The organism is Oceanobacter mangrovi (genome assembly GCF_019740315.1).
In the GTDB taxonomy this organism is placed as follows: Bacteria; Pseudomonadota; Gammaproteobacteria; order Pseudomonadales; family Oceanobacteraceae; genus Oceanobacter; species Oceanobacter mangrovi.
The window spans coordinates 57,672-115,342 of record NZ_JAHXZR010000004.1; the positions used below are offsets into that span (position 1 = coordinate 57,672).

General features: G+C 56.1%; 45 protein-coding genes (2 of these 45 cut by a window edge). 21 read left to right on the top strand and 24 right to left on the bottom strand.

Annotated features, from left to right (window positions below):
- From K6123_RS09755 to K6123_RS09795, 9 genes are all read left to right on the top strand, one after another.
- Nucleotides 1-980, top strand: partial view of a mechanosensitive ion channel family protein gene (locus tag K6123_RS09755; protein WP_246624723.1) — the 3' portion only. Its footprint begins 334 nt before the window's first position; 980 of the gene's 1,314 nt are visible here — the last part of the coding sequence; its start codon lies off the left edge, out of view; its stop codon occupies nt 978-980.
- A 136-nt stretch (nt 981-1,116) separates the two neighbouring features.
- On the top strand, nt 1,117-2,310 hold the full coding sequence (locus K6123_RS09760) for a M48 family metallopeptidase (protein ID WP_221797157.1): 1,194 nt from the start codon (nt 1,117-1,119) through the stop codon (nt 2,308-2,310).
- Nucleotides 2,294-2,959, top strand: coding sequence for a TIGR00266 family protein (locus K6123_RS09765; RefSeq protein ID WP_221797159.1), 666 nt, complete (start codon nt 2,294-2,296; stop codon nt 2,957-2,959). The genes K6123_RS09760 and K6123_RS09765 overlap by 17 nt, the downstream gene beginning before the upstream one ends.
- An 11-nt stretch (nt 2,960-2,970) precedes the next feature.
- On the top strand, nt 2,971-3,654 hold the full coding sequence (locus tag K6123_RS09770) for a TIGR00266 family protein (protein WP_221797161.1): 684 nt from the start codon (nt 2,971-2,973) through the stop codon (nt 3,652-3,654).
- A 2-nt stretch (nt 3,655-3,656) separates the two neighbouring features.
- Nucleotides 3,657-4,748 carry a TIGR00266 family protein gene (locus K6123_RS09775; protein WP_221797163.1) on the top strand — a complete coding sequence of 364 codons (1,092 nt, stop codon included), beginning with the start codon at nt 3,657-3,659 and terminating at the stop codon, nt 4,746-4,748.
- Between the two features lie 344 nt (nt 4,749-5,092).
- A complete protein-coding gene (locus tag K6123_RS09780; protein ID WP_221797165.1) occupies nt 5,093-6,310 on the top strand; it encodes a multidrug effflux MFS transporter in 1,218 nt (405 codons plus the stop codon).
- A gap of 208 nt (nt 6,311-6,518) precedes the next feature.
- On the top strand, nt 6,519-8,228 hold the full coding sequence (locus K6123_RS09785) for a choice-of-anchor X domain-containing protein (RefSeq protein ID WP_221797167.1): 1,710 nt from the start codon (nt 6,519-6,521) through the stop codon (nt 8,226-8,228).
- A 133-nt stretch (nt 8,229-8,361) separates the two neighbouring features.
- Complete coding sequence (locus K6123_RS09790; protein WP_221797169.1) at nt 8,362-8,811, top strand: GFA family protein; 450 nt, start codon at nt 8,362-8,364, stop codon at nt 8,809-8,811.
- 340 nt (nt 8,812-9,151) lie between these two features.
- Nucleotides 9,152-10,321 (top strand): DKNYY domain-containing protein, encoded by a 1,170-nt coding sequence (locus K6123_RS09795; protein WP_221797171.1) that lies wholly within the window; start codon nt 9,152-9,154, stop codon nt 10,319-10,321.
- Nucleotides 10,322-10,363: 42 nt separating this feature from the next.
- On the opposite strand, the gene K6123_RS09800 is transcribed toward K6123_RS09795, so the two are convergent.
- From K6123_RS09800 to K6123_RS09830, 7 genes are all read right to left on the bottom strand, one after another.
- Complete coding sequence (locus K6123_RS09800) at nt 10,364-11,329, bottom strand: TRAP transporter substrate-binding protein (protein ID WP_221797172.1); 966 nt, start codon at nt 11,327-11,329, stop codon at nt 10,364-10,366.
- Between the two features lie 44 nt (nt 11,330-11,373).
- The gene (locus tag K6123_RS09805) at nt 11,374-12,639 is read right to left on the bottom strand and encodes a TRAP transporter large permease (RefSeq protein WP_221797175.1); all 1,266 of its coding nucleotides are present in this window, start codon (nt 12,637-12,639) and stop codon (nt 11,374-11,376) included.
- Between the two features lie 5 nt (nt 12,640-12,644).
- Nucleotides 12,645-13,277, bottom strand: a complete 633-nt coding sequence (locus K6123_RS09810) for a TRAP transporter small permease (RefSeq protein ID WP_221797177.1) — start codon at nt 13,275-13,277, stop codon at nt 12,645-12,647.
- Nucleotides 13,274-13,975: a class II aldolase/adducin family protein gene (locus K6123_RS09815; RefSeq protein ID WP_221797179.1), complete on the bottom strand. Its 702-nt coding sequence runs from the start codon at nt 13,973-13,975 to the stop codon at nt 13,274-13,276. Before K6123_RS09815 ends, K6123_RS09810 begins: the two co-directional genes overlap by 4 nt.
- Before the next feature lie 41 nt (nt 13,976-14,016).
- On the bottom strand, nt 14,017-14,871 hold the full coding sequence (locus tag K6123_RS09820; protein WP_221797180.1) for a VOC family protein: 855 nt from the start codon (nt 14,869-14,871) through the stop codon (nt 14,017-14,019).
- 120 nt (nt 14,872-14,991) lie between these two features.
- Nucleotides 14,992-15,930: a LysR substrate-binding domain-containing protein gene (locus tag K6123_RS09825; RefSeq protein WP_221797182.1), complete on the bottom strand. Its 939-nt coding sequence runs from the start codon at nt 15,928-15,930 to the stop codon at nt 14,992-14,994.
- Between the two features lie 219 nt (nt 15,931-16,149).
- On the bottom strand, nt 16,150-16,665 hold the full coding sequence (locus K6123_RS09830; protein ID WP_221797184.1) for a TetR/AcrR family transcriptional regulator: 516 nt from the start codon (nt 16,663-16,665) through the stop codon (nt 16,150-16,152).
- Between the two features lie 108 nt (nt 16,666-16,773).
- Here K6123_RS09830 and K6123_RS09835 point away from each other — a divergent pair, with 108 nt between their 5' ends.
- Complete coding sequence (locus K6123_RS09835; RefSeq protein ID WP_221797186.1) at nt 16,774-17,286, top strand: DUF8051 family protein; 513 nt, start codon at nt 16,774-16,776, stop codon at nt 17,284-17,286.
- Nucleotides 17,287-17,508: 222 nt separating this feature from the next.
- Here K6123_RS09835 and K6123_RS09840 read toward each other — a convergent pair whose 3' ends face one another.
- The gene (locus K6123_RS09840) at nt 17,509-19,215 is read right to left on the bottom strand and encodes a 2-isopropylmalate synthase (protein WP_221797188.1); all 1,707 of its coding nucleotides are present in this window, start codon (nt 19,213-19,215) and stop codon (nt 17,509-17,511) included.
- 292 nt (nt 19,216-19,507) lie between these two features.
- Here K6123_RS09840 and K6123_RS09845 point away from each other — a divergent pair, with 292 nt between their 5' ends.
- Both K6123_RS09845 and K6123_RS09850 read left to right on the top strand, forming a co-directional pair.
- A complete protein-coding gene (locus tag K6123_RS09845) occupies nt 19,508-20,278 on the top strand; it encodes an AraC family transcriptional regulator (protein WP_221797190.1) in 771 nt (256 codons plus the stop codon).
- Between the two features lie 152 nt (nt 20,279-20,430).
- Nucleotides 20,431-21,294 carry an oxygenase MpaB family protein gene (locus K6123_RS09850; RefSeq protein ID WP_221797192.1) on the top strand — a complete coding sequence of 288 codons (864 nt, stop codon included), beginning with the start codon at nt 20,431-20,433 and terminating at the stop codon, nt 21,292-21,294.
- Nucleotides 21,295-21,310: 16 nt separating this feature from the next.
- Here the strand turns inward: K6123_RS09850 and K6123_RS09855 are convergent, their stop codons facing one another.
- On the bottom strand, nt 21,311-22,921 hold the full coding sequence (locus K6123_RS09855) for a hypothetical protein (protein WP_221797194.1): 1,611 nt from the start codon (nt 22,919-22,921) through the stop codon (nt 21,311-21,313).
- A gap of 516 nt (nt 22,922-23,437) precedes the next feature.
- Here K6123_RS09855 and K6123_RS09860 point away from each other — a divergent pair.
- From K6123_RS09860 to K6123_RS09880, 5 genes are all read left to right on the top strand, one after another.
- A complete protein-coding gene (locus K6123_RS09860) occupies nt 23,438-25,279 on the top strand; it encodes a TolC family outer membrane protein (protein ID WP_221797196.1) in 1,842 nt (613 codons plus the stop codon).
- A 5-nt stretch (nt 25,280-25,284) separates the two neighbouring features.
- Complete coding sequence (locus tag K6123_RS09865) at nt 25,285-27,522, top strand: type I secretion system permease/ATPase (RefSeq protein WP_221797198.1); 2,238 nt, start codon at nt 25,285-25,287, stop codon at nt 27,520-27,522.
- Nucleotides 27,519-28,862: an HlyD family type I secretion periplasmic adaptor subunit gene (locus K6123_RS09870; RefSeq protein ID WP_221797200.1), complete on the top strand. Its 1,344-nt coding sequence runs from the start codon at nt 27,519-27,521 to the stop codon at nt 28,860-28,862. Before K6123_RS09865 ends, K6123_RS09870 begins: the two co-directional genes overlap by 4 nt.
- Before the next feature lie 60 nt (nt 28,863-28,922).
- Nucleotides 28,923-37,718: a beta strand repeat-containing protein gene (locus K6123_RS09875; RefSeq protein ID WP_221797202.1), complete on the top strand. Its 8,796-nt coding sequence runs from the start codon at nt 28,923-28,925 to the stop codon at nt 37,716-37,718.
- A gap of 271 nt (nt 37,719-37,989) precedes the next feature.
- Nucleotides 37,990-38,910, top strand: a complete 921-nt coding sequence (locus K6123_RS09880) for a helix-turn-helix domain-containing protein (RefSeq protein ID WP_221797204.1) — start codon at nt 37,990-37,992, stop codon at nt 38,908-38,910.
- A 48-nt stretch (nt 38,911-38,958) separates the two neighbouring features.
- Here K6123_RS09880 and K6123_RS09885 read toward each other — a convergent pair whose 3' ends face one another.
- The 8 genes from K6123_RS09885 to K6123_RS09920 form a co-directional block, all read right to left on the bottom strand.
- Nucleotides 38,959-39,927, bottom strand: a complete 969-nt coding sequence (locus K6123_RS09885; RefSeq protein ID WP_221797206.1) for a hypothetical protein — start codon at nt 39,925-39,927, stop codon at nt 38,959-38,961.
- A gap of 192 nt (nt 39,928-40,119) precedes the next feature.
- Entirely contained in the window at nt 40,120-40,485 is a 366-nt protein-coding gene (locus tag K6123_RS09890; protein ID WP_221797208.1) for an NIPSNAP family protein, read from the bottom strand.
- Nucleotides 40,466-42,268 (bottom strand): FAD-dependent oxidoreductase, encoded by a 1,803-nt coding sequence (locus K6123_RS09895; protein ID WP_221797210.1) that lies wholly within the window; start codon nt 42,266-42,268, stop codon nt 40,466-40,468. Before K6123_RS09895 ends, K6123_RS09890 begins: the two co-directional genes overlap by 20 nt.
- An 11-nt stretch (nt 42,269-42,279) precedes the next feature.
- Nucleotides 42,280-43,095, bottom strand: a complete 816-nt coding sequence (locus K6123_RS09900) for an SDR family NAD(P)-dependent oxidoreductase (RefSeq protein ID WP_221797212.1) — start codon at nt 43,093-43,095, stop codon at nt 42,280-42,282.
- A 146-nt stretch (nt 43,096-43,241) separates the two neighbouring features.
- Nucleotides 43,242-44,534, bottom strand: a complete 1,293-nt coding sequence (locus K6123_RS09905; RefSeq protein WP_221797214.1) for a TRAP transporter large permease — start codon at nt 44,532-44,534, stop codon at nt 43,242-43,244.
- Complete coding sequence (locus tag K6123_RS09910) at nt 44,531-45,049, bottom strand: TRAP transporter small permease (protein WP_343223980.1); 519 nt, start codon at nt 45,047-45,049, stop codon at nt 44,531-44,533. The genes K6123_RS09905 and K6123_RS09910 overlap by 4 nt, the downstream gene beginning before the upstream one ends.
- A 120-nt stretch (nt 45,050-45,169) precedes the next feature.
- Nucleotides 45,170-46,225: a TRAP transporter substrate-binding protein gene (locus tag K6123_RS09915; RefSeq protein WP_221797219.1), complete on the bottom strand. Its 1,056-nt coding sequence runs from the start codon at nt 46,223-46,225 to the stop codon at nt 45,170-45,172.
- A 367-nt stretch (nt 46,226-46,592) separates the two neighbouring features.
- Nucleotides 46,593-47,801 (bottom strand): NPP1 family protein, encoded by a 1,209-nt coding sequence (locus tag K6123_RS09920; protein ID WP_246624725.1) that lies wholly within the window; start codon nt 47,799-47,801, stop codon nt 46,593-46,595.
- Between the two features lie 299 nt (nt 47,802-48,100).
- Here K6123_RS09920 and K6123_RS09925 point away from each other — a divergent pair, with 299 nt between their 5' ends.
- Both K6123_RS09925 and K6123_RS09930 read left to right on the top strand, forming a co-directional pair.
- Nucleotides 48,101-48,811 carry an AzlC family ABC transporter permease gene (locus tag K6123_RS09925; RefSeq protein WP_221797224.1) on the top strand — a complete coding sequence of 237 codons (711 nt, stop codon included), beginning with the start codon at nt 48,101-48,103 and terminating at the stop codon, nt 48,809-48,811.
- Entirely contained in the window at nt 48,811-49,149 is a 339-nt protein-coding gene (locus tag K6123_RS09930; protein ID WP_221797226.1) for a branched-chain amino acid transporter permease, read from the top strand. Before K6123_RS09925 ends, K6123_RS09930 begins: the two co-directional genes overlap by 1 nt.
- A 467-nt stretch (nt 49,150-49,616) precedes the next feature.
- On the opposite strand, the gene K6123_RS09935 is transcribed toward K6123_RS09930, so the two are convergent.
- From K6123_RS09935 to rsxA, 7 genes are read right to left on the bottom strand one after another with little or no spacing between them, the layout of a single operon-like run.
- Entirely contained in the window at nt 49,617-49,877 is a 261-nt protein-coding gene (locus K6123_RS09935; RefSeq protein ID WP_221797228.1) for an RnfH family protein, read from the bottom strand.
- An 18-nt stretch (nt 49,878-49,895) separates the two neighbouring features.
- Entirely contained in the window at nt 49,896-50,564 is a 669-nt protein-coding gene (locus K6123_RS09940; protein ID WP_221797230.1) for an electron transport complex subunit E, read from the bottom strand.
- A gap of 17 nt (nt 50,565-50,581) precedes the next feature.
- Complete coding sequence (locus K6123_RS09945) at nt 50,582-51,211, bottom strand: RnfABCDGE type electron transport complex subunit G (protein WP_221797232.1); 630 nt, start codon at nt 51,209-51,211, stop codon at nt 50,582-50,584.
- A gap of 21 nt (nt 51,212-51,232) precedes the next feature.
- Nucleotides 51,233-52,321, bottom strand: a complete 1,089-nt coding sequence (locus K6123_RS09950) for an RnfABCDGE type electron transport complex subunit D (RefSeq protein ID WP_221797234.1) — start codon at nt 52,319-52,321, stop codon at nt 51,233-51,235.
- The gene (gene rsxC, locus K6123_RS09955) at nt 52,318-53,838 is read right to left on the bottom strand and encodes an electron transport complex subunit RsxC (RefSeq protein WP_221797236.1); all 1,521 of its coding nucleotides are present in this window, start codon (nt 53,836-53,838) and stop codon (nt 52,318-52,320) included. Before rsxC ends, K6123_RS09950 begins: the two co-directional genes overlap by 4 nt.
- Before the next feature lies 1 nt (nt 53,839).
- Complete coding sequence (locus K6123_RS09960; RefSeq protein ID WP_221797238.1) at nt 53,840-54,367, bottom strand: RnfABCDGE type electron transport complex subunit B; 528 nt, start codon at nt 54,365-54,367, stop codon at nt 53,840-53,842.
- A 13-nt stretch (nt 54,368-54,380) separates the two neighbouring features.
- Nucleotides 54,381-54,953 (bottom strand): electron transport complex subunit RsxA, encoded by a 573-nt coding sequence (rsxA, locus tag K6123_RS09965; protein ID WP_221797240.1) that lies wholly within the window; start codon nt 54,951-54,953, stop codon nt 54,381-54,383.
- Nucleotides 54,954-55,351: 398 nt separating this feature from the next.
- Here rsxA and nifL point away from each other — a divergent pair, with 398 nt between their 5' ends.
- Both nifL and nifA read left to right on the top strand, forming a co-directional pair.
- On the top strand, nt 55,352-56,938 hold the full coding sequence (gene nifL, locus K6123_RS09970; protein WP_221797242.1) for a nitrogen fixation negative regulator NifL: 1,587 nt from the start codon (nt 55,352-55,354) through the stop codon (nt 56,936-56,938).
- A gap of 11 nt (nt 56,939-56,949) precedes the next feature.
- Nucleotides 56,950-57,671, top strand: partial view of a nif-specific transcriptional activator NifA gene (gene nifA, locus K6123_RS09975; RefSeq protein WP_221797244.1) — the beginning only. It continues 892 nt past the right edge of the window; 722 of the gene's 1,614 nt are visible here — the first part of the coding sequence; the start codon lies at nt 56,950-56,952; the stop codon falls past the right edge of the window.

The following is a 57,671-nucleotide window of genomic DNA, read 5'->3' on the forward strand; positions in this document are numbered from 1 at the left end:
TGTTGATGGTGCATTCGCTGATTCGCGATCATGTCCGCAATGATTTTATTGCCTTTGTGTTCCGCTGGATCGGTATGCCGCTGCTGTTCCTGCATCAGGTAGACCTGCTGGCACCGATTGTCGCTGTGCTGGAGTCGATGAAAATCACCGTTGGCAACATCGAGTTCTCTGCCTACGGGATTGCCCGGGTAGCGCTGTTCGGTTCCTTGCTGTTCTGGTTTGGGCGGGTCTCCAACAGCACAGGTCAGGAGATGATCCGGCGTCAGGAAAAGCTCGATTTTCGTACCCGTGAGGTGGCTGCCAAACTGCTGGAAGTGGCGATTTTTGCGGTGATTGGTGTGCTGCTGTTGCAGGTAATGGGCATCAATCTGACGGCGTTGGCGGTGTTTGGTGGCGCCGTCGGTGTTGGTTTGGGCTTTGGCTTGCAGGCCATCGCTTCCAACTTTATCTCCGGCATTATTATCTTGCTGGACCGTTCGGTGTCGGTGGGGGATTTTATTGAGCTGGAAGATGGTCGTCAGGGCTATGTGCTGGAACTGACCTTGCGTTCCACCGCGCTGGAGACATTCGATGGCAAAATCATCATGGTGCCGAATGAGAAGTTCGTATCAGGCACTTTTACCAACTGGACCCACAAGAACAAGAAGCAGCGTTATCGGGTCGATTTCTCGGTGGCCTATGGTTCTGATATTCGCCAGCTGGTCGAAATCATCAAGCAAACGGTCGCTTCGCATGAGCAGGTGATCAGTGGCGACACCATTCCCATTGAAGAGCGGCCAGACTGCGAGATCGACAGCTTCGGTGACTCTGGCGTCAATATGTTCGTGGAGTTCTGGATGGAAGGCATCGACGACGGTCGTAACCGCGTGGGCGGTGATTTGTTGCTGATGATTTACGAAGCCATGCGCGATAACGGTTTTGAGATTCCGTTCCCGCAGCGTGAAGTGCGGATACTGAACGAGCAAAACGGCAAGGTGTAATTCGGCGTTTCCTGGTCGCGGACTGGGGCAAGTCTTCAGGCGATTCATTTTTCCGCTTGATGACCTGTGTGCTTGACGTATCTTTGCCCAAACGGCACATTGCTGCCCGACATGCATTTTTTGTAAGGATACAGGAATGTCGGGCAATCAATTTGCTGCTCATGCGTTTTATCAGGGCTACGCCAATGGCAAATCGTCCGGCACCCTGACCCTGTCAGATGGTCTGTTACGGTTTGACGGTGGTGGCAAGCAGGTCACGCTGGCGCTCGACAGGGTGCAGCTGAAAATGGGCGGTGCCAGCAACCGGCTGGTTTACATCACTGATCCATCCCAACCCGACTGGACGCTCTACTGCAGCGACCGCTCGATTCTCAAACATCCCTTGTTCAAGGCTCATCCCGAGCTGTTCCAACAAAGCCGCAAGGCGCGCGCGCACCGTAATCGGGGCTGGTATCTGCTGGCGGTAGTGGCCTTGCTGGTGCTGTTCAGTCCCGTGGCGCTGTACCTTTCGATGTCGCCGCTTACCCGTATGGCCGCCAATCAGGTGCCGCCGGAATGGGAAGCCGAGATGGGTAAATCCGTGTTTGCCCAATATCAGGTGAACTATCAGATGCTGCCGCAGCAGCAGGCACAAGACTTGTTGCTGCCAATTACCGCGCCGCTGCTGGCAGCCTTGCCACCGATGCCCTACGAATATCAGTTTTATGTCGCCAACGACGCCTCGATTAATGCCTTTGCCTTACCCGGTGGCTACATCGTGATTCATTCCGGGCTGATTCTTGAGGCAGACAATGCCAACGAACTGCTGGGGGTGTTGGCGCATGAAATCTCCCACGTTACCCAAAAGCACAGTCTGCGCAACATCATCAGCACTATGGGCACCTACGTGGTGGTGGGGCTGGTATTGGGCGATGCCACCGGGCTGGCAGCGGTGCTGGCTGATGCTGCTCCGCTGTTGCTGCGGCAGAGCTATTCCCGTGATTTTGAACGGGAAGCAGACCGTGAAGGCTTTGTGCTGTTGCAGCGTGCCAATATCGATCCGCGAGGGCTACAGAGCTTTTTTGTCCGTCTTCGGGAAGAGGAGCAAAAACGTTTGCAGGCGCTGACGGATGGCGAATCCAATGATCTGGTAGAGAGCAGTTATGCCTTGCTCAGTACCCACCCGGCGACCGGGGAACGTATCAATAATATTGGCGACATGATTGCTGCAGCAGCGCCAGTCACTTCCTATATCAGTGTTGAACCCGCTTTTGAGCGATTGCAGCAGGCTGTTTCACGGTTTGTATCAGGATCAGAACAGGAGAAAAACAAGGATGAAGGTAACGATTGAGGGCGGCCACGCCTTTTCACATCTGCAGGTGGAGCTGGAGCCGGGCGAATCCATCATCACCGAGTCCGACGCCATGTCGAGCATGGATGCGGATATTGACCTGAACGCCCGTTTTAACGGCGGTCTGTTCAAAGGTCTGCTGCGCAAATACCTCGGTGGTGAATCGCTGTTTGTCAGTGATTTCCAGAACAATACCGATGGCAAACGCGGGCTTTATCTGGTGCAGCCGACACCCGGTGAGATTCGCTCGGTGACGGTGGATGAGCAGGGTATCTTCCTGCAACCAGGGGCGTTTCTGGCCTGTACGTCGGGCGTCAAACTGGGGCTGAAGTGGGCTGGGCTGGTGTCTTTTATTGCTCGCGAAGGCCTGTTCAAACTGCACGCCTATGGTGATGGTGAACTCTGGTATGGCGCTTATGGCGCCTTGCTGGAAAAGCAAATCGACGGTGAATACATCGTTGATACGGCCCATCTGGTGGCTTATCCGCCGGGTATCAAACTCAAGCTGCAACTGGCCGGAGGCTTGTTCTCGTCGCTGTTTTCTGGCGAAGGCCTGGTGACCCGGGTTGAAGGCCAGGGCAAGGTCGTGATCCAGACCCGTAGCCTGTCGGGGCTGGGGTCCTGGATTAATCCAAAATTTGGCCGTTAGGAGCGTAAAACATGGAAGTCGAACTGTTACACCGGCCGGGCAATACCGCTGCCAAAGTGATACTGGCAGAAGGCGAAAGCTGTACCACCGAAGCCGGTGCCATGATTGCCATGAGCGGCAATATGCAAATCGAAACGACCACCTACAAGCGTGGCCAGGCCGGCGTTTTGAAGGCAATCAAACGTGCTTTTTCGGGTGAATCCATCTTTATGAACCACTTTCATCCGCAGAACGGTACGGGTGAATTGTGGCTGGGCACGGCGCTGGCCGGTGACATGATGGTCCATCAACTCGACCACGAAACGCTGATCGTGCAGGGCTCATCGTTTATGGCAGGAGAGAAAGACATTGAGATCGACACTGGCTGGCAGGGCTTCAAGTCGATCCTTTCCGGAGAGAGTGTGTTCTGGGTCAAACTCAGCGGCACTGGCAAGGTGGTATTGAACTCCTTTGGTGCCATCTATCCGATTGATGTTGATGGCGAATATATCGTCGACACCGGTCACATCGTCGCCTTTGAGGAAACCCTGGACTTCACCATCACCAAGGCGGGTAAAAGCTGGCTGCAATCGATACTGGGTGGTGAAGGCCTGGTGTGTAAATTTCACGGCAAGGGACGCCTGTGGTGCCAGTCACATAACCCGCAAAGCTTCGGCAACAGTCTCACTCCTAACCTGATCGCAAGGAAGGCCTGACCATGTATAACGTGATTCTTACCGGCAAGCTGGTGGCTGGCGCGGATGCCAAAACGGCCGTTACTGCGTTGGCCAAACTGCTCAGGATGGAGCGAGCCAAAGTGGTGGAGCTGCTGAAAAGTGCCCCTCGCGCGATCAAGCGTACGGAAGACCATTCACAGGCGCTGCGCTACCACAAAGCCTTGAATGACATTGGCATTCACTGCCTGGTACAGGCAGATAAAAAGCCAACAGCGGAGCCTGCAACTGAACTGGCGCTGGCTGGTGAGGTGGAGGAGAGTGCTGCTGCGGCGGCTTCAGCCAAACGTCAGTCCGCTGGCAACCGTGTTGCTGATCGTGCGCCAGCCGCAAGCCCGCTTGTTGAACGCCCGGCTGGCGCAGCTGTTGAAGTTACGTCCGAAACTGCCACCGTGGTACCGCAAAGCTTTCAGGGGCTGACCTTTGAGCTGGCTGGCCAGCCGGACTATGGCTTTATCACGGTGCAGTTACCCGCCAACGAAACCCTGCGGGTCGAAGCCTCGGCGATGGCCACCATGAGCACCAATATGGTGATGAAAACCAAAGCCAAAGGTGGCCTGGGACGTTTTATCACCGGCGAGTCGATTTTTATCAATGAATTCACCGCCGACGGTGGGCCGGGGGAAATCGGTATTGCACCGGGCTGCCCCGGGGATGTGAAACACCTGTATCTGCAGGATGAGGAAGTGTTTCTGCAAAACTCGGCGTTTGTCGCTTCCAGCATGGGAGTGGTAACCGAAAGCAAATGGCAGGGGCTGACCAAGGGCTTTTTCTCGGGCGAAAGCCTGTTTCTGATTCGTTGTAGTGGTACCGGCGACCTCTGGTTCAATACCTATGGTGCCATCATAGAAATTGATGTGCAGGACGACTACGTGGTGGATACCGGCAATATCGTCGCCTTCACCAGCGGGCTGGACTACAACATCACCAAGGTTGGTGGTTACAAATCACTGTTTTTCTCGGGCGAGGGGTTTGTCTGCCGCTTCTCCGGTCAGGGCAAGGTCTGGATTCAGACCCGGGGTGTGGCGGCATTCACTTCCTGGGCGCACTGGTTCCGGCCGACCAGTAGTAAATAAGCCCGCTTTGCCTTCAGATGCAGACGCTAGTCTACGGCCACTTTCAGTGACAGGAAGAGGCCTTACTGCTGTCCCGATTGGTTAAAGCAGCAACCAATCGGGACGGCAGCTTCAAGCTTGAATTCAGCCGCTTAAACGCGACATTGTCTTTTCATTGAACCACCACAATCCCCGCCGTAAATCCCTGGTGTATTGGTCTGGCCTGCTATCAATCGAGGCAAAATAAAGACCCGTAATTGAGCCATTCGGCCGACTACTTTTACTGCCAGAATCGCAGCAATCGTAGTAAAGTTTCTGTTGCGCACCATAACAATAATTACTAAAAACATTTCAAAGACCCACCTATGACCAAATCGACTATTCGCGTTGAATTTCTGCTGTTGATGGCGACGATGATGTGCCTGACGGCGTTATTTATTGATTCCATGCTGCCCGCCTTGCAGCAGATTGGTGAGGAGCTGGATGCGCTGGACAACAACCGCTACCAAATGATCCTGACCTCGATCATGGTTGGGCTGGGGGTTGGCCAGCTGTTTTACGGGCCGATTGCCGACGCATTCGGGCGAAAACCAGCGGTCTATTTGGGGTTGGCCTTGATGCTGGTCGGCACCTTCATCAGCACTTTTGCACACAGCTTTGAGTGGATGCTGTTCGGACGGGTATTGCAGGGCGTCGGTGCCGCTGGGCCTCGGGTGATGGTCGTCACAATTGTGCGTGACCAGTATTCCGGAGCAGAGATGGCGCGCGTGTTGTCGCTGGTGATGACGATCTTTATTTTCAGTCCAGTGGTTGCACCTCTGGTCGGTCAGCTGGTGCTGCTGTTTGCCGGATGGCGCGCCATTTTTGGACTGCTGGGGGTGATCTGTCTGGCGCTGCTGGCCTGGTTCTCGATCCGCCAGGTGGAAACGCTGAAGCCTGAACATCAGCGGCCGCTTTCGCTAAAACCGGTCATGCGAGGTATGAAGGAAGTTGTCTCTCATCGGGTTGCATTGGTTTATATCCTGGTTGCCGGTTTGTCGCAGTCGTCAATTATTGCCTTTTTGACCTCAGTACAGGGAATTTTGCAGGGCATATACGGTGCCGGGGACATGTTCCCGGTGTATTTCGCCATGATCTCTCTGGGCGTCGGGATTTCTTCCTTTATGAACAGCCGTCTGGTTTACCGCTTTGAGATCCGGACGCTGGTGACGCGTGTACTGATGTTTTTGGGCACACTTTCGCTGATTGAAGCCGCCCTGGTTGCTTCGGGCATCATCGATGTATCCCTGGCCGGATTTATTCTGATGATGTCGGTCAGTACCTTCTGTCTGGGCTTGCTGTTCGGCAATGTCAACGCGCTGGCAATGGAGGCATTTGGTCATATGGCCGGGATCGCATCCGGGGTGGTTGGCGCTTTGACAATGCTGATCGGTGTATTGGTCGGCGGAGCGGTCGGAATGAGCTTTAATGGCACGATCGTTCCCTTGTTACTGGGCTTTGGCCTGGCCTCCCTGACTTCGTTAACGCTGATCCTGCTCGGTACCCCAAAACACGTTAAAAAGGCTGTGGCAGTGAAAGTGTAAGCGCCGTTGCGCCTGCATCATGTCCCGACAAGCTGACGAACGGTTATGGCTGAGCAGCAGCCAGATTGGTGGCCGCCCCTATTCGCAAAACGGCTGACAGGTAGCAGAGCGCAGAGCGGAAGTCGGCGATAATCCGGGTCGTTGGTTCTGGCCACGCTGGTATGTCGAATTACTGGCGGCGGAACCCTCTCAGGGAAGGGAGACTTTTATGCGTCAGCGTTTCAACTCCATAGCCGCACAGGCGTTAGTCTTCAGGTTGCTGGTATTGCTGGCAACCGTGTTCGCTGGCACTGCCGTCAGTGCCTGGGCGGATAGCACGGCGTTGCTGCCAATGCCGCAGTACTATCAGTCCACTGACGGAACTGAGCTGACCGGTTCTGTGACGATCACCGAGCCGGGATTTACGGCTTTTATCACCGGTTATGACCGTGGCGCTATCACGCTGCCGAGTGGTGAAACCATGACTGCCAGCAATGCCGCCGATTTTGGTTTCAGCTGGACTGATGGGAATATTTTAAACCTCATCCAGCTGACCACCATCAGCAACACCGCAGCGAGTCTGGGAGACTATGGTTTTGCGGTAACACCCGCGAGTGATTCCGTTGTCACCTTCTCGGTGGTAGAAGATCCGGCAATTCAGTACGCCTTGATCACGGGTGTGGAAGGACAGCCATTACGGGCTGGAGAAGCCTTTGCCGTGGTTGGGGTCGCTTATTATGACCATCAGCCTGCGACCGCTGGCAGCCTGTTCATTCGTATTGAAGATGCGGATGGCGTGATGGTGGCGCAATTGAATCCACGGGATGACGGTGTGTCGCCAGATCCGGTCGCCAATGACGGTGCCTATACCACGATTACTTCGCTGAGCCTGGAGGGAAATTATCAGGTCATCAGCGAATTCAGCTGGAAGGGTAAAAAAGGCCGCGTGATCCATCCGGTGACGGTGCAGGCTGAGAGCAGCAGTGCGGTCGCTCTGACAGGAGCCGTGACGGCCGCCAGTATCGATGCCAACAACAACGGTCTGGTGGATGCCTGGCAGCTGACCTTCGAAGAAGCGGCGGATTCGGTTCGAGAAGATACTGAATACGCCTTCACGGTTGAAATCAGTGATCCCACCGGCAAGTTTATTACTGCGACCAATGTGATCGCCGCGGCAGCTGATCCCATTGTGGTGGATGTGCCTGCTGAGAAGTTGGCCACTTTGGGTGACACCCCCTGGATGATCTCCAAGGTCTACGCCTGGCAGGGCAGTGCCATGGCTGGCTTGTGGTATGACTTTGGTGAGCTGGTGGTTGATCCGGGCAATTTCGAGCGGGAAGCTGTGCTGGTATCTGTCGCCAGTGATCAGGGCATCGATAATGATGCCGATGGTCGGTATGACACACTGCAAGTGAGCCTGGCTGTTGATGCGCTCTATAGTGGTTCCTACGGACTTTCAGGTGATCTGCGTAACGCTGACGGCAGCCTGGTCGGCAACTTTGGTTTCAGCCGGATCATACTGGCCAGCGGCAGCAATCTGGTGAGTCTGGAGTTTGCTGGGGTGGATATTGGCGCTGCCGGAGGCGATGGCCCATTCACGCTGACCAACCTGCTGATTTATCCCAACTTCTCATCCAGCCAGGATATTGCCCGCCTGATCCCAACCGTCGGAGCAACCGGAGCTTATGCCTGTAGCGACTTCAATGGCTGTGGTCTGGACATGGCCGGGGATATTCGCCGCATTGCCAATACGCTGTGTAAACAGCATCAGCAAAGCCTGTTGCAGCAGCTGCGTTACCTTGAAGCGCAAGACAAGCGTAGTCCAGCCGTCAGTGATACCCAGCTGCGTGCTTTGTATCACCGGGCATCAGTACTTGAAAATCAGACACCTGAAAAGGCGGGCTCGTGCCCACCAGCCAACAGAGTGCTGGCGGATTAGCGTACGAGGCTGAATGCGATCAGCCAGCCAATGAAAGGCGGCTGTCAGGTGACAGCCGCCGTTGTTCTTGAATCCAAAGGGTCAACTGAGGTATCAAGCTGCTGAGCAATAGTTTCAGGGAGCTGATGTCGAGATGATTGAAGAACGTTCAACAGGGCAGTGCAATTGCGGGGCGGTTCGTTTTGAAATTCGGGGCCGTTTACCGGGCATGTATCAATGCCATTGCAGTTTGTGTCGCCGGCAATCCGGAGCTGGTTCCAACGCTGCCACCATCGTGCGGCGTGAAGATTTTGACTGGCTGGCTGGGCTTGATTCAATCAGCCAGTGGCGCAAACCAAGTGGTTTTCAGAGCCATTTCTGCAACGTCTGCGGTTGCCCGGTACCCAACCCTTTTATGGCAGAAAAGTACCTGTGGATACCGGTGGGGCTATTGGACGGTGCGCACTCTGAAATCGTGGCCCATGTACAGCTGGAGTCCAGAGCCGACTGGGATGTTGTTACCGATGCGCCAACCATGCTGCCGCACATGCCAGAGAATATCGACGACTTCATTGAATATCTGTATGCCAGCAGCCAGCGCTGAGCTGTCGTTCCGGCAACTCCCTGTTAGCAGGGAGTCGGATGCTGCTTCGCCTGTGTTGTGAGTTCGGCAATTCATAACGCGGGCAAATAATCCCTCAAAAATACGAAGACTTACCAGTCCGAAAACCGGGGACACGGTAAAGTCTGCCCATTGAATCATTATTAACAAATAGAACAACCAGGATGGCTGTGGGAAGTCTTCGCGCTGTTCGCGTTCGATGACCCTGGTTTTATGGAGAAGACGAAATGGGATGTATCACTCGCACAAATACCCGCACTAACGGCAGGCAATCTCCGCCTGTGCCAAATCCGACATCACTGATTTGGCTGGAGCCGCGTGTATGAGTGTACTGCTGAATCTGTTTATTACCCTGCTCATTCTTCCCTGGGGCTCAATGGCAATGATGTCGCCAATGATGTTTGGAGGCCCCGGAGCGAGTGACAATCTGCGCGGCATACTGATGGTGAGCCTGTTTCTGAGTTATCCCGTCATTCTGTTTGTTGTGCTGGGGCTATTGCGTATTCGCTTCTGGGGATTCGACAGTTTTGCGGTGGCCGGGATTGCTGCTATCGGGTCTATTGCCGTGATTGTCTTTCTGGGTATCCCGGGCATGCTGATGAACCTGAAGCGGGGAATTCCAAACGACGGTTATGGGCTGGTTGACGGCGTTGCCTACTACAGTGCCAACCCCATAGCAGGCAGTGACGGCGCTACTTTCCGGGTTCTGGACATGATTCCGGAACTGCCCTCATGGAGGGCTGAATACGCTCTCGACCAGCATCACTTCTATTGGCATGGCAAACCAGTAGAAGGCGTTGATCCGGTTAATATTCATCTGGTCGAGCTGAATGGCCAGCGTTACTGGATGAATGATCATCAGGTGATCGTCGACCGTCGGATTGTCAAAGACGCAAATCCCGCAACCTTCGCCGTGTTTCCTGAATATTCCCAGTGGGCGCATTCTGAAACCGGCGGTTCCCATACCGTCTACCATGACAATACCCCGCTTGAGGGTGTGGATTTTGAATCCTTCCAGCCGGTCAACTGGTCCTTTGGTAAAGATAACCAGCGGGTTTATTACGGTAATAACATTGTCTTTGCAGAGCTGGACCCCGGCAGTTTCGAGGCGATCAGCAATCACTTTGTAAAGGATCAGCATGGTATTTATGCACTGCGCGATGACCAGCTGAGCAAGCTTGATGGTGTCGATAGCACCACCTTTGAGGAGCTCAATTACCCGCTCGCCCGCGATCAGGACCATTTGTATTTTTATAACGATGAACGCTTTGAGTTGATCGACGGGGTTAACCCGGATCAGCTGGTGGATCTGGAGCGCGGTTATTACCGGGTGCGCAACAGCATTCTGTATGTCAGCTATCGCGGGGTGATACGAATGGACAATGCTGATACCGACAGCTTTGAGGTGATGGACATCATTTCGGATCTGCGCTTCGACGCTCGGGACAAGCACCAGCAATATCACTTTGGTGAGCCGTTGCCGAAAGGCTAGCCGGAGTACCCGAGCGTTGGCCACTCGGCTACTCCGAATCACTTACAAGGTCGCCGCTTCGGCTTCCAGTTTGGGCAAGGATGGTGCCTTGATACGCCATTCCTTGTACCACTGGTCAACGGCACTGCCAAAGAAACTGCGGTCAACTTCCAGAATGCGCGCACCACTGTCCTGAATCTTTTTCAGGTAATCCTGATCCAGCTTTTCGTAGATGGAAAACACGTCATTCAGATGCTGTTTGGCCAGGCTGGAAATTAATTCCCGATCCTTGTTGTCGAGGCTTTTCCAGCTACGGCCGGAAGCCACGCCAACCATTGGCAGCATCATGTGGGATGAGTGAATGATGGTACCGGCATAGTCCAGGTAGCGGGTGTTCCAGGTTCCCTCAAAATCAATCTGCATCCCGTCTACCTGGCCATTGGCAAAGGCATCGTACAGGGCCGGCAGTGGAATGGGTGTTGGTGCCGCACCGACCTTAATCCAGAAGTCTCTTTCAGGTTCAATCGGGATGGTACGAACCTTGGTGCCTTGCAGATCAGCGACGGTTTTGACCTCATTTTTCATCACGATCTGGCGCAGCCCAGCCATGCTGTAGCCCAGCCCGACCAGCCCCAGGCTGTTGAGTTCGTCCAGCATCTGACTGGCGGTTTTACCCTGTAACAGCTGTTGGGCCTGCTGTGGCGTCTTGATCAGATAGGGGGCAAACAGGGCCGCGAAGTCCGGCCGTCGGTTGGCCATTTCACCGGCAGTGAGGAAGGCCATGTCGAGGGCGCCGGTTTGCAGTTGCTGAAGCATCTGGGCTTCGTTACCAAGCTGTCCTGACGGGAAAATCATTACTTTCAAACGGCCATTGGACTGGTTACCGAGATCGGCAGCAAAAGCTTCTGCGGCCTTTGTCCATTGGTGAGTCGGCGGTGTAATCAGTCCAAGCCGTAGATCCCTGGCCTGGGCCTGTGGCAAAAACATCAACGGCATCAGATAACACAACATGGCTTTTATTATTTTCATTGTGAACTCCAGAGCGGTCAGCAGGCCGCGTTATTGGGGTGGGATTACCGGGCAAGCAAGACGGTAACCAGACCGGGGAACAGGATCATGATCAGGATGAGCAACAACATGACGCCCAGATAGGGGGCCAGCAGCCAGGCGATACGTTCGGATTTGACGCCAGAGAGGGTTGCAGCTGTAAACAGGGCGGAACCAACCGGCGGCGTTAACAACCCCATCACCAGGGTCAGACAGACCAGCACGCCAAAATGGAACGGGTTGATGTGATAGACGTCGGTGGCTACTGGCAGCAAGACAGGAACCACCAGAATCAGCGCCGGAATCGGGTCCAGAATCATGCCGATGGCCAGCAGCAGGGCCGTGACCAGTAACAGGAATACCACCGGTGAATCCGACACCGACTGTAACCAGGCCGCCGTTAACGCCGGCAGGTTTTCGAAGGTGATGACCCAGCTGAACAATTGGGCGGCGGCAATCAGCAGCAACACAATGGCTGAGTTACGGGCGGTGCGGGTCAACGCTGGCCAGAGGGCGTCAAACGAAAACTCCTGGTAAACGTAACGCCCGACCAGCACGGCAACCACAGCAGCCAGCGCTGCGGCTTCGGTTGGAGTGGTCAGGCCAGAAAGAATCCCGCCGACAATGGCCAGCGGCACCAGCCCGGCAGCAAAGCCATCGCGCATTGCCTGCCAGCGCTGGCGCCAGTCGAGAGCTTGATTGGCCGGATAATGTTTACGGCGGGCAAACCAGCCCAGCAGGGCAAAAAATGCCAGTCCCAGTAACAGGCCGGGCACGATACCGGCAATAAACAGCTCGCCAATCGAAATCTGGGCGATGACGCCAAAAATCACAAACAGCATGGATGGCGGAATAATCGGCGCCAACAGGCCACCGGCCGCGGTTAGCGCAACGGCATCATCCTTGTCGTAACCGGCGCGTTCCATTTCCGGCACGGCGACCCGGGTCATGATGGTGATCTGGGCAACGGTACTGCCCAGAATAGAAGCCATCATCATGTTGGATAGCAGGTTCACGTACGCCAGCCCGCCTCGAGCGGAGCCGATCAGAGCCATTGCCATGTGCATCAGGCGGCGGGCAATACCGCCTTCACTCATGCATTCACCGACCAGAATAAACAGCGGTAACGCCAATAAACCGTAGTTCTCCAGACCGGCAAAAAACTGCTGAGGGAAAGAATCCAGCAGCACCAGATTGTCGTTGGCAACGATGTAGAGCAGAGCGGAAACCGCCAGCAGAAACGCAATCGGCAAACCGATCAGCATCAAACCAATAAAACCGGAAATCACCATAGCTGTTAGCTCCGATCATGATTGTGGGTGGCTGGCATCATCAGCTCGCAGGTACTGGCAAACAGTCGCACGGTCAGATGAATCAGGGCGCCAACGCTGAATAGCGGCAAAATCAGCCAGCACCAGAATTTGTGAATGCCAAGCGTCTGGGTGGGTTCTTCGTAGATAAAGTTGAAGGTTTGCTGTGCCAGCGCAGAGCCATCACCATCCAGCCGGATCAGGGTGAGCGGATCAAACCAGCGCCAGATCATCCAGCTCAGCGTCATCACAAACAGCAGCATGACGATATCGCTGAGTAACTGCGCCAGCCGGGCCAACCGTATCGGCAAGTGGTCGACCAGCAGGGTCATGGCGATGTTGGAGCGATGATGCAGGCTGGCAGCGCTGGCCAGGAACGCCATCCACACCATGGCGGTGATGGCCGCTTCGTCGACCCAGAACAGTGCCTGGCCAATGGCTCGCGTGACGATGTTCAGCAACAGCAGCCCGAGTACCAGTGCCATCGCCAGCCCGGCTGCCCGCAGTTCCCAGCGTGCCAGCCAGCCACTGCAACGCTCGGCTTGCTGCAGCCAGACACCGGCAGCCGAGGTCTGCGGTGACGCTGCCCGCAGATTGTTGACGGGAAGACAGCCGCTCATTCCGGGTCACCATAAGTGAGGTAATCCCACATACGTTCAAAAATACGACCGCTGCGAGTGGCACGCTGACGGGCTTCTTCCAGCGTCATTTCCCGCACCTGATCTGACTGACTGAGGCAATCCAGCTCAATCCGGGCGGCGTCTTCCAGATACCAGGTCAGCGCTACCGCTTCCTCGATGGAAGTGGCGGCCGTCACCACACCATTGCCGCGCATAACAATGGCAGGCGCATTGGCCATCAGCTCCGCCAGCTGTTCGGCGGCGGCGTCGTTACGGATCAGCTGGGGGTCATTCCAGAGTGGCGCTGCCGGGGCAAAGTAGGCTCCCATACCATGCAGGGCACGGGGAGTGCGGCCCAGCGCTGAAAGGCTCATCGCTGCTGCTGGCATGCTGCGGACGATGCCGCCAATGTCCGGCCGTCGCCGGTAAATTTCCCGGTGGATACGGACTTCGCCCAGCACGCCTTCGGGCAAGTCTCCCGTCAGCGACACTATGGTGCCGTTGTCAGCGGGTTCGATGGTGCCCAGAGGTTTGGCGGCACACACCAGAAAGTGCTGTTCATCCAGTCGGGCACTGCAATGGCCGTAGGCATGGGCCAGCCGGTGACGCCCCAACGCGCGAGCTGCCTGGCGCACCAGTCGTTGGGTTTTCGAAGGCGCAAGGGGGCTCCCCTCAGCGACTAATGAGGTTGTGTTCATAACGGGTTCTCGTGGTTGGGGGGAGGCCGGGCGCCGAATTCTCAGCGCTTGAATTCAGCTATGTCCGGGCGACTGCCCCACATGCAGAAACCGGAGGGTTCGAGTGGAAATTGTCGTGGACGATGGTGTTCTTCATCGACTTCGGAGACGCCACAGGAGTATTCGTAGACCATCCCTTCCGGGCCTTCGAAGTAGAGGAAGCGAGCGCCCGAGGTTGGGTGGCGGCCGGGGCCAAACACCACTTTGACTCCCTGTTCCTGCAAGAAGTACCAGGAACGCATGATGTCATCGATGGATTCGACCTGATGATTGATGTGCTGGATACCGCTGCGATTGGTCGGGAACAGGGCAACCCGGTGGTGAATGGCGTCCAGTCGCAGCAGTGGTGACGGGCCGATCCAGTCGCTGACGCGGGCGTTGAACAGTTCGGTCCAGAGGGTTTCATCCCGTGCCGGATCGGTTGAACACAGACCGACGTGACTGAAACCTGTGATGCCAGCATCGCGGGAAGGGAAATAGCGGCGCCCGCTGGCGTGTGGTCGCCAGACCAGTTCGATGCGATTGCCGGTGTAGTCCTGAAAAGCGACAAATTGCTGTACATAGCGCTGTTCGCACTCTGCTGCCGAACCGGCCTTGACCGCAAACCCCGCCCGTTCCAGTTCACTGGCGGCACGATCCAGCTGGTCGGCCGACTCAAGTTCCAGGCCCAGCGTGTGATCACTGGGATCACCTTCGAAGTAGCAGAGTGTATGGTCGCGATCATCCGAACGGAAATAGACGCTGTTGCCTTCCCGCCGCACCAGCTGCAGGCCGATGATGCGAGTGGCGAAGTCGGTTGCGACCGTCAGGTCGCGGGTTCCCAGACGGGCATAGCGTACGTTGTGCAAGTCAGTCATGTTCACATCCGGTTATTGTTATTCTGAATGTTGCCGGGGCTGGCCCAGCCAGTGATATCAATCTATTACAGCGCTGCCATGCCTTGTAATGAATTCCATGTGCCCGGCCATAACCCGTGGTTATGGCCGGGCACCATCGGTGGCAGCGCTTGCTCTGAGCGCTGCTGCCAGTCGTGTTGCTGCTCGACTCAACGGGCGTTCACGGGCGCGAGTGATGCCCACCGGACCAAACGTCAGCGGACTGGCCATCGGCACCGCCGCCAGCATGCCGGTAGCGATGTCGCCTTCAACCACCTGTGCCGGGAAAGCCCCGATCACATCGGTGTGCTGAATCAGTTGCCGGTTGGTAATGATCGACAGTGATTCCCAGGGGGCCTGGGGCAATTCCAGCCCGGCTTCCAGAAAGGCACTTTCCAGCATGTGCCGGAGGGTCGTGTCAGGCGGAGGCATGATCCACGGCCAGGCCGTCAGATTGGCCAGTGCCACTGGTGCTTGCGTCAGAATCGGATGGTCGGGCCGGACTGCAAAGGTGACCTGTTCCTGAAACAGCGGCTCAACTTCCAGGGCTTCGCGGTAGTGGTAGGCGGGAATGCGGCCGACGATCAGATCGAGAGTGTCCTGTCGCAAGCGTGGGGCGAGGGATTCGTAGGTGCCCTCAATGACCGTCACCCGAATGCCCGGATGCTGCTGGTACAGCGCGGCCATGGCTCTGGGTAACAGATGGGCACCACCGGCGGGCAACACGCCAACCACCACATGGCCACTGAGCCCCTCGCGGGCATCGTGGATTTCGCGGGCAACCTGATCCAGTTGCGAAAACACCATGCGGGCTCGCTCAATCAGGATTTCACCGACCGGTGTTGGGTGACTGCCGCGGCTGGTACGCACCAGCAGCTCGGCGCCGAGTTGATCTTCGAGGTCGCGTAACAGTTTGCTGACTGCTGGCTGACTGAGGCCCAGTTGTTCGGATGCACTCACCAGACTGGTGCTGTTGGCGACGGCCAGCACAACACGTAGTTGCTGGAGCTTGATCCGACGAACCCAATTGGAATTCTGCATGCGTCTCCTGCGTCCTTGGTTATTGTTATTGGGACTGACGCGGCCAAAGGCCGGGGCAAGATCAAGACAGCATGCGAAAAGCACAGGGTGAATGCCACCGGCTGGTGATTGCAGGATCGGGCTTTTGAAATCCCGTAAAGAAGCTCCGCTGGGGAAATAACGATCGGTACCGTACCGGGACAGAAGGTTATCGCTGGCGCGGCGGCCTCTGTCGTCGAATCAAAGTACTTCTGCGATGTGTGACAGTGGCAATTGACGGCCACCCAGCAAGCGGATCAGCAGAATACCCAGCAGGTGAGTGAGCGTTTTCAGGGCGTTTTCCTCGCCAACAACGCCAGCAATGGCTTCGGTGTAACGTGCCAGCGCTGAGTTCATTTCCGGGTCCTGAGCCAGTTCGTCGGCGTTGCGGTTACGGGTGTAGTCGAGCAATAAGGTCAGCTCACCCGCAAAGCTGTCTTCCATCGCTGCGGCTATAACCGTGAGCGCTTGCAGTTTCTCTGCCGTGCTGGCGTCAGTCTCCAGAGAAAACCGGGGAACCTCCGTAGCGAACCCGGAGCAGGCTTCGAACAAGGCCTGTTTGCTTGGAAAGTAGTGATAAAGCACGCCTTTCGAGACGCCCAGCGCTTCCGCCATACGCCGCATGCTCATCCCGTTGAAGCCTTCGCGGCGAAACACCGGCACCGCTCGCTGAGCCAGCTCCGCACGATATTTGTCATGATCAACAATTTTCGGCATCGGGTTTTGTTCCATATTTTCAGATCGGTTGGAATATAAAGCATTGACCCTCCCAGACAACTTATCTATTTTTATAGTCCAAGTGGTTTATAAAAATGGAGTCAAAACATGCACGCCTCGCGAATTGCCAGGGTCACTACGGTGTTGATGGTGATATCTGCCACATTACTGAGTGCCATGATTCCTGGAGGACCGGTGGAAACCCGGGACTTTTCGGCTTACAGCCCGGTGATTCTGGGAAGCTTTAACACCTTTCTGACTCTGCTTGGCTTGTTGAGCTATGGCACCGCCTGGTTCACCTGGCGGCGGCAGCGGTGGGCGCTGATCTGTGCTTCATTATGTGGAGCTGGCTATTTTATGGTTTACGCCGCAGATCTGGTGCAGCTGTTTCCGCAATCACCGATTGCGATGCCTGCTGCCTTATTGGTGATGGAAGTAATAGGCCTTGTACTGGCTGTCCCGCTGTTGATCTTGCCGCTGTTGATCAAGGCCGACGGTGGTCCGCAGCAAGGGTATCTCGTTCACCATTCTCGCAATTTATATCTCTCTGCCATTGCCGTGTTCTGTGTCGTCGTGGCGATAGTTGCTTTTGCAACCATCTCTGCCATGGGAAGCAAATGATGTTTACCCAAATTGGCCATGGGCAACTGTCGACCAAACGCAATCTGGACCAAACAGCACGCCCCGGTCCTTGATGTAAGACTCTTATGGCCAAGACCCGTCTGCCAACAATGAATCTGAATGATATTTCAGCCTGGCGGGCGCAGACATGCCCGGTTCCCCAGAGTCCATAGACAGGGCTATAGACAGGGCCTTGGGGAACGAGGTTCTTGCCTGATCTTTTTACAGACTGCTTGTCATGCTCACCAGGGACGCGAATTCAGCGCCAGACTTGTCGATCACACGAGCTGCCATACTGATGACTGCCATGATCGAAGCCGTGGTGATATTGGCATGCTGGGCGGCACCAAAGCAGCTGCCCGCAATGGTGGGGCTGCTGCCTTCAATGACGGCCAGCGCAAGAGCTCCAGAACCCTGCTCGATACTGCGTTCTTCGTAGCTGTCGATGCGCAACGGTAACGACAGCGCTGCCAGCGTCGCATCGACCGGACCATTGCCGCAGCCTCTGAGTAATGGCTGGTTGCCGTCTGGCAGCCGAAGGCTTAACTCGATTTCTACTCGGTCTGCATGGGGGTGCAGGCGATGGTCGAGATATTCCAGAACCCCTCCGTGCTGCATCGGCTGAAAATAGGTTTGCTCGAACAAGGCCCGCAAGTCGTGACTGCTCAGCTCGGTTTCACTGGCGTCAGCTTGTTGCTGCACGATGGCACTGAACTCCACCTGCATCCTGCGTGGCATACGAATCTGGTAATCCTGTTCCAGCAAATAGGCGATGCCGCCTTTACCAGACTGGCTGTTGACCCTGACGATACTGTCGTAGGTTCGGCCAAGATCCCTGGGGTCTATCGGCAAGTAGGGCACCTGCCAGTAACCATCGGGATGCTGGGCAGCAAAGCCTTTGGCAATGGCATCCTGATGGGAGCCGGAAAAGGCGGTAAATACCAGGTCGCCGACGTAAGGATGACGTGGGTGAATCGGCAACGCAGTGCAGCGTTCGACGATTCTGGCGACCCGGCTGATATCGGAAAAATCCAGTCCAGGATGAATCCCCTGGCTGTAAAGATTGAGAGCCAGAGTTACGAGATCCAGATTGCCGCTGCGTTCACCATTGCCAAACAGGCAGCCTTCCACCCGCTGGGCGCCTGCCAGTAACGCCTGTTCAGCACAGGCGATGCCGGTGCCTCGATCATTATGGGGGTGGACTGACAAGATGATGTGCTGGCGGCGTTCGAGGCGCTGGTGCATCCATTCAATCTGGTCAGCAAACACGTTTGCGGTACTGACCTCGACCGTGGTGGGCAGGTTAATGATCATCGGCCGTTGGGCGGATGCATCCCAACTGCGAATGGCGGTGTTGCAGATCCGCAGCGAGACTTCCAGCTCGGCCATGCAAAACGTCTCTGGTGAGTACTGCAACACCCATTCGGTTTCCGGGTAATGGGCGGTCTTCTGACGTAACAGACTGATGTGGTGCGCCACCATCTGCTCGATCTCATCGACCGAACGATTGAAAACAACCTGACGCCATACCGGTGCGATGGCGTTGTAGAGGTGAACAATGACCCGACGTGCGCCCTTGACGCTGGCAAGGGTTTTGTCGATCAGGTCTTCGCGTAATTGCGTCATCACCATCGGTGTCACATCGGCCGGCACCCGCTTCTCATCAATCAGCTGGCGTACCAGAGCAAAGTCAATTTCCGAGGCGGCTGGAAAGCCGACTTCAATTTCCTTGAAACCGAGCTGGACCAGCTCGTCAAACAGCGCCAGCTTGCGGGCAGCGTTCATTGGTTCAAAAAGAGCCTGATTGCCGTCACGCAAATCGGTTGAAAGCCATATCGGAGGCTGTGTGATGGTTTGCGATGGCCAGCGTCGGTTGGGCAGGTCTACGGTGGGGGCTGGGCGGTATTTTTGTTGCGGATGCTTGAGCATGGTGGTGTCCCGGTAATCAGTAAAATCACGACTTTCCCTGCCTGTTAACAGACTGTCGGATACCGGGACTGGGGAAAATCTACATGTACAGAATCGTCATCTGTGACAACAGCCCCGGTAATTGCTGAGTACCAGGGCTAGCAGGTTTACATTGGGAAGACTCATGGCAAGCGTCTGCAAAATGGAAGGTGGTTACAGACTAGGGAATTTCCTGGGACTGGTATTTCTACAAATGGACATTTATTGTCTCGAAATAGACATTCTGGTGAAGCTGTTTGTAGCGGAGATGTAGGTGAGCAATTTTAGCAGCCGGGATTTTACCTCTCTCAATATGCAAGTCGCTGCGGTTGCGGTCGATTATACCGATGGCTTCCGGGTTGAACCTCACCATCACGAGGCCGCTCAGCTGGTTTATGCGATTGAAGGTGTGGTGGTGGTTGAAACCAGCAGCGGGCGCTGGGTGATTCCGCCGAGTCGTGGTGTCTGGCTGCAGGCCGGAGTTGAGCATTCACTGCGAATGCGGGGAGCGACGCGGGTCCGCAGCCTGTTTGTTGACCCGCAGGTCATTGAGGGATTGCCTGAAGGTAACTGTGTGATCGACATTTCGCCACTGCTGCGGGAGCTGATTCTGGCTGCCACAGAGGTGGAGGCTCCCTATCGCAAAGACAGTCGTGATGGTCGGCTGATGCGCTTGTTACTGGATGAACTGTGTGCCTTGCCGGTGCTGCCGTTTTATTTGCCCTGGCCGGATGATGAGCGCATCGCCCGGGTTTGCCACAGCTTGTCCTCACAGCCACAAAACAAGGACACCGCCGATCATTGGGCCAGCCAGCTGGCAATGGGCAGTAAAACCTTTCACCGGCGCTTTCAGGCCAGTACCGGTATAACCTTTGGTCGCTGGCGGCAGTTGCTCAGGTTGTTGACTTCGCTGGAGTCGCTGGCACAGGGGATGCCCGTGCTGGAAGTAGCATTGCAGCATGGCTACGACAGCCAAAGTGCTTACGCTGCTGCTTTCAAACGCCAGTTTGGCGTGCCGCCTTCGGCCTATTATCGGGCTGATTGAATTGTCAGGTCGTGAGCTCTGCGTGTGGCTGGGCCAGCCGAATCTCAGCATAAACCTCTCTGATACACTGCTGCATGACCGCGATAACACTTCATTTTGCTTATGCTAGAGTCCCTCCAATTTTGATCATAAAAACGGCTCTGGAAGCAATGATGGAACGGATCAGGCAACGCATCGAGCAGCAGGTGATGGGATTAACCGGGCTGTCGCTCAACACCATTGATTATGAAAACCCGAAAGGCGATCCGGGGCTGTTTGGGCCGCAGGCGATGTGCTGGCAGGTGCACAGCGATTTTCCATCGATGTTGTGTGGTGGTATTGGGGCGCTGATGTTGCAGATGATGCATCCGCTGGCGTTGGCCGGGGTGTGGGATCACTCCAACTTCCGTGACGATATGTTGGGGCGTTTGCGGCGTACCAGTCAGTTTATTGCCGGGACGACCTTTGCTGCCGGTGCTGATGCCAACGCTCTGATTGAACGGGTGAAAGGCATGCACAATCGGGTGGTGGGGCAGCATCCAGACGGCCGTACTTATTCTGCCAATGATCCCGAATTGCTAACCTGGGTGCACGTCGCCGAGGTGCACAGCTTTCTGGCTTCTTACATGCGTTACCGTAATCCGGCGCTGAGTCTGGCCGAGCAGGATCGTTATTTTGCCGAAGTGGCGTTAATCGCCGAACGGCTGGGCGCAACGGATGTGCCGAAAAGCCGCCGGGCGGTGGATTACTGGATCGATCAGATGCGTCCCGAACTGGTGTTCGACGAACGTACTGCGGAGGTGTTGCAGTTGCTGTTGAATGCGCCAGCGCCAAGCCGTCTGGCGCAACCGGTAGGGTATCTGATGACCCGGGCAGGGATGGATTTGTTACCAGACTGGGCCCGGCAAATGGCTGGCATTGAGTTGTCTGGTGCCCAGCGTTGGCTGATCAACCGGGGCATGGGCGTACTGGCACCGACCTTGCGCTGGGCCATCCGTAATGGAGCTTCGGCGCGAGCGCGCCGAAGAATGGCTTAGTCTGAGGGTTGATCCGTTAACGGATGTACCAAATTTCCATTTCAATACCACCGTTGCCGTCGGAGCAAGCCATGGTGCGGTATGGGCCAAAGTTATCGGATTGCACCAGATTTACCGGCCAGCAACGCTTGCCGTCTTCGCTACCACCCTCAACGTTGAATACGCCGTTGCTGGCGACCAGGGCAAACGTATCGCTTGGCTGGTCTGAATTGCCCTCTTCGCTTTGCTCAGGGCGAGTGCAAATTTCCTGTCCGGCAGACTGCTGATACGAAGACACGGCATCGTAGTTGCCGCGCTCGGCACTCCAGCTGTTTTGAATGTTGTACCAGGCCTTGCATCTGCCAGTATCTCCATCCAGTACTGCGTATGAGCTGTAACGGCTGGCGCTGGCCAGACCTGGCTTGAAGTCCGGAATCAGGATTTCTGTACCGTCCGGCGTGTTCATCACCAGAGCGCCGTGCAGGCTGTCGGTGAGGGTATAGGTGGTGCTGAAGCTTTCGTTGCCCTTGGTCGTTCCACTGATGACCAGTTCATTGCCAGTCACTGACCAGCTGCTGAAACTGCCGCTGTCTGAGCTACCGGTTTGAGTCGTGCCATTGCTTTCGTAGTACTGGTAGCCGCCGCCTACCTGGCCGGGCTCAAGCGTGAGGATGTAATAGCTGCTGCCGGTAGCGCTGAACACCCGATAGTTGCTGGCCATGATGTCAGCATTGAGCTCACTGATTACCCGGTCACTGTGGAGGAAGGCATCGGTGGTACAGGTTGCTTCGTACATGTTGGCTGTGCTGCTGAACAGCACGCAGCGGTCGGCAAAACTGCCGTCATTCAAATTGAACGTCAGTACATTGTCCTGCAACTGCCATTGATAACTGGCGGCTGAGGAAGCTTCACAGTTGCGCTCGGCAGACTTCACCGTTGCGGCGATAAAGTAGCCGGTTTCGGGACAATCCTCGTAGGCGACCACGGTGAAGGTGCCGTCGCTGGCGAAGTTGTATTTGAAGCTGACGTCACCATTGCTGTCACGCTCCAGCCAGGTGCCAGCCAGATTGTTCTGGTTCAGAGCCTGCTTGGCCAGTGCAGTGAGGGTCAGGTCAAAATGCTCAAGGGCATCTTCTTCAGAAACCAGCTGCGGTATGCCCAGCACCTCACTGACGGCCTCCTGAAAGCCTTCTTCGCCCGGCAGTTTGCCAATGCCAAAGTCGCCGTCGAATGACAGGCTAATGCCGTTATCCGGGTTGTTGTCGGCATCGGTGGACTGCAGCAGTACCAGCACATCCTTGACACGCTGATCGGTAACGTCGGTGGTATCGAACAGATCCAGCGGGGTAAAGGTGCTGCTGTTTTCGGGCACCGTAATACTGCCGAGCGTAATGCCGACATAGCTGAAGGTGGTGGTTTCACCCGGCTTGTAGGTGAACAGGCCGTTGGCGTCTGTGAGGCCGGAATAGCTGTCGGACTGGTAGTGCAAGCCTTGCACGGCGGCGTCGATAAAGGCGGCTTTCGGTGGCTCAATGTCGTCGTCGTTATTATTGCCGCCATCACCAGATCCGCCTCCGCCGCCACAGGCGCTTAACGTCGCCAGTGTGCTCAGGGTGGCCAGCATGCTGAGGGTTTTGTAGTACTGCACGGATATCTCCCGGGATTTTTCTGTTTGTTATGCAGACAGCCGGGCGCCGTTGAGACAAATCACCATCAAGGAGGAGAATTAGCCGCGGTGCACCTGAATGCCAGGGAAGGTTTTAATAATCAATATCATTTGATATTGACGTTTCTATACTATCCGGATTTATTTCTTATAACGTCGAAATGGCCCGGTTTTTTTGTGAATAGATGTAAAAATCAAAACACTCAACAGGTGCCGTTAAAGCGTGAATTTTGTTTTGGGTAGTTATTGCCGCTTGACAAGGAAAATGACAAAAAAGAAGCGTTCTCAGTCAGCGGTAAAATAATAACTTACACTCTGTAAACCGAGATTCCATGGGGGTTGTAGCGGGATTGGCCTATAGAGAGGCTATTGACCGATTGGCCAAGATTTAACCTGTCTATCTGGTACTTTTTGAAGGGTTTTTACAAAATCGAACAGCAAAAAATGCGACCTGATCTACATTTTCGGTAATGACGCTGTCCACTTCGAGAGCCCTGAATGTCACGCCGTATTTTGCTTTCCTGCTGTGCCCTTTCCCTGTTTATCCATTCCCAGGCCAATGCGATCACCCTTCAGGACTATGTTGCTGAAGTGGTTGAAACGCACCCGGAATTACAGGTTCGTATCCAGTCCTGGCGGCAGATGATTGAGGATGAGTCGCTCGCCAAAGCTGGCTGGCGGCCGTCGCTGGATTTTGCTGTCAGTGGTGGTTATTACCGCACGTCATCGCCGCAAACCGGCTTTGAAACCCAGTCCTATGACAGCCAGGAAGCGTCATTGACTCTGACCCAGAATCTGTTCGATGGCTTTGAAACGTCCAATTCCGTCAAGCAGGCCAAGGCTCGTATTGAGTCGGAACAACTGCGGGTGATGGATACTGCCGACAACCTGGCGCTGGAAGCGGCCAGCACCTATCTGGCAGCGCTGAAGCAGAAACAGCTGTCGCAGCTGGCAGAGCGTAATGTTCATGCGCATCAGCAGATTCTGGAAAAAATCCGTCAGCGCAGTGGTTACGGCGTTGGCCGTCGTTCCGACGAAGAACAGACCGAAGCCCGCCTGGCGCTGGCGATGTCAGGGTTGGTAGCCCAGCAGGCCAACCTGCAGGATGCGCTTACCCGCTTGCATTATCTGCTTGGTCGTTATGTCAGTGCCGATGAACTGCAGCCGCTCGACGAACCGCTGCTGGCTGATTTGGTGGTCCCTGAAAACGACGTCAACGTACTGATCGACAAGGCGCTGCAACAGAACCCGGCGGTATTGTCAGCCAACACCAATGTGCAGGCGACGGAATACAACTACGAACGCGCCAAAAGCGGCTATTTGCCACGCGTCGACCTGCAGCTGAAAAGCCGTCATGGCCGCGATCTGGATGGTTACGATGGTCGCACCCATCAGAACAGCGCGGTGCTGTCACTCAATTACAACCTTTATGGTGGCGGCAGCGACAGTGCCGAACGTCGCAAGCGTCTGAGTGCCGTGTATGAATATCGCGACTACGCCAACACCGCGCGTCGACAGGCGATTGAAAGCCTGCGGCTGGCGTGGATGGCCGCGCGCGCCACGGAATATCAGCAACAGCATCTGGACAGCTATGTGCAGCGCGCCCGTACAACCCGCGATCTGTATATGGAAGAGTTCTATGTGGGTCAGCGCAGCCTGATCGATATTCTCGACTCCGAAGGCGAACTGAACTCAGCACTGGTGAGCCAGCTGGGCAACCGGATTGATGCCACCACGGCCGAATTACGCCTGCACGAAGGCACCGGCGAGCTGTTTGAGGCACTGAAGATGGACGTTGCCGTGAATAACGGCCAGATCGAGGTCATGAATCATCCGCTGACGCCCGCTAACCAGCTGCCGTACAACACCGATGCCGACGCCGATGGCGAAAATGAACAGACTGACCATTGTGATACCACCCGTCAGCCAGCTGCGGTGAACGATTTTGGTTGTATCCAGAGTGTCGACTTCAAGCTGCCTGAAGTGCAGCAAACCGTCTGGGTTGAACAGCTTAACTTTGTGTTTGATTCAGCACAGCTGACGGCGGCGGCCCAGCGCCACCTGCAGGAAGTGATCAAACAGCTGCGGCAGCAGGTGGGTCTGGCTTATATCGAAGTGCAGGCGCACACCGATAGCCAGGGTTCCGATGCCTACAACCTGAGCTTGTCGCAACGGCGGGCGGAAGAAATTCGTCGCTATTTGCTCGATGCCGGTTTTGAAGCCCGTCGCATCAAGCCGATTGGGGTGGGTGAAGAACGGCCGATTGCTTCCAACGATACGGAAGCGGGCCGGGCGCAGAACCGCCGCGTCGAATTCCACATCTTCGGCTGGCAAGAATAAGCGTTATGGCGACTGTTGCTGAACTCAAGGTCAGCAGCAGCCAGCCTGACAACACGGAATGGACGCCACTGTTGCAGGTGCTGGTGCTGTTTGCTGCGCGCTATCGTCGGCCGGTCAGTATTGCCAGCCTGATCGCTGATTTGCCGGTACAGTCTGCCGATGCTGCCGACGAGTTATTGCACTCGTCCGGCGGCCCGGCGCTGTTCGCTAACATGGCGCTGCGGGCGGGCTTTCAGGCTCGTCTGACCGAGCGCCCGTTAGAGCGGTTTTCCTCGCTGTTGTTACCCTGTGTGCTGCTGCTGCAAGACGGTCAGGCCTGTGTGCTGGAACAACTGTCGGACGACGGCCGCGTGGCAACTGTGCTGCTGCCAGAATTCCCGGAGCTACCGCAGAGCCTGCCCGTCGAACAGTTGCAACAGCAGTATCTGGGGTTTGCCTGGTTGCTGAAGAGTTTGCCGCAGCAAGACAGTGAGCAAACCGCTCGGCACGACAGCAGCAGCCTGGCGGATGCGGCTGCCGGTCAGCACTGGTTTTTTGATGTGTTGTGGCGTGGCCGTGGCATGTACCTCAGCGTGATTGTGGCGTCGGTGTTCATCAACCTGTTTGTGATGGCAACACCACTGTTCACCATGAACGTCTACGACCGGGTGGTGCCGAACGATGCCCTCGATACTCTCTGGGTGTTTGTGATTGGTGTGGTGCTGGTGTATCTGGCCGACACCGCCTTGCGCTTTCTGCGCACCCGGATGCTGGAAATTGCTGCCCGCAAATCCGACCTGCTGCTGTCAGCGCGACTGTTCCGCCAGGCGCAGGGGCTGTCGTTGTCGGCCTTCCCTGATCGTATCGGAAACCTCGTCAACAGCCTGCGCGAGTTCGATTCCGTACGCCAGTTTCTGGCTTCGACGACCCTGGTAACCCTGGTGGATCTGCCGTTTGCGGTGCTGTTCTTGCTGATGATCGGTTGGCTGGCGGGCCCGGTGGTGCTGATTCCTCTGGCGGCCATGGTGTTGCTGTTGCTGGCCGGTGGCTTGCTGGCCGGACCGTTACGCCGTTCGATTGAACGTGGCAGTCAGGCTGCCGCCGCCAAAAACAGTTTGCTGATTGAAAGCCTGTCTCAGCTCGCCACCCTGCGCAGCTGTAACCACAGTCGCCAGATCCAGTTCCAGTGGGAACAGGCCTGTGGCCAGTCGGCCGACGTTGCCATGCGCAGCCATTTGCTGACGGCCAGTCTGACCACGGTTACCGGCATGATGGTGCAGCTAACCACCGTGCTGATCATTCTGGCGGGGGTGTATCAGGTGCACGACCAGCAACTGACGCTGGGCGGCTTGCTGGCGGCGGTGATTCTGTCGTCACGGGCGGTGGCGCCAATGGCTCAGGCGGCCAGTCTGCTGGCCAGCTACCAGCAAACCCGCGCCGTCTGGCAACAGCTGGATGGCCTGATGCAACTGCCGACTGAACGCAGTGAATCCGGTGCCATTCACAAGGCGTCGTTCACAGACTCGATCCAGCTGCAGCATGTCAGCCTCAGTTATGGCGAGTCGCCCGTGGCGGCCCTGCAGGACATCAATCTGACCATTAACAAGGGCGAGCGGGTCGGCATTATTGGCCGCGCCGGTTCTGGCAAGTCCAGCCTGGCGTCCTTGCTGGCCGGTCTGTATCGACCGACGGCAGGTCAGTGCCTGATCGACGGCATAGACCTCAACCTGATTGAGCCGGGTGACCTGCGCCAGTTGCTGTCGGTGCAGTTGCAGGATGCCGGGCTGCTGCGCGGCACCATTCGTTCCAATGTAGTGATGCGCCAGCCGCAGGCGACCGATGAACAGGTTCATCAGGTGGTGATGCTATCTGGGCTGGCGCGCCATTTGAGCCGCCAGTCTGCCGGGCTGGATACCCCTGTGGCGGAAGCGGGACGCGGTTTGTCCGGCGGTCAGAAACAGGCTGTGATGCTGGCCCGTTCACTGCTGGATCAGGCACCGGTGCTGGTGCTGGATGAACCGACCAGTGCGATGGACAGCTCCTCCGAAGCGCTGGTGCGTCAGCGGCTGCAACAGTATCTGCAGCACACAGGTCAGACGCTGCTGCTGATTACCCACAAGCAGGGCATGTTGGCGCTGGTGGATCGTCTGATCGTACTGGACGAAGGCCGGGTCGTGCTGGATGGCCCCCGTGACCAGGTGCTGAAAGCGCTGGCCGGGCAAACGGTCAAGGCCAGTGATAAAACACAGGGGGATGGCTTATGAGCCTGCCGCATCCACAACGCTTCAGCGACCTTGATATCGACACCATGCACAGCTTGCAGTCGGCCATCGCCCAGCGAGTGCCCTGGCATTGGTACGGTCTGACCGCGGTGATCTGCCTGACCACCACGGTTTTGTTGATCTGGGCGGCAGTGGCCGAAATCGACACCGTCGTACGAGCGTCCGGCAAGATTGTGCCTGCCGGTCAGGTGCAAACCATCCAGAGCCTGGAAGGCGGCGTGCTGGCAGAAATCCTGGTGTCTGAAGGCCAGCAGGTGAGTGCGGGTCAGCCGTTGGCAAAGATCAGCGACCTGCCTTTTTCCGGCTCGTTTGAAGAAAACCGGGTGCAGTCGCAGGCTTTGAAAGCCCGGCTGTTGCGGCTGCAGGCGGAAGCCGACAGCCAGTCATTTGAGCCGCTGGAAAACCAGCAAGGTTTGCCCGCCACGTTACTGACTGGCGAGCAGGCCTTGTTCAACAGCCACCGGGCCGAACTCAACGAAAACCAGAACATTCTGCGCGAACAGATCAAGCAGGCGGAAAGCCAGCAGCAGGAAACCCAGGCGCGTATTCGTCAGCTCGAACGCTCGTTACAGCTGATCAACAAGGAACTGGCGCTGAAGCAGCCGCTGGTCGCCCGGCGGGTCCTGTCGGAAGTTGACCTGCTGCAACTGCAAAGCCGTCAGGCGGAAGCCGAAGGTGAGCTGGAAGCCAGTCAGCTGTCGCTGCCACGGCTGCAATCGCTGATTGAAGAAAACCGCCGCAAGCTGGAGCACAGCGAGCTGGAATTCCGTAGTCAGGCCCGTCAGCAGCTGACCGAACAGTCGGCTGAGCTGGCACGCTTGCTGGAAATCCAGACATCGCTGGCCGACCGGGTTGCCCGTACGACCTTGCGGTCGCCGGTTAACGGCACCGTCAAACGGGTGTACGCCAACACCCCTGGCGGGGTGATTCAGCCAGGCATGGACGTACTGGATATTGTGCCGGATGAAACCTCGCTGTTGGTCGAGGTGAAAATTCGCCCGGCCGATATTGGCCATTTGAGTCAGGGCCAAAACGCCCGTATCAAACTGACCGCCTACGATTTTGCCATTTATGGCGGTGTCGCTGGCCAACTCGAATTTATCAGTGCCGACACCATCACCGAAGACACCGGTGGCGGCGAAAGCAGCTATTTCGTCGGTCGGGTACGGCCCGCCAGTGATGCCATCAGCCATGCGGGGCAGACCTTGCCAATCCGTGTTGGCATGACCAGTGAGGTCGATATCGTCACCGGCAAGCGCAGCCTGCTGAGCTATCTGCTCAACCCGATCAACCGCACGCTCAGCAGTGGCATGCTGGAATAACCATCAAATTTTATTAAGCCTTGCCAAGGCGGGGCTACAGCTCGTTTCGAGGGTAAACAAATGGCTACAGTTATTGGTCGGGTTCTCAAGGCTCCTGCCGACTTTGAAGTTACCGGTGCGGATGGTCAGCAACGTTTGCTGGCGGCAGGTGACCCATTATTTGTTGGCGACCGGCTGAACGGTTTTGATGCTGATAACCTGCAAATCGACTGGCTCGATCAAGCTGCTGCCAGTATTTTTGAGCGTAATGGCGGTAGTGGTGAAATCCTGCTGGCCAGTACAGAAATGAATCTGGACAGTAACACGCTGGCCAATGATGCCGGTGCCCAGGCCGATACTGAGACTGCTGAAAACCAGCCACAGAACAGTGCGAACGACCGTACGGGTAATAACCGCATTGCTGATAACAACGAAGTAGATCGCGATCTGGAGAACAACAATCGCGAGAACGCAGCGTTTGAACACAATGCAGATGAAGGCAAGGTGGACACACGTTCGACATCGCTGTTCGATCACCCCAGTGACACTGCCAGCATCGACACCCGTAACTCGGCGTTTGCGTTACAACCGCAGAACCTGGCAGCAGGCACAGGCGATGGCACTGTGGTGGTTCAGAACCATTTCAGCATCGCCAATGCCGAGGCCGCCGAAGGCAATGAGCTGGTGTTTGTGATCACCCGTTCCAGCGAATTTCTGGGTCAACAAACCATCGATTACCGTACAGCCTTGTTGTCGTCCAACAGTGCTTCAGCAGCCGATTTCAGCTCGGTCAGTGGCACCGCAACCTTTGCCGACGGCCAGACCCGGCTGGAAATCAGCATCGCGACCAGTGCCGATACACTAGCTGAAGCGACCGAAAGCCTGACGCTGCAGATCAGCAATGCCAGCGGCCCAGCCGTCATTGATAACGCCAGCGCCACTGGTTTGATTACCGACGTCAGCGTGCCGGATATTTCGGTATCAGGCCGTGATATTGGCGAAGGTCAACAAGCGGTATTCGAGATCAATCTGAGTCAGGCGGCAACCAGTGATATCAACCTGCAACTGACGCTGGTACCCGGCACCGCCGATGCATCGGACTACGACGCCAACAGCCTGGAGGTGTCTTTTGATGGCGGCCAAACCTGGCAAGCGATTGCGCAAAACCAGCTTACCATTCCGGCGGGTAGCAGCTCGGTACAGGTGCGGCTGAACACCACCGATGACTCGCCGTTGGAAGGCAGTGAATCCTTTGGCTTGCAGGTGACTGTGCTGGGTGGTTTGGCGACTGCCAGCAACCCGGCCGCCGCCATTGCCATCACCGATGACGGCAGCAATGGCGAACACGATGATACCCCAGCCGCGCTGAATCAGACGCCAGAAGCCGTGGCAGACAGCTACCGCATAGACGAAGATGGGGTATTGAATGGCAACACCGTGCTGGCCAATGACAGCGATCTGGACGGTGATTCATTAACCGTGAATACCACACCGGTAACCAACGTTAGCAACGGCACACTGGTGCTGAACGCCGATGGCACCTTTACCTACACCCCTGATGCCAACTTCCATGGCACCGACTCCTTTACCTACGAAGTCAGTGACGGCAATGGCGGTACTGCCCAGGCAACCGTGACCATTACGGTTGATCCAGTCAATGATGCACCGGTAGCGGTCAATGACAGCTATTCGACCAACGAAGACACCACGTTAACCACGACTCTGGCCAACGATATTCTTGGTAACGACAGCGATCTGGACGGCGATTCCCTGACCGTAAATACCACTCCGGTAACCGACGTTAGCCATGGTTCGTTGACCCTGAACGCCGACGGCACCTTTACCTATACACCTGACGCCAATTTCCATGGCACTGACTCCTTTACCTACGAAGTCAGTGACGGCAATGGTGGTACTGCGCAAGCAACCGTGACGATTACGGTTGATCCGGTAAACGATAATCCCGTAGCGGTAAACGACAGCTACCGTGTCGGTGAAGACGGTGTATTGAATGGCAGCACAGTACTGGACAATGACAGCGACTTGGACGGCGACTCACTGACCGTGAATACCACGCCGGTAACGGACGTTAGCCATGGTTCGTTGACCCTGAACGCCGACGGCACCTTTACCTATACGCCTGACGCCAACTTCAATGGTACGGATTCCTTCGTCTATGAAGTCTCTGATGGCAATGGCGGTACCGCTCATGCAACCGTGACGATTACGGTTGATCCGGTAAACGATAATCCCGTAGCGGTAAACGACAGCTACCGTGTCGGTGAAGACGGTGTATTGAATGGCAGCACAGTACTGGACAATGACAGCGACCTGGACGGCGACTCACTGACCGTGAATACCACGCCGGTAACGGACGTTAGCCATGGTTCGTTGACCCTGAACGCCGATGGCACTTTTACCTACACACCAGACGCCAACTTCCACGGTAGCGACTCGTTTGTCTATGAAGTCTCTGATGGCAATGGTGGTACTGCTCAGGCAACCGTGACGATTACGGTTGATCCGGTAAACGATGCACCGGTAGCGGTCAACGACAGCTACAGCACCAACGAAGACACTACGCTCACGACCACGCTGTCCAACGATATTCTTGGTAACGACAGTGACCTGGATGGTGATTCATTAACCGTAAATACCACGCCGGTAACGGATGTTAGCCATGGTTCGCTGACACTGAACGCCGATGGCACTTTCACTTATACGCCTGACGCCAACTTCAATGGTACGGACTCCTTCGTTTATGAAGTCTCTGATGGCAATGGCGGTACCGCTCAGGCAACCGTGACCATTACGGTTGATCCGGTAAACGATGCACCGGTGGCGGTAAACGACAGCTACCGTGTCGATGAAGACGGGGTATTGAATGGCAGCACTGTTCTGGCTAATGACAGTGATCTGGACGGTGATTCATTAGCCGTAAATACCACGCCGGTAACCGACGTTAGCAACGGCACTCTGGTGCTGAACGCCGATGGCACTTTCACCTATACACCAGACGCTAACTTTCACGGAACCGACTCGTTTGTTTATGAAGTCAGCGACGACAACGGCGGTACTGAGCAAGCGACCGTGACGATTACGGTTGATCCGGTAAACGATGCACCGGTGGCGGTAAACGACAGCGACAGCGTTATTGAAGGCAACAGCATCAGCCGCAACGATACATTGGGGGTCATCAGCAACGACCTGGATCTGGATAACGACAACCTGCAGGTAACAGCGATTCGGACTGGTTCGGAATCCGGCTCCGGCAGCGATGGAACCCTTGGCAACGATCTGCTTGGTACCTACGGCAGCCTGACCCTGAATGCCGACGGCAGCTATCAATACAGTGCCAACACGGCAGCTGCGTTGGCGCTTAACAGTGGCGAAAGTCGGGAAGACGTCTTTACCTACACCGTGTCTGATGGCAATGGAGGCACGGATACAGCTGAACTGGTGATTACCGTTAATGGTCTGGATGGTGCCAATAATGCGCCAACAGCCGTCAATGACAGTTATTCGACTAACGAAGACACGACGTTAACCACGACTCTGGCCAACGATATTCTTGGTAACGACAGCGATCTGGATGGCGATTCATTAACCGTAAATACCACGCCGGTAACCGACGTTAGCAACGGCACTCTGGTGCTGAACGCCGACGGTACCTTCACCTACACACCAGACGCTAACTTCAATGGTACGGATTCGTTCGTCTATGAAGTCAGCGACGGTAATGGCGGTACTGCTCAGGCAACCGTGACTATCACGGTGGATCCGGTAAACGATGCACCGGTAGCGGTCAATGACAGCTATTCGACCAACGAAGACACGACGTTAACCACGACTCTGGCCAACGATATTCTTGGTAATGACAGTGACCTGGATGGTGATTCATTAACCGTAAATACCACGCCGGTAACGGATGTTAGCCATGGTTCGCTGACACTGAACGCCGATGGCACTTTCACTTATACGCCTGACGCCAACTTCAATGGTACGGACTCCTTCGTTTATGAAGTCAGCGACGGCAACGGCGGTACTGCGCAAGCAACCGTGACCATTACGGTGGATCCGATAAACGATGCACCGGTAGCGGTCAACGACAGCTACAGCACCAACGAAGACATGACGTTAACCACCACGCTGGCCAACGATATTCTTGGTAATGATAGTGATCTGGATGGCGATTCATTAACCGTGAATACCACGCCGGTAACGGATGTGAGTCATGGCTCATTGACCCTGAACGCCGATGGCACTTTCACCTACACACCAGACGCCAACTTCCACGGTAGCGACTCGTTTGTCTATGAAGTCTCTGATGGCAATGGTGGTACTGCTCAGGCAACCGTGACGATTACGGTTGATCCGATAAACGATAATCCAGTTGCTGTGAACGATGCTTACAGCACCAACGAAGACACCACGTTAACCACCACGCTGGCTAACGATATTCTTGGTAACGACAGTGATCTGGACGGCGATTCCCTGACCGTAAATACCACCCCGGTAACGGATGTTAGTCATGGCTCACTGGCCCTGAACGCCGATGGCACTTTCACCTACACGCCAGACGCCAACTTCAATGGTACGGACTCCTTCGTTTATGAAGTCAGCGACGGCAACGGCGGTACTGCGCAAGCAACCGTGACCATTACGGTGGATCCGATAAACGATAATCCAGTTGCTGTGAACGATGCTTACAGCACCAACGAAGACACCACGTTAACCACCACGCTGGCTAACGATATTCTTGGTAACGACAGTGATCTGGACGGCGATTCCCTGACCGTAAATACCACCCCGGTAACGGATGTCAGTCACGGTTCACTGACCTTGAACGCCGATGGTACCTTTACCTATACACCTGACGCCAACTTCAATGGTACGGATTCGTTCGTCTATGAAGTCAGCGACGCTAATGGCGGTACTGCTCAGGCAACCGTGACCATTACGGTGGATCCGGTAAACGATAACCCCGTTGCTGTGAACGATGCTTACAGCACCAACGAAGACACGGCGCTAACCACCACGCTGGCTAACGATATTCTTGGTAACGACAGCGATCTGGACGGTGATTCATTAACCGTGAATACCACGCCGGTAACGGATGTGAGTCATGGTTCGTTAGCCCTGAATGCCGATGGCACCTTTACCTACACACCAGACGCCAACTTCAATGGTACGGATTCCTTCGTCTATGACGTCTCTGATGGCAATGGCGGTACTGCGCAAGCAACCGTGACGATTACGGTTGATCCGGTAAACGATGTGCCAACCGCAGCGGATAATGTTATCGGGCTGGCCAAAAATGGCAGCTATACGCTGACTCAGGCGGATTTTGGTTTTGCCGATGCCGATGGCGACAGCATGGCCTCGGTGACGGTGACCGATCTCAGCCAGCTGGACGATGGCAGCCTGTTGTATTTCAACGGCAGCAGCTGGAGTGCAGTCACGGCCAATCAAACCATCACGGTTGCCGATATTGACGCGGGATACCTGGCATTTCGGCCTGCGGCAGACGACACCGGTGTGCCTTACGACAGCTTTGGTTTCCGCGTCAGCGATGGCAGCGCCAGCTCGGTCGCCGACAATAGCATCACCTTTAACGTTGCCAACACCTTGTCGGTATCCAATCCGACCGCGATTGATGAAGGCAAGTCGGCGGTATTTGTGATTGAGCTGAGCGACAGTCGTGTGGTCAACACGGTACTGGATCTGGCGATTGGCGGTGATGTCGACAGCAGTGATTACAACAGCGTGCTGTATTACAAGCAGTGGGCGCTGGACGGTCAAAGCTGGAGCTGGCAGCAGGTCAGTGGTGGCCAGGTGACCCTGGCTGCGGGGGACACCCGTATCGAAATCAAGGTCTCCAGTTTACAGGATGGCATCGCAGACAACGGCGAAAGCCTGACGCTGACGGCCAGCATCAATGGTTACGCCGAAACCGATATGGCCAATCAGAGCGATACCGGCGCGACCACCATTTACGATTACCCGTCCTTGCAGGTGCGGGCGGCAGATTTTGTTTCAGAAGGCGAGGATGCCATTTTTGAAGTGGCACTGAGTTCACCGAAAGCAACCGATACGCTGGTCAGCCTGAGCTTTGGCGGTGATGCCAGCGCCAGCCTCGACTACGCCGACGACTGGTATTACTCCACCGATGGCGGTAACAGCTGGAGTCTGATCAGCGGCGCTGAGATCACAATTCCAGCCAACGCCAGCATTGCCGAGTCGGTACTGGTGAAAGTCGTGACGTCAACGGATGCCATTGCCGAAGGCAATGAAAGCCTGATACTGAATGCCACCACGGCTGACAGCGGCATCGCCAATGCCAACAGTAACGTCGCCGATGGCACTGTGATTGTTGATGCCATCAGCCTGACCGTGTACGAAAGCAAGGACGGTGCTGTCGTCGCTGGCACCAACACGGTCGATACTCTGGCCGACAGTGAATACAGCTACATTGTGGTGACCCAGGGTGCCAACGGCACGGTCACCAGCAATGGTGACGGTACTTTGAAGTACACCCCGAATACCGATTTTTCCGGCAGCGACAGCTTTGTCTATCTGCGCACCGATGCTGCTGGCAACCAGTTTTATGCCGAAGCCCGGGTCACTGTGGTTGCGGTCGCCGATACCCCGGACGTCACCATTCTGGCCTCGTCCGGCACGCTTGTTGGACTGCCGGATGTGGTCACCGACGGCAGCTTCAGTACCAGTACCAGCTGGAAAACCGTGTCCTATCCGGGTAACTCGGGCAACTACAACAGTGATTACGATACCGCCAGCTACCTGACACCGGTAAGTGGCCAGGCTTCGCTGCCGAAATCGACCTCGCTGGTGCAGATGTTCTCGACCACCCTCAATAGCGGCGACAGCTATACCGTCGCGCTGGATTTTGTGTCGGGCAGCCAGGTTTCCATCAAGTGGGCCTATATCGACTCGACCGGTGCAATTGACGCCTCTTTCACCGGCGCAGCCATTGCTACTGCGGTAACCACAACCGGTAGTTTGAGTTACAGCAGCACGGTACCGGTGGATAGCAGCGGCCGGGCAGCCAACGCCATCCTGATTGAAAGCAGTGCCGGTGGTAACCCGCCAGCGCTGGTGATCGACAACGTGGTGATTGAAGGCGAAACCCGGGTTGAATTTGATGTCAGCATCAGCAGCTCGGTCACCGATGCGCTGAACGATTCCGCCAGCAGTGGTACGGAATACGAATTTATTCAGGATACCGTGACCATCAGTGGTGTGCCGCTGGGGGCCAGCTTCTCCAATGCCAGCTCTTCAGGCATCGGCACCAATACCACCAACAACAGCACCGGCACGGACAGCTGGACCTTCACCCAGGCGGAGCTGGATGGTTTGATCATTTCAGTATCGCAATCCAGTGCCAGCGCCGGTTTTGATCTGACCGCCACGGTCACAGCCGAAGAAAACAGCAGCGGATCGACCGCCAGCAACAGCGACACCGTCAGCCTGTTGTTAAGCGATGACGTTCCCATGATTGGCGACCAGCAACTGGCGTTTGCCAATGAATCCGGCGTAGCCGCCACCGTCAGCAATACCATTGCGACGGAATATTCCAGCGACGGCGGCAACAGCTTCAGCTGGAACAGCAGCAGCTTCAATATTCCCGAGCTGTATGCCGATGGTCAGCAAGTCGCCATCAGTTATGACGACGCGGCGGGAACCGTGACCGGTACCATCGACGCCGGCGCGACGACTGTGTTTACCGTGACGGTGAATATGGAAGACGCCAACGGCACCGACGTCAGCTTCAGCCAGCCGGTTGAACTGCTGGGCGTCGCCCTGACCTTTGATGGCGGCATCGTGCTGCCGGGCGGTGGTAACAACGACACCATCGTGCTGCAGTTCAACGACAGTGACGGCAACGCCTCAGGGGTCGATGCCATTATTGCAGCCCATAACCTGATCGAGGACAGCGCCGCCGAACTGGCCAGTGCGACAGCTGAACACACGGTCAACACCAACAACTATTACATTGGTGTCGACAGTAACAACATGAACGCCGGTGACCAGTTACTGATCGACTTCGCCACCATCGCGACCGACAGCAGCGGCAACACCAGCCATAACAACGAAGTATCTTCACTGGGGATTTCGCTGTTTAACTTCGGCAGTGCCAAATCCGGCGATGAACTTTACATCACCGTAATCACCGCCTCGGGCAGGGAAAACATCATCCTGACGTCGGATGCCGATCTGACCGATGGCAAATATCTGGTGACCAGCAGTGTTGGCGAAGCGATTCTGGGGGTCGAATTCCTCGCCGGTAACAACAGCTCCTTCAAGCTCGGAGTGGAATCTGTCAGCTCGGTGGATTACAGCCAGGACATTGATATGTCACTGGGCTACAACATCACTGACGTCGATGGCAGCCAGGACAGCGGTACCTTGTCGATCCATCTGGACGGCAATGATCAGCTCACCTGGAGCCAGAACTTTGCCGTGATGGATGCCGGTAACGAACAGGACGGCAGCGGTGCCAATGGCCTTGATACCCTGGTACTGGCGGCAGGTGACAGCATCGACTTCAGCGCGCTGGATAATCCGCAGCTGCTGAATTTCGAAGCCATCGATCTGACCTACGATGCTGACACGACAACGCAGGGCGACCACGCTCTGGCCAACCTGTCGTTGCAGGACGTGATTGATATGACCGATGCTGCCAACGACCTGATTATCTTTGGTGACAGTGGTGATACGGTTTCGCTGGCCGGTGGCGGCTGGAGCCTCAGTGGCAGCAGCAGTGCCGACGGCCACGACTTCGATGTCTATGTGAATTCCGGCGACGCCAGCGTCAGCCTGAAGATCGAGGATACGGTTGGGGTTTCTCTGTTGTAAGTGCTCTGTTGTAAGTGCACTGCTCTAAGTGGGCGGCAAGTGGACTGTTGTAGGAGCGCGCTTATAAGTGCTGTCGTCCGGGTTCTGTAGCCCGGGTGTTCTGGCCGGTTTGCTGTTGCATCGCAGCAAACCGGCACCCGCTTCGCGTGCGCACGGCAGCGGGCTGTGAAAACGGGATTCTGTGGGTGTTAGAGGGTATATTGATCATCAGACCAGCGGCGTAAATCTATAAAACCAACACTCCGCAGCTGGTGGCTCAAGAGGCACTCCGATGGCAGCCATTCCCAAGTACGCTCTCTACGGTGAGAACCCGGAACACCGTTGGGCGCAATCTCTGCATTACGAACGTATCGCGCGCCGTGCCAAACATCACCAGTGGAAGATTCATCTGCATCAGCATGAATCATTGATACAGGTGTTATACGTCGAGGAAAAATACGGCACGGTTTATCTGAACGGTGCTGCGGTCGAGTTCCGCGCGCCATGCTTTATTGTGATTCCGGCGCACGTGGTGCACGGGTTTGATTTTGCGCCCGGAATTGATGGCTACGTGATTACCGCCTTACAGTCGCCGCTGGAATCAAGCCTGCGTATTTCTGCCGCAGAGGCGCTGTCGGTGTTCAGCCGGGGTGGGGTGATCGAAGCCCACACAACAGAGCGCTATTTCTCTGAATGTGCCAGCCTGTTTGACATGATCAGCCGGGAAGCGCTGGCCACTGCCCTGTATAAAGCCTCGTCGGCCGATCTGTTGCTGAGCGCCTTGTTGGTGAAAATGTCGCGTTTGCAGTCTGATGGTGAAACCTTCGAACCCGCGGTCAGTTCCCGCAAAACCGAGCAGATTGAACGTTTCAGGCTGCTGGTACGCAAGTCATTGGGAACCCTGATGAGTGTGGAAAACTATGCCGCTGAACTGGGCATTACCGGCAGTCAGCTACGACGGGTGTGTCAGGAAATTCTCGGGCAGTCGCCACTGAGTATTATCAACGCGGAAATCATTCATTCGGCCCAGCGTGATCTGTCCTATTCGACCATGACGGTACAACAGATTGCCTATTCGCTGGGGTTTGATGATCCGGCTTATTTCTCGCGCTTTTACCGCAAAAAAACGGGCCAGACTCCATCAGAATACCGTGAGCAGGTTCAACAACCGGCAAAGGATTCCTCGATGGAGCCCGGCCAAAGGCCCGACTGAGCGCTGCTGCATCAGCCGGGAGGCGCAATTGGAAACAGGGTTCGTACCTCAGAAGCTGTACTTGGCCATGATTTCAACTTGCTGGCGGTCGAGGAAGGTGCTGCTTGTGCTGGTTGGATCAAGATCACGCTGACGCCATTCAGCACCCAGTTCCAGCCCCTTGAAGAGCGTGTGAATGACGTTGGCATGGATCGAGTGGAAGCGGGTCTTGGCGTCATCATCAACCTTGACCTGGGTCCACTTCAGCGAGCTGCGCCAATCCGCCGCCCAGACATGACGGTAAGACAGGTTGTAGCCAGCCTGGGAGACCTTGTCGCCGTTCTCAACATCGACACCAACGCCGGTATAAGCTGCCAGGCCTTCCCCCGCGTGGGCGTTAAAACGGATATCGTCTTCGCCCAGCATGATTTTGGCGGCGATGCCGATACCGGTGCCGTTATCGTCATTTTCAACCTGACGTGAGCTGACCAGAATATTCAGCTGGTTTCCGTTATCAAAACTGAAACGGTGGCCAACGGCGATATCGGGATATTCGGCATTGGTGTTGGCGGGATTCTGCAGCGAAATGCGGGTGCCACCAATTTGCTGGTGAACCAGCGTGGTGCGAAAGCCCGCTGCAGCCAGCGAACCAACGTCACCGGAAAAATCGAGCAGGTCTGAGCCAATCACACCGAGGAACTGGCCGGTCCAGTATTGGCCGACCAGTGTGTTGTCGACTTTCATATAGGCATGACGCATGCGCCAGGCACTGCTGGGGCCATAAAAGTCGCCTTCAAAAAAGCCTTTTACCTGATGACCTTCCACTTCGGAATTCAGGCTGATGTTAAAACGGCTCTGGCGCGAGGTCGCGGCAAAGCTGGAGCTGCCTTGTTCCGGCATGGTGGAGACGGCTTCGGCCTTGATGTAGCCGCCAAAGGCAACATCAACACCGTTGAATGTACCCAGTTGCAGGGCCATGACGGGTACTGAACAGGCAGATATGGCGGTGATTGCCAGAAGGTTGTTAGCCAGTTTCATTCGGATAATTCCTTTATTGTTTTTATGGACGGTTATTGTTTTAAAAACCATATCGAAGCGGTTGTTGGCCGCCTGGCGATAGGTCGGTGGCGGGCAGCAGTCAGCCGGATATCCCGTTGATATCCTGCTGGCTGTCAGCTGCGCCGGTTGGTCGTGCCGGTTTTGGTTATTGCGGGTGTTGCCTGACGAAGGTCAGTCGCTGTCCGGGTTTGCCGTCGCCATGGCTGTAACGCCGACCCAGCGGTTCAAATCCCCCGCCGGTTTTACCAGCGAGTTCTGCTGGGCGACGATATAGTCGCCGGAAGCCGCCAGATAGGCAGGGAAATCCGGATGCCGGTCGCGGGCGGCGCTGCGCTGTTCGTAGTCGGCCAGTGATGCATAGCCCCACAGATGCACAAACTGGTTGATGTCGCCGACTGTGGTGACATAACAACCGAGTGGGTTACCCAGTGTTTGCTTCAGTACCGGCATTGCCAGCTCATCAAACACCTGGAGAAACGCCTGCATCTTGCGGGGCTTGATGGTGTAGATACGAACATCAACCAATGGCATGACCATGACGTGGCTCCTCTGTGGTGTTTGCCTGGGTAGTTGCTGTGGTGCCTTTGAGATCATCCAGATCACGAATGCCTGCGACATGGCGACCAGTGATGTAGCCAAAGGTCATGATCGGGCCGAGGGTGATACCGGCGCCCGGATAGTTGCCGCCCATCACGCTGCGGCGGTCGTTGCCGACAGCATAGAGGCCGGGCATCGGGGTGTTGTCGTTGCTCAGCACTTCGCCATAAGTGCTGGTGCGAATACCGTCAAACGTCCCCAGATCCCCCATGTACACCTTGACCGCATAGAAAGGCCCTTTCGCTACCGGTGCGACGCAGGGGTTGGGCTTGTTTTCCGGGTCGGCCAGATAGCGGTTGAAGGTGGTGGTGCCACGGCCAAATTGCAGATCCTTGCCTTGTACCGCACCAGCGTTGTATTCGGCCACCGTGTTCACCAGGGTGGCGCTGCTGGCGCCAATCGCGCGTGCCAGTTCGTCGAGGGTTTTGCCGGTTTTCAGGTAGCCATTGCGGAGGAATTTGCCAATTGGCAGGGGTGCCGGTTTGACGAAGCCCAGGCCGTATTTTTTCAGCGTGGTCTGGTCGCAGATCAGCCACATAAAGGTGTCTTTGCCTTTGCTGCTGTCGCCATCACGATCACGATGACTGGAGCGAATCATGTCGACGCCAACGTCGTGGTAGGAATTGGATTCGTTACAGAAACGGCTGCCAGCGGGGGTAACACCAATCACTCCGGGTTTGTAGCGATCGAGCAGGTGTGGGAAGACGGCCGGTTTATTACTGCCGTCCGGGATCAGTGACACTGGCATCCAGGCCGCCGCATCCTTGTAAACACAGTCAACCTTGATACCCAGTTGCTCAACCATACGGGCACCATCACCGGTATTGCTGTCTGGCACCGGCGAGAAGTGTTCACCGCCGCGTTTGAGGTGCGGATAAGTCTCGGCCAGCCGTTTCACATCGTGGGAGAAGCCGCCGCAGGCCAGCACCACAGCCCGCTCGGCGCGAATCTCGCGGCTCTGGCCGCCCTGTTGTACAGCAGCTCCAATGACACGGCCGTTGTGCTGCAGCAGTTCCTTGACGGCACAGCCGGTAATGATCGGAATGCCCAGATCCAGAGCAGACTTGGCCAGTCGGGCCGCCAGCGCATTACCACTGGTGACATTGGTACCACGACGGTACAGCAGCAGTTCCTTCAGATGAATTGCCAGCCGTTTGGCGACGTACATGAAGGACGTCAGCGATTTGGTGGCGTTAAAAAAGTGCTTCAGATCGGCATTGGACGAATTGAACATCATGCCGATGAAGGTGATGGTTTTCAGCGGCGGGCGCATGCGTTTCATATCGTCGCCCAGCTCGCGGATATCAAACGGCGCGGCCAGAATGGAACGGCCAATATCAACACCACCAGCAACGTCCGGGTGATAGTCGGGATAGAGGGTCGGTATAAACCTGACGCTGGTGTTGTCTTCAAAGAAGTCGACCATTTCCGGGCCCTTGCGCAGGAAAGCCTCGGACTGTTCGGCATCATAGAAGTCGGCAGTTTCGTTGCGCAGGTATTCACGGGCCTTGTCGCGGCTGTCATCCGGGGCTTGCTTGCGACCATGACGGTTGCCCGGAATCCACAGCACCCCACCAGAAAAGGCAGTGGTGCCGCCAAATACCTGATCTTTTTCGATCACCACCACGTTCAGGCCCTGCTTGCGGGCGCTGATGGCGGTCGCCAGGCCACCGGCACCAGCGCCGATCACCAGCAAGTCACATTGGGATGGAATTGAGTTCATCTGCGGGCTCCTCAGTTGTTGCTGGCGCTGTAGCCAGGACGGGGAATCAGGTGCATCAGCATGTTGTCGAGGCCACCATCGACGACCACTTCTGTGCCATTGATGTAGGACGACTTGTCGCTGAGCAGGAATAGGGTGGCGTTGGCGATATCACTGGGCATGCCGATACGGCCACTGGCAGTCATCGCCTCACGGGCTTCGGTAATGCCTGGATGGGCGTAGAAAGGTTCCGACAAGGCGGTGCGAATCATGCCCGGGCAGATCACATTGGAACGGATCTGGCGATTACCCAGCTCGACCGCCAGTTGCCGTGACATCAGGGTCACCGCCGACTTGCTGGCGCTGTAGGCACCGCTGTTGGTTTGTGGCATCAACGCCGCGACTGAGGCGATAAACACCAGTGAGCCACCGTTGCCCATCAGTGGAGCAAAGGCGCGGGCACACAGCATGGAGCCGGTCAGGTTAACCTGCAGCACCTGGTTCCAGTCGTCCAGTGACACATCCAGCAAGGCGCCCGGGCGGAGAATTCCGGCACAATTGGCGAGACCATTGAGATGGCCAAAACGTTCGTTGATACGGGCAGCTGCCTGTTGTACGGAAGCTTCACTGGAGACATCACAGGGAATGACCAGTGCCTCAGCCGCCAGCTCGCCAAGGGTCGCCAGCAGTGAATCACAGCCGTCGGTATTCACATCCAGCATGGCCACGGAAGCCCCGGCTTCCAGCAGGCCACGTGCCACCGCGGCACCAATACCACTGCCTGCACCGGTCACCGCGATCACGGTATGCTCCAGTGCCAGCCATTGCATATTATTATCTTTATTCATATCTACCTCTCACTGATATCGTGCCGATGGGCGACAGCAAGCTGTCGCAGCCGATTGAATGCACGATGTGATTTGTTGGTTATTTGTGTTGCTGGTTATTTATTCAATAATGTATCGGGTTGCCGATAGTGGAATATCTGTACCGACTATCGGGATAACATCCCCATTGCCAATACCGGAAACATCACCAGTAATATCAGTCTTACAATATCGGATAATACAAACGGCAATACTCCCTTGAATATCCTGACGACCGGTACATCGGGTAGCATGGATTTAATGACAAAGACGTTGATACCCACCGGTGGGGTTATCAGTCCCACTTCGACGGTAATCACGGCAACGATGCCAAACCACACCGGGTCAAATCCGGCATCCAGAATCACTGGCAAAACCACCGGAATGGTCAGCAGTAACATGGCCAGGCTATCCATCACACAGCCCATCACGACAAACAGTGCCAGTACCATAAACAGTACGGCGTAGGGGGGCAGCCCCATTCCGCCAACCCATTCGGCAAGGAAGAACGACACCCGTGATACCGACAAAAAATAGCCAAACACTTCAGCGCCAATGATCATGAAAAAGATCATTGCCGAGAGTGACAGGGTTTCTTCCAGCGCTTCACGGAAACCATCCAGACGCACGCCACGGAACAGCGCAATCCAGAAGGTGATAAAAGCACCCACGGCAGCGGCTTCGGTTGGCGTGAACAGGCCGGTGTAAATACCACCGATGATCAGCGCAAACACTCCCATAAAGGGCAGCACGCCGGTCAGGCCGGTGATTTTTTGTTGCCAGCTGGTGGGCGTACCAGGTTGCGCCAGATGCGGGAAAAACTTCACCAGCAGGGCAATTGTGACGCAGTACAGCAGCAGCCCGATCACACCTGGAATCAACCCCGCCATAAACATTTCGCCGACCGACTGCTCGGTGATCAGGGCATATAGCAGCAGCGCAATACTGGGCGGAATCATGATGCCCAGAGTGCCGCCAGCCGCCAGCGTGCCAGTCGCCAGTGAGTCGGCATAACCGTGCTTGCGCATCTCTGGCAGTGCCACTTTCGACATGCTGGCAGCGGTCGCAACCGATGAACCGGAGATAGCTGAAAACACCCCACAGGAGCAGACAGCCGCCAGCGCCATACCGCCACGCCAGCCGCCAAAAAGAGTGCGGGCAGCGTTAAACAGTTCGCTCGACATATTGGCCTTGGAGGCCAGAATACCCATCAGAATAAACATCGGAATCGGGCTGAAACTGTAATTGCTCAGTACTTCAAACGGCCCGGCCTCGAGAATCGCAAAGGCCGGATCAAAAGCGACGATCAGGCCAAAACCAATCACTCCGGCAGCAGCCATTGCCAGTGCAATCGGGCAGCGCAAGGCAATAAACAGCAGCATTGCCGCCATCACCAGCAAACCAATCAGCGGCGCACTCATACGTGTACCTCCTGATGGTGTTCACGGTGTACCCAGAGCCGCAAACCACCGAGCGCTGATTGTAAGGCCACCAGTGCCAGAATGACGGCGGCGGGGCCGTACAGCCATTCCAGCGGCAGCATCAGGTCCTGGGTTTTTTCTGCATTCATACGGGCGACATGAGCACCTTCGGCGAAACGCCAGCACAGCAACCCGGCAAATCCACCAAACAGCATCAGATACACACCATCCATGATGTCGCGATAACGCACGGGAATATTGCCGGTAAAGATATCAACAATGATCTGGCCCTTGTCGACGGCGTAGGGAAATGCCAGCAACATGGCAAACATCAGTCCGAATCGAACAATTTCTATCGCTCCGCTAATAGTGAATCCAAACGCACCATCGGATATTGAGAATAAACTTCGAAGCACTACATCAGCGCATATTGTAAGCATAATAAATACCAGCATCAGGGCAGCCAGCCGGTACATAATCAGTGTCATTGCGTCTATTATTTTTATAACTTTCATATTTTTATATATTCCCACTAATGGCGGCAACGGCGTGACGATACCCTGTCAACCAGGGGCTGACATATCGGAAGGTCGGCCACCGTGGCCGCGTAGTTAAATCAGGAACAGCAGTTGTGGTTATTCCTGCAAGGAGGAAACCCGGGTTTCACAGCTTTTGGAAAGCTGTTGGGCATGCTGGTAAATATCTGCGACCTGAATGCCGTGGCTGGATAATTCCTGTGAATAGCTGGCCACCGCCGCGTCGACTACCGGCTTCCAGGCCGGATTATTTACACCGCCAGTGACCGTATAGATTTCATCGCCAGCGGCACGGGCCTGTTCGATACCGTTCACATCCAGTATGTCGTAGGCGGCTCCCAGTTTTCGGGCCCAGGCTTCGCCTGAGTTCTTGTCGATGACAGCTTTCAGGTCTGGCGGCATGCGTTGATAGGTGCGCTTGTTCATGCTGGCAACAAAGGCCAGTGAATAGAGCCCGATTTCGGTGTGCTTGTCGGCCAGCTCGTTGAGACGGAAGGAGGTCAGGGCTTCCCATGGCAGCGCCACGCCATTGATCACACCGCGTGACATGGCGCCATACATTTCTGGTGCCGCCAGGCCGACCGGTTCGGCTCCGGCAGCCTTGAGCAGTTCACCGGCAACCACGGTTGGCCGGCGGATGGTCATACCGGCCATGTCGGATGGCTGTTCAACCAGCTTGCCTTTGGTGTGGATATGGCCCGGGCCATGGGTGAACAGAAACAACACATGGGCATCGTTGTATTCGTCTTTGAAGGTGCCTTCCTCATACAGATTCTGCACCACACAGGAGCCCTGTTCGCCGGTTTCGACAATTCCGGGTAATTCCACAATCTGGGTAATCGGGAAGCGGTTGGCGGTGTAGCCCTGAATCGAGACACCCACATCGGCGATACCCTTGACCACCGAGTCGTAGGTTTGTACCGCCTTCGACAAGGTCTGGGCCGGGTAGATGTCGACGTTGATACGACCGTTGGAATCCTTCTCGACCTGGTTCGCCCAGCTTTCCAGCGTTTTGGCGATACCGGAGGTCGCTGGCCAGAAATGCGCAAAACGCAAATTGACCTCGGCTGCCTGACTGGCAGGAATATGGCTAACGGAGGCGAGTGTCAGCAGGGTCGCAGCCACTGCCGGAAGTTTTGTGATTGTTCTTTTCATTGTGAGCCCTGTCGCCAAACCGGGAGAATGGCGCTTGTGATTATTATTTGAGGCTTCCTGTGGGAGTTTTGAAGCAGCCGCTCAGGCCAGGCAAATCTGTCACAGGATGTATTTGACTGGGGTGGCAGGACAATCTGTGCAACCGTTCAGCCAGTCCGGATAATCTAGAGCGCAGCGCGGTGCCGGAACATTGAAAATCTACGCGTCCGATTGGACATTTCGCGCATGGCGTAATTTGGTACACGGGTTTTGAATTGCGTTTTTGAAGCCGGTTTGCCGCCATTGGCCTGTGGTACTCGTTGGCGGCAAACCGGATTGTGTGCCCAGCACAGGAGGATATTCAGATCTGACCGGCGCTGAGTGATGCTTACTGCCAGGTCCAGCGCTGGTTATCGCCGCCCCAGTTCCACCAGGTATCGACGTTGTCGCCAGCGGCACTGCCGACGCCATCCAGCACCTGATTGTTGTCAACTTCAAGACCGATGGAGCCATCGCTGTTTTCGACAAAACGCTGGGAGTCACCGGCCCAACAATTCCAGATAATGATGTTGGCACCGTTTTCAAACACGCTGGAATTATCCAGACAGAAGCGCGGGTCCTGCAGGCTGTGAATCATGCCGGTGCTGGTGTCGAGCGTCCGTTGCTGCCAGTTGGCTCCTGAGCAGGTCCACTGCATGACATTGGTGCCGTTGGTCATGTCGGCATTGTTGATATCGAGACACAGGCCTGAGGCATTGTTGACCAGCGCCTGCCAGCTTTCCTGTGAACCACCGTTAGCCGCCAGTACATCTGCCTGGGTAAAGGTTGGGTAGCTCGATGGTTTGAATTCGTTCATATCACTGAGAAAGCTGGATTCCCGTACCGGCAGGTTGGCAGAGCCATAGTCGTAGTTGTTTAACAGGTTGCGCATCACCAGATTGCTCCAGCCGTCGCCAGCGAATTCATACCAGCTGATGATCGGCGGAGTGACGAAGGCACCGTACGGATTTTCGGCAGTTTCAGCAGTTTTGGCGAATCGCAGTGCGTGGGTGGCGACGCCATCCTTGTGATAAACAATTTTCAGGTGGCCGTTTTCAAATTCCAGTTCGGAAGCTGCACTGGTGGTCAGATCGCCATGGGCGCTGTAGCTGCCGTGGGTGACAACACCGTTGGTGGTCCACACGGCGGCGTATTCCCAGTCGTGCCGATGGCCGCTTTCGATACCATCAAAGATCTGGTCTTTCTCGAAGTAGAGGGCGTAGAAGTGGCCGCAATAGGTTGTGCTGCCAGACGTCTGACAGGCGTAACGATGGACGGTGTTGGACAGCTCCATAAAGTTGGATGAACGACAGGCACCCGTGAGGCTACCACTGGGCTTCTGGCCACCATTCTGGTCGCCACGGCGGCTGATACCTGCAGCGGGCAAACAGCTGTCGCTGTCGAAATCGAATACCGGCGCGATGCTGGCGGCGTCTACGGCGGTTGGCATTGCCTGATCCAGCGCAGCAAAGTCGTCAGCCTGGGCGTTAACCGCAAGCATTAAAGCTGCTGCCAGGCTGGCTGCAGGCAGTAGCGGTTTAAGCGTTGTCGATCGCATGATTGAAATCGTTGTAGTAATTGTTGTTGAGAGCCTTGTTGAAAGCGTCATGTGGATTCCCTGGATATTCCCTGATTGTGGTTATGGGTTGGCGTTGTGATCGGAAGGCCTGCCAGATATAGGCGAGGTATAGGGAAGACGTCTTTTACGCTGGTCCGGGGACCACTTTTTTTATGAATTTTTGATGAAGGCCGGAATTTCAAAGGCTTTTTATTCAAACGTATTGGAGCCTGGTTACTCGACATTCGCGCCGCCAATTCCTATGCTGCGGCGCTGTTTTTGGTTTACTGCGAGTCGTTATGACGACCCTGAATTCCCAGGCCTTCAAGGCCTCCTTACCGGTAATGTTTGGCTATGTGCCGCTGGGCATTGCTTTCGGTATTTTGTTTGCCGGACTTGGCTATCACTGGCTGTTTGCCAGCCTTTATGGCCTGGTGGTGTACGCCGGTGCGGCGCAGTTTCTGGCCGTTGGGCTGTTGTCGGCACAGGCGGGGTTGCTGGAAGTGGCCGTCGCGACCTTGCTGCTGAATGCCCGCCATATGTTTTATGGACTGTCGTTGATCGGCAAACTGGGGCAATCCCGGCTGGCGCGCTTTTATCAGATCTTTGGTTTGACCGACGAAACCTATTCGCTGGTGTCGGCTGCCAAAATTCCCGCTGGCGTCGATGCCGCTGCCTGGCGCTTGCGGATTACCGCCTTTAACCAGACCTGGTGGGTAATTGGCTGCAGTATTGGCGGCTGGCTGGGTTCGCGCATCGAGTTTTCCACTGCCGGTATTGAATTCGCCTTGCCGGCGCTGTTTGTGGTGCTGCTGGTGGAGCAATATCGTTATCTGCGTGCGTTATGGCCGTTTGTGACAGCCTTGCTGGTCGGGCTGTTTACCCTGTTTGTCATCAGCCGTGACCAGATGCTGCTGATCTCGGTGATGCTGGCGCTGTGTGTGTTGCTGTTGCAGTGGCGAACCGGTTGGCCATCGTCAGCCAAAGCCCGTCAGACAGGAGCCTCGTGATGAACGATGTTATGGATGGTGTTCCTTATCTGCTGGCGGTGATGGTGGTGATGGGGTTGGCGACCTTCGCCACCCGGGTACTGCCGTTTGTGATCCTGTATCGGGTCGCTGACCACCCCTTGCTGGTGTATCTGGGCCGTTATCTGCCAGCCATGATCCTGATGTTGCTGGTGTTGTATTCCTTCCGTCAGGAGGTACAGCTGTCGGTGGATTTTCTGCCACAGTTGGGCTGTCTGGTGCTGGTGGGGTTGTTGCAGTGGTGGCTGAAACAGGCGCTGGTGAGCATTATTGCGGGGACTGCAGCCTATATGGCGCTGGTGCAGCTGGGCTGGGTGTAGGGGGCATCTATTTAATCCGGTGCTCGCTCTGGGCTTCCGGATGGTTTCGAATCCCGAAGCCGGTTTGCAGGCCCTCTCTCCGAAAAAGACAGGGGTCAAGTCAAAAACCGGCGACACCGAGTCGGAATCATCCGGCAGCCCCCGCAGGGCGCGGGTTGCCACTGCCCAGAGCGGTGTTGGCGAATTTGAAAAGGACCAGTCATTTCGCTGCATTCGCCGCCTTGCTCTGAACACTGGCAACACTCGCGCAGAGTCGTGCAGGATTAAATAGATGCCCCCTGAGGTTTCTTCCGGACCTTTGGCAAGGCATGCCTTGCCCCTACACTTCATGGGTTGGAATTCAAGTGACAAGGAAGGCATGAATCAAAAGCAAAAAGGTGAGAACCGACCCCGGCTCTGGCTCAGGGAAATAGGGCCGGTTCTCGTGCTGCCGGGGAGCAGCCTGAAACGCATGGTCGTGTCAGATCTCAATCGTCATCGTCGTCATCATCATCCAGACTGCGGGTGATAGGACGGTAAATTTCAACCCGGTCACCGGGCTTGAGGGCGGTGTCGAGTTTTGCCAGTTTGCCAAAAATACCCACCCGGGCCGCTTTCAGGTTGAGATCCGGGAAGCGGTCACACAGACCACTGGCCGCAATCGCATCTCCAAGGGTGCATTCTTCGGGCACATTCAGCCGGATCCAGGGCGGATTACCGGCGGCCGCATACACTACGCTGACTTCCATCGTCCGGAGTTCCTCTGTTTAGTGTTGGAGCTGTACCAGCTCAGTCGGATTTTTCTGGCTGATACGGTTATCGATCAGGCGTTTGATCACAATCAGGAAACCCAGTGCCATAAAGGCACCCGGTGGCAGGATGGCGATCAGGATGTCCGGGCTGGTTTCGAAAATCTTCATTTCCAGCCAGGCGAAGTGTGGCCCCAACAACAGTGAGGCATTGGCGAACAGGGTGCCGCTGCCAAGAATTTCGCGCATGGCACCAATCGCGACCAGTACCCAGGTGAAGCCCAGGCCCATCGAAATCGCATCAGCAAAAGCCGGAATCACAGGCTGCTTGCTGGCGAAGCTTTCAGCGCGGCCGAAGATGGCGCAGTTGGTCACGATCAGGGCGATAAACAGACCAAGGATCTTGTACAGCTCGTGCATCCAGGCGTTGATGATCATGTCGGTGAGGGTTACCGCGGTAGCGATCATCACAATCAGTACCGGAATCCGCACCTGCGGGCTGATCACGCCACGCACGGCAGAAATCATGGTATTGGTCAGAATCAGTACCGCCAGTGATGCCAGTCCCATACCCAGGCCGTTGGTGGCGCTGGTGGTAACTGCCAGCAGTGGACAGAGGGCCAGCATCTGGCCCATGGCGACGTTGTTATCCCACAGGCCATCGCGAAACAGTTGTTTGTAATCCATGGTGGTTGCTCCTGTGATTAGTTCTGCGCCGCAGGCTGCTGGCTGGCTTGCCAGCGGGCCTGCACATCCAGTGCGGTTTTAACGCCTTTCACCACCGCCCGTGGGGTGATGGTGGCACCGGTAAACTGGTCGAAGATGCCGTTGTCTTTTTTCACTGCCCATTGCTGGTCAGTGGTGTTGGCCAGTGAATGGCCATTAAAACCGGTAATCCACTGGCTCTTGGCGATTTCGATCTTGTCGGCCAGCCCCGGGGTTTCCTTGTGACGGATTACCCGCACACCGAGGATTTCCCCGGCCGGATTGGTCGCCACCAGCATATCCAGCGGGCCACCCCAGCCTGCAATTTCAACCTGCATGGCAGTGGCTGTTACCACGTCTGCCTTGCGGGCGATCAGCAGTTCTGCAGGAGCCAGCAGACGGTCGTCTGGCAGGTATTCGACCTTGTCGAGCGGGTTGTTGTCGTACAGCTCGGCGTCCATTACCTGATTGAGGCTGTTGAGCTGATCGAGCATTTCTTCCTGTTGAATGGTTTCCCAGGTCATGCTGTAACCGGCGATCAGCGCCAGGCTGACGATGGCACAGGCTCCCCCCAGCAGCAGTGCCTGATAAACCGGATTATCGTGGCGTACGAGTGATGCAAAATTCATCGGATTTTCCTCTTCTGCTGCTTAGTTCACCCGCCGTTGGGCGGATACGTGAGCGACGGCTTCACCACGACGGTTGCGACCATAAACCCGGGGTTTGGTGACGCGATCGATCAGTGGTGTGAGGGCGTTCATAAAGAGGATGCCGAAGGCCACAGCTTCGGGGAAACCGCCCCAGCTGCGGATGGCAAAGATCATCGCACCGGCACCAATACCAAACAGGATCTGGCCCTGTTTGGTGGTTGGGCTGGTGACGTAATCGGTGGCGTAGAAGAAAGCTCCGATCATGGCGCCGCCGCTCAGCAGGTGGAACATTGGGCCAGCAAAACGCTCTGGCTGGGTGTGGCTGCTGACCAGCGCCAGCAACGCCAGCGTACCCAGCAGGGCAACCGGAATGTGCCAACTGATAATCCGGCGGAACATCAGCCAGGCGGCACCAAGGAGCACCAGCAGGGCCGAGGTTTCACCCATCGAACCACGCATCTGGCCAACAAAACCGTTGTGCAGGCTGTAGTTGGCACCGAGCCATTCGAGCATATCGGCACCGCCTTTTACTGCCGCCTTGCTGTCGCCCAGCCAGGTCGCACCGGTGAAGGCATCGGCGTTAGCCAGTGACAGAGGACCCTGGCCAAACACAATGCTGATGGCATCGGCAAAGCTCGGGCTGACACCCGGATCAATCCAGGTGGTCAGTGGTACCGGGAAGGAAATCAGCAGGGCGATACGCGCCAGCAAGGCTGGGTTAAACAGGTTCTGGCCAATACCACCATAAATCTGTTTGCCGATGATAATGGCGAAGGCTGAGCCGCCAACGGCGACCCACCAGGGACACCAGGGTGGCAATGTCATCGCCAGCATCCAGCCGGTCAGCATGGCGGAACCATCGGTCAACCGTGAAAGTGGTTGCTGGCGCAGGTACAGACAGAAAGCTTCAGCCGCCATGGCAGAAACCAGACACAACACCCACATCATCAGGGCGGGCAGGCCCCAGAGGAAAATACCCCAGGCCGTGACAGGTGCCAGCGCCAGGCAGACGTTGAACATAATATTGTTCACGCCGGAACGGTCGTGGGCGTGCGGAGACGCGCCGCCCAGTGAAGTGTTACTGCTCATGACTCGGTTTCCCCTTCGGCTACTGCGGCGGTTGCTTCACTGTCAGATGTTTCTTCGGCGGCGGCTCGCTTGGGTTTGTCCTTTTTCTTTTTCGCCTGCTTGGCTGCGAGTTTGGCGGCTTTTTCCGCTTCCATCCGTTCGTTGCGGGCTTCCATCAGTTGTTTCGTGAGGGTCAGCTTGTCGGCTTCGGAACGACGGTCGCGTAATTCACCCTTGGCGTATTCGAAGTACTGCACCAGCGGAATGTGCGACGGGCAAACGTAGGCACAGGAACCACACAGAATGCAGTCGCGCAGGCCAAATTCCTGGGCGTTGTCGAAATCGTCCTGACGCGAGCTGCGGGCCATTTCCAGCGGCAACAGCCCCATCGGGCAGGCGTTGACGCATTTGCCACAACGGATACAGGGCGACGGCACGTGTTCATTGACTTCTTTCTGGGTCAGCGCCAGCAAGCCGGAGCTGCCCTTGATCAGCGGCACGTCCGTGGTGGTCAGTACCTGGCCCATCATCGGGCCACCCATTAACAGCCGGGCTGGCTTGCTTTCCAGGCCACCACACACGTCGAACAGATGGCTGATGGGGGTGCCGAGCAAGGCTTCCAGGTTCTGTGGCTGGCCGGTGCAATTACCGGCAATGGTCGATACCCGGGAAATCAGCGGTTTGCCCAGCGTCAAGGCTTGCTGGATGGCATAAACAGTGGCGACGTTGTGCACCAGCACGCCGATGTCGTTACTGCGTTTACCGGCCGGTACTTCCAGCCCGGTGACCGCCTGGATCAGCTGTTTGGCCGAACCCATCGGGTAGCGGGCCGGAACAATCACCACTTCAATCGAACCAACACCAGCCGCTGCTTCCTTGATGGCCTTGATGGCATCCGGCTTGTTGTCTTCGATGGCAATCACAGCGCGGTAGGCTTCAATGATGTGACGGACCAGCTTGGTACCTTCAACAATCTCTTTGGCGCGTTCGCACATCAGCCGGTCGTCGGTAGTGAGGTAAGGCTCACACTCGGCACCGTTGACGATAAAGGTCTTGATCTCAAAGCGGCGACCCTGACGCAGCTTGATCGCTGCCGGGAAAATCGCTCCGCCCATCCCAACGATACCGGCTTCCTCAACCAGCCCGGCCAGTTCGTCGTGCGGCAGCTGGTACGGGTCGGCTGGCGGGGTCAGTTCACACCATTCCTCCTGACCGTCCGGCTCCAGCCAGATGGCATTGGCAGGCAGGCCGCTGGGGTGCGGCATGGTGACCGGTTTGATGTCCTTGATGATGCCGGACGTCGGCGCGTGCAGGTTGGCCGACATGCGGCTCCCGGCACGGGCAATCTTCTGGCCTTTCAGCACCCGGTCGCCGACTTCTACCAGTGGCAGTGCATCGTCACCGGTACTTTGACCCAGTGGCAGATACAGCATGGGTGGCAGCGGTACATCGGTGTTGATGGCCAGCTCGCGGCTGTCGAGTTTGTGGGTCTTGGGGTGAACACCGCCGCGAAAGCGACCCATTCCTAACAACATCATGTTATGCAGCCTCCGGCTTGTGCCAATGCCAGCGGGTCAGATCGACCTCTGGAGTGTGCAGACTGATGCAGTCTTCCGGACAGGTATCGACACATTGTTTGCAGCCGGTACAGGCTTCGGAAACCACCACGTGAATCTGTTTGCTGGCACCGACGATGGCATCGGTCGGGCAGGCCTTGTAGCAACGGGTACAACCGGTACAGAGGCTTTCGTCGATGGTCGCCAGCAAAGGTTCTGGCGATTCGCCCAGGGTCGACAGGTCGATGTCGAGCATTTTTGCGAGGGTTTCCGCCAGCGCCCGGCCGCCTGGAGGGCAGCAGGTCACTGAGGCTTCACCGGTGGCGATGGCATCAGCAGCCGGGCCACAGCCAGGGAAGCCACACTGGCCACACTGGCTGCCAGGCAGCAGTTGTTCGATTTCCTTGGCCATCGGGTTGTTGTCTTCAACAGCCATATAACGGGCAGCAAGTGCCAGCAGGGTTCCCAGCGCAAGGCCGAGCAGAGTCAATACCAGAGTTGCGGTCAGCATCGTTATTCTCCCGTCAGAACATGCCACTGAAGCCCATGAATACCAGTGACAGCGAACCGGCACTGATCAGGCTGATTGGGGTACCTTCAAACAGTGTCGGAACACTGGCTTGGGCCAGCCGCTCGCGCATACCGGCGAACAGCACCATTACGATCATGAAGCCGAGCGCTGAACCGAGGCCGAACATCAGGCTCTGCGGCAGGTCGTGGCCTTCGTTGATATTCAGCAGGGCGACGCCCAGTACGGCGCAGTTGGTGGTGATCAGCGGCAGGAAGATACCGAGCGACTGGTGCAACAGCGGGCTCAGCTTGCGCATGGTGATTTCGGTAAATTGCACCACCGCCGCAATGATCAGGATGAAGGACAGAATACGCAGGAATTCGATGCCCAGAGGCTCCAGCAACCAGTGCTCAATGAGCCAGCTGAGGAAGGCAGAAAGGGTCAGTACAAACGCGGTCGCCAGACTCATCCCCCAGGCAGATGACAGTTTGCCTGACACCCCCATGAGAGGGCAGAGCCCGAGAAATTTCACCAGCACAATATTGTTTACCAGTGAGGTACTGATCAATAACAACAGGTATTCCATCGCATTTGCCTCACGTCGCTCAGAATCCGGGATGAATTGCTCACGCCGGTTTTGTTGCACTGTTGGTCAGCAAATTGTGTGAGTGGGGCTCACAACACCGGGCGTGTCGGTCATGGGCAAAATTGCATTTCCTGTGCCACGGGGCGGAATGTCGGCTTTGCGCCAAAGGATAATGAGCCAGATCAATTAATTGTCTGACAGGAGGTCATTGTCCAATTCGGAATGGAGCTTTTCGCTGTTGCTTTCCTTACAAAGGGCAAAAGAGGTCACGATGGCAGTTGTTGTATAAACGACAAAACATGGTGGCATTGTCTGCCAATTGACAGATAAAGCGGCTTTTTCGCTACGGCATGCTCCTTGCTGATCTCTTTACAGCCTTGATGAGGGAAGGAATCACCATGCGCAAGATCCGTATGCCTGCAGTAGCTGAAGACATCCTCGCCAGCCGTGTCACTGAACGTGGCGCCAGTGACGTCCATCCGGACGGGGTGTATCTGGCCGACGAAGTGTTTTTCCAGGCGGTGGAGCATGCTCCGGTCGCCATTTCGATCACCGACCTGAAAGCCAACATTCTTTACGTCAACCGTACCTTTACCCAGGTCACTGGTTACAGCGAAGAAGAAGTGCTGGGCCGCAACGAATCCATTCTGTCCAATCACACCACCCCGCGCATTGTTTATCAGGCGCTGTGGGGACGGCTGGCACAACAGAAAGCCTGGTCCGGTATGTTGCTTAACCGCCGCAAGGATCAGCGCCTCTATCTGGCTGAGCTGACCGTCGCGCCAGTGATCGACGAAGCCGGCGAGACCGTCTATTACCTCGGCATGCATCGTGACGGTTCTGACATGCACCAGCTCGAACAGCGGGTGGTGAACCAGCGCCATATGCTCGAATCCGTGCTCAACGCGGTACCGTCGTCAGTCGTGTTGCTGGATGAATACCAGTCGATCGTCAGCAGTAACCCCAGCTTCAGCAAGCTGGCGCGCGAGCTGCTGCCGGATGCGCCGAAGGAAGCGGCGATCAAGCTACTCACTGACCGTCTTGGCAACAACTACCAGCAGCTGATGAGTGAGGGCCGTTCCTTTACCGACAAGGAATTCACCATCGACTACGGCAGTGGCAGGCCATTGAGCTTCTCCTGTTTTGGTACCCGTATCGATGTGCGCGGTGAAGAAGCTGACGGTTTCTTTGACCAGCCGCTGAAGCATTGTGTGCTGCTGATGATTACCGACATCACCGACATTCGTCGGCGTCAGGAAGATGTCCGCCTCAACGCCCTGCGGGCGCTGGTAGCAGAAGAAAACCTGGTGCAGGGGATGCGCGAAACCATGAACGGTGCGATTCATCAGCTGCAAGGGCCAGTGAACCTGATGTCGACCGCCGTCAGTATGCTGGAACGGCGTGGTGATGAACGCGACAAGGTGGTGTTGGCGGCGCTGAAAGATGCGTTGGATGCCGGTCGCGATGCCATCGACAAACTCGACCGGGCGATTCCGGTCGAAGTGATGGAAAGTCGCAAGCCGGTCAATATCAACGAGCTGTTACGAGAAGTACTGGCACTCACCACCGGTCGGCTGCTGGCCACCGGCATCACAGTGAACTGGAAACCCTCGATGCAGCTGCCTGCGGTGATTGGTCGTGAACAGCGGCTGCGTTCGATGTTTATGCACCTGGTCGAGAACGCGGTTGATGCCATGGCTGAACGTGGCGTCAGTGTTCGGGAGCTGACCATCACTACCCGCAACGAAGGCGAAAGTGTGATCTGTGAAATTTGTGACAGTGGCAAGGGGATTCCGGCCGACAAGCTGGTGCGGGTATTCGAGCCATTCTACACCACCAAGGAAGCTGGTGTGGTGGCCCGGGGCATGGGGCTGTCGATGGTACAGGAAGTGGTCTCTGATCACTCTGGCACCATCCGGATGGACGAAACCTACCACAGCGGCTGCAAGGTTATTCTGCAACTGCCTCTGAACCCACTGCGTTAAGGGAGTATTGAATGAATACTTCTCGATTTGCGTCCAAGGGAACGGTTGTTCATAGCCACAGTGAAATCACTGAACGTCATTACCGTTGTTTGTGTTCGCTGGCGGGGATTCTGTCGAAGGCCCGCCATATTGAAGAAACCATCAACGGTATTCTGTCGACCATGCATAACGATGCCGGTTTGCAGTACGGAGTGGTGAACTTCTACGATCCGGAAAACAGCCTGCTGCAGGTGGGTGCCATCTACCGCACCAATACCAACGGCAAGTTGCCATCGGTTTGTTACAAACCGGGCGAAGGCATTGTTGGCCGTATCCTGCAGCTCAACCAGAGCATTGTGCTGGGACGGATCTCCAGCGAGCCGCGTTTCCTCGACCGTCTCGAAGTCTACGACCTCGACCTGCCTTTTATCGGTGTGCCGATTCGTGATCCGGAAGGCAACGCCATTGGTGTACTGGCAGCCCAGCCAGACGTACCTGCGGATGAATACCTGCCGGAGCGGGCCGAATTCATGAAAGCGGTGGCTGACATCCTGTCGCAAACCATGCGCCTGATCGTCAACGTCGAAGAGGGCAACAGCATTGCCCGCGAGCGTGACGAACTGCGTCGTGAAGTGCGCGGCAAATACGGCTTCGACAACATGGTGGTGGGGCATTCCGAAGGTATGCGCCAGGTGTTCGATCAGGTACGCCGGGTCGCCAAGTGGGACAGCACAGTGCTGGTGCTGGGGGAGTC

Coding starts and splice junctions, on each gene's coding strand:
- K6123_RS09760 (WP_221797157.1), top strand. CDS start 1,117: ATGTCGGGCAATCAATTTGCTGCTCATGCGTTTTATCAGGGCTACGCC.
- K6123_RS09765 (WP_221797159.1), top strand. CDS start 2,294: ATGAAGGTAACGATTGAGGGCGGCCACGCCTTTTCACATCTGCAGGTG.
- K6123_RS09770 (WP_221797161.1), top strand. CDS start 2,971: ATGGAAGTCGAACTGTTACACCGGCCGGGCAATACCGCTGCCAAAGTG.
- K6123_RS09775 (WP_221797163.1), top strand. CDS start 3,657: ATGTATAACGTGATTCTTACCGGCAAGCTGGTGGCTGGCGCGGATGCC.
- K6123_RS09780 (WP_221797165.1), top strand. CDS start 5,093: ATGACCAAATCGACTATTCGCGTTGAATTTCTGCTGTTGATGGCGACG.
- K6123_RS09785 (WP_221797167.1), top strand. CDS start 6,519: ATGCGTCAGCGTTTCAACTCCATAGCCGCACAGGCGTTAGTCTTCAGG.
- K6123_RS09790 (WP_221797169.1), top strand. CDS start 8,362: ATGATTGAAGAACGTTCAACAGGGCAGTGCAATTGCGGGGCGGTTCGT.
- K6123_RS09795 (WP_221797171.1), top strand. CDS start 9,152: ATGAGTGTACTGCTGAATCTGTTTATTACCCTGCTCATTCTTCCCTGG.
- K6123_RS09800 (WP_221797172.1), bottom strand. CDS start 11,329: ATGAAAATAATAAAAGCCATGTTGTGTTATCTGATGCCGTTGATGTTT.
- K6123_RS09805 (WP_221797175.1), bottom strand. CDS start 12,639: ATGGTGATTTCCGGTTTTATTGGTTTGATGCTGATCGGTTTGCCGATT.
- K6123_RS09810 (WP_221797177.1), bottom strand. CDS start 13,277: ATGAGCGGCTGTCTTCCCGTCAACAATCTGCGGGCAGCGTCACCGCAG.
- K6123_RS09815 (WP_221797179.1), bottom strand. CDS start 13,975: ATGAACACAACCTCATTAGTCGCTGAGGGGAGCCCCCTTGCGCCTTCG.
- K6123_RS09820 (WP_221797180.1), bottom strand. CDS start 14,871: ATGACTGACTTGCACAACGTACGCTATGCCCGTCTGGGAACCCGCGAC.
- K6123_RS09825 (WP_221797182.1), bottom strand. CDS start 15,930: ATGCAGAATTCCAATTGGGTTCGTCGGATCAAGCTCCAGCAACTACGT.
- K6123_RS09830 (WP_221797184.1), bottom strand. CDS start 16,665: ATGCCGAAAATTGTTGATCATGACAAATATCGTGCGGAGCTGGCTCAG.
- K6123_RS09835 (WP_221797186.1), top strand. CDS start 16,774: ATGCACGCCTCGCGAATTGCCAGGGTCACTACGGTGTTGATGGTGATA.
- K6123_RS09840 (WP_221797188.1), bottom strand. CDS start 19,215: ATGCTCAAGCATCCGCAACAAAAATACCGCCCAGCCCCCACCGTAGAC.
- K6123_RS09850 (WP_221797192.1), top strand. CDS start 20,431: ATGGAACGGATCAGGCAACGCATCGAGCAGCAGGTGATGGGATTAACC.
- K6123_RS09860 (WP_221797196.1), top strand. CDS start 23,438: ATGTCACGCCGTATTTTGCTTTCCTGCTGTGCCCTTTCCCTGTTTATC.
- K6123_RS09865 (WP_221797198.1), top strand. CDS start 25,285: ATGGCGACTGTTGCTGAACTCAAGGTCAGCAGCAGCCAGCCTGACAAC.
- K6123_RS09870 (WP_221797200.1), top strand. CDS start 27,519: ATGAGCCTGCCGCATCCACAACGCTTCAGCGACCTTGATATCGACACC.
- K6123_RS09875 (WP_221797202.1), top strand. CDS start 28,923: ATGGCTACAGTTATTGGTCGGGTTCTCAAGGCTCCTGCCGACTTTGAA.
- K6123_RS09880 (WP_221797204.1), top strand. CDS start 37,990: ATGGCAGCCATTCCCAAGTACGCTCTCTACGGTGAGAACCCGGAACAC.
- K6123_RS09885 (WP_221797206.1), bottom strand. CDS start 39,927: ATGAAACTGGCTAACAACCTTCTGGCAATCACCGCCATATCTGCCTGT.
- K6123_RS09890 (WP_221797208.1), bottom strand. CDS start 40,485: ATGGTCATGCCATTGGTTGATGTTCGTATCTACACCATCAAGCCCCGC.
- K6123_RS09895 (WP_221797210.1), bottom strand. CDS start 42,268: ATGAACTCAATTCCATCCCAATGTGACTTGCTGGTGATCGGCGCTGGT.
- K6123_RS09900 (WP_221797212.1), bottom strand. CDS start 43,095: ATGAATAAAGATAATAATATGCAATGGCTGGCACTGGAGCATACCGTG.
- K6123_RS09905 (WP_221797214.1), bottom strand. CDS start 44,534: ATGAGTGCGCCGCTGATTGGTTTGCTGGTGATGGCGGCAATGCTGCTG.
- K6123_RS09910 (WP_343223980.1), bottom strand. CDS start 45,049: ATGAAAGTTATAAAAATAATAGACGCAATGACACTGATTATGTACCGG.
- K6123_RS09915 (WP_221797219.1), bottom strand. CDS start 46,225: ATGAAAAGAACAATCACAAAACTTCCGGCAGTGGCTGCGACCCTGCTG.
- K6123_RS09920 (WP_246624725.1), bottom strand. CDS start 47,801: ATGCGATCGACAACGCTTAAACCGCTACTGCCTGCAGCCAGCCTGGCA.
- K6123_RS09925 (WP_221797224.1), top strand. CDS start 48,101: ATGACGACCCTGAATTCCCAGGCCTTCAAGGCCTCCTTACCGGTAATG.
- K6123_RS09930 (WP_221797226.1), top strand. CDS start 48,811: ATGAACGATGTTATGGATGGTGTTCCTTATCTGCTGGCGGTGATGGTG.
- K6123_RS09935 (WP_221797228.1), bottom strand. CDS start 49,877: ATGGAAGTCAGCGTAGTGTATGCGGCCGCCGGTAATCCGCCCTGGATC.
- K6123_RS09940 (WP_221797230.1), bottom strand. CDS start 50,564: ATGGATTACAAACAACTGTTTCGCGATGGCCTGTGGGATAACAACGTC.
- K6123_RS09945 (WP_221797232.1), bottom strand. CDS start 51,211: ATGAATTTTGCATCACTCGTACGCCACGATAATCCGGTTTATCAGGCA.
- K6123_RS09950 (WP_221797234.1), bottom strand. CDS start 52,321: ATGAGCAGTAACACTTCACTGGGCGGCGCGTCTCCGCACGCCCACGAC.
- rsxC (WP_221797236.1), bottom strand. CDS start 53,838: ATGATGTTGTTAGGAATGGGTCGCTTTCGCGGCGGTGTTCACCCCAAG.
- K6123_RS09960 (WP_221797238.1), bottom strand. CDS start 54,367: ATGCTGACCGCAACTCTGGTATTGACTCTGCTCGGCCTTGCGCTGGGA.
- rsxA (WP_221797240.1), bottom strand. CDS start 54,953: ATGGAATACCTGTTGTTATTGATCAGTACCTCACTGGTAAACAATATT.
- nifL (WP_221797242.1), top strand. CDS start 55,352: ATGCGCAAGATCCGTATGCCTGCAGTAGCTGAAGACATCCTCGCCAGC.